Genomic DNA, 53,675 nt, shown 5'->3' with positions numbered 1-53,675 from the left:
TTCATCTTCTGGCGCTCGACGTCCTTCTTCCCCATGTAGATCTCGGTGTCGAGCCCGAGCAGCGCCCCGACCATCGCGGTGGCGACCCCGTGCTGGCCGGCGCCGGTCTCGGCGATGAGCCGGGTCCGGCCGGCCTCCTCGGCCAGCAGCGCCTGCCCGAGACAGTTGTTGATCTTGTGGGCGCCGCCGTGGAGCAGGTCCTCGCGCTTGAGGTAGATCTGGGCGCCGTACTCCTCGGAGAGGCGCTCGGCGTGGAACAGCGGCGTGGGCCGCCCCGCGAAGTCCCGGAGGTGGCTCCGGAACCGCTCGCGGAACGCGTCGGTGTCGTGGATCTCGTCGAACGCCTGGGCCAGCTGGTCGAGCGGCTCCTCGAGGGGCTCGGGGACGTGCCGACCGCCGAAGCCCTCGAAGTCGCCGGGCGTCGTGTCGTCTGTTGGCATACAGTGTCATATCACGCCACCCCCGCTTAAAGGACACTCCCTCGCCCGGAAGACCTCCCGAGTGCCCTCGTCTCTCGCCAGGCCGACCTCCGAGTGACCTCGACTCTCGCCAGGCCGACCCTTGCCGGGCAGTCTCGCCGTATCAGCCGAGCATCAGCCGGACGTTGTAGACGGTGAAGAACACGCCGAACAGCAGCAGGACGAGCGGCGCGAGGTAGTAGACGAAGCGGTCCCGCCAGACGCGCACGGCGTAGAAACTCAGCGCGAAGCAGGCGGCGAACACGGCCAGCTTCGCCCCGACGAGCCCCGCCAGTCCGAACTCGCTCATCAGGCGGGCCAGCAGCGGGTTCCCCTCCGCGACGGCCGGGTGGTACCGCACAAGCGCAACGGTCGTGACCACGTCGCCCACGCCGTAGCCGGTCGTCGCCCCGATCCAGAGCCAGACGAACTCCCGGCGCGTCGTCGCCGCCCGCGCCAGCGACAGCGGGTGGTCCGGCGGTAACTCGTGGTGGTCCGGCGGTAACTCGTCGGTCATGGTCCCCTCGCGCCCGCTGTCAGTGGTCCTCGACCGATCCCTGGACCTCCGGGACGCCCGGCGGCGGTCCCTCGCCCCCGAGGCGGCGCTTCCGGTCGTAGTAGGTGTCGACCGCGCCCGACACGACCAGCGCCGCGACGCACAGCCCCGCCCACGCCGCGTCCGGCAGCGCGTCGAACGGGACGATGTCGACGTATGCCACGGTCAGCAGGGCCGCCGACACCGCCCCGAGTCCGAGGTAGTACTCGCTCCGGGGGATCTCGGACTCGGGCACCACGTCGAGGTAGAGCTCGACGTCCTCCATCCCCTCGGTCGGCCTGACGACGCCGCGGTCCGCTTCGAAGTCGACGACGCCGAGCTCGTCCATCTTCGGCAGGTGGCTCTGCCGGAGCGCGGTGTAGACGCGCCGGCGCTGGTCGTGGGTGATCGCGGCGGGCGGTTCCTCGTTCTCCCAGGCCGCGAGGTGGGTGGAGAGCTCCCGGAGTTCGACCGGCCGGTCCTGCTGCCTGAGGTAGTGGACGACGTGACGGCGACGCTGGTTGCTCACGATCTCGTAGATGTCGTCCCGCGACGGCTCGTCGGCATCGGACTGATCCGGAGAACGCGTTTGTTCGCCACCCAATGACATATCGATAGGCTGTCTCTACAGACATATAAGTCTAACCTACGTATCAAATAAGGTTTACATACGAAAGATCGGGTCGAGATGACGATTTCGCAATCTCGGACCGTACTGGTTCAGTCCGTTGATTCAGGCGGTGACTGACGGTCTGTATAGACTCCCTGACTCGATATCAGGGAGTGTATACGTCGCTACAGGGTCACCCTGCTTACCCGTCAACATCTGAATATATGGAATGGATGCCGGATAAGGTGTGGGTGACGACGGGCGACCGTCGTGGAACAACTATGACCGAAGACGACAACAGCGGATTCGACCTGTCGCGGCGCAAGGTACTGGGTGGACTCGTGACCGTCGGCGCTGCGTCCGCAGCCACGGGCGCGGGGACGATGGCACTGTTCAGTGACAGCGAGCAGAGTACCGACAACACCATTCAGGCTGGGACGCTTGATCTCACGGTGGGGGGAAGTAACAGCTCCACCTTGAACGTCTCCAACATCGCACCGGGCGACTCCGGCCGCACTGCGATTCAAGTCAACAACGCAGGGAGTCTCGGCGGTTCGCTCGACGTCAACGTCTCCGACGTGACGCCGACTGACCGTGACCCTGAGCCGGAACAGAGTCGTTCCCCGGAGCGGAACTTCACAACGTACTACGGGTACGACAACGACGGTAATGAGTTGTCGCTGCAGTCCGAGCTCGGTGGTATCGCGGCCGTTGAAATTGACCTGGGTTCTGATCCCGTGGTCATCACGGCGGACCTGCCGTACGCGCTTGACCCGAGCGGTCAGTACGACGACTCGATTACGTTCGCCTTCGACGCCGATAACGACGGAGTTGAAGACTTCCAGCTGGCCGTCCGGGATCACGATGGTGACGATTCGTTCGAGGCAGTGTACGACGACGGAAGTGCGCTTCCGTCTGGTTCGCGAAATCGGAATCAGAGCATCCCCTCGGGTTACGATGTCCGTCTCGAAAACGGGAACAAGCGCTTCGTCGTCGAGGTTCCGGCAGCCGACCTCGCCAATCCTTTCGCAATCACCGGTCAGGCGAACCTCGCCGCGTACAACCCCTCGACGTCCGGGTCGAACCTCTCCATCCCGCTCATTCCCGGCTACGGCTACAACTACCCGGCGATCGCCGGGACGAGCGCTTTCGACGGTCACGCGACCAAGATGGTCGAGATTCAGCGCGGTCAGCTCCGGACGCTCGCCGACATGCTTGACCTCTCCGTCTCCGTCAGTAGCGACTCGCAGAAGAGCAGCGGCGATACGTTCGTGAGTGCCGGGAAGGTCAACCGGCTTCCGATGGTCGACGCCGAGCCTAACGTTAGCCTTCCCAAGGACAGTACGAAGTACGTCATCGTGGAGTACGAACTGTCCCCGAACGTCGGTAACGCGGTGCAGAAGGACAAGGTCTCCTTCAACATCGACGCGGAACTCAACCAGAAGGACAGCCAGTAACAAGGTGACCCCACGTGTCCGACGAAACTGACGGCACCGCCGACCTCACCCGACGTCGGGTGCTCGGCGGGCTCGCGACGATAGGCACCGCGTCGGCAGCCGCGGGTGCGGGCACGATGGCACTATTCCAGGACTCGGAGACGAGCGGAAACAACACCTTTGCGGCGGGTACGCTAGATCTGGAAGTCGGACCCGGATTCAGCACGACGGTGTTACAGATTTCACCGGTCAAGCCCGGCGAGTCCGGTACGGCGCGAGGTGCGTCGATTAACAACGCCGGGACGATAGACGGGACACTGGACGTCGTCCTTGACACCGTCGAAAGTCGCGAAAACAGCGTCACAGAGCCGGAAGGCGAGTCAGAGGCCGAGGAGTCGGGCGGCGAACTCGACGAGAATCTCCGACTCAGCGTGTACCTCCAATTCGAGAACGGGACCTCGGAACCCCGAAAGGAGTACGTCATCGGAACGGCCGAGAACCGGAAGCTCGTCTCCGACCTGACTGCCGGGCTCCTCCGCGAAGGTATCTCGCTGAACGCGGGCGAGTATGCCAGGGTGTACGCCGACTACGAGGTTCTGGACGCCGGGAACGAGATTCAGAGCGATCAGGTCGAACTCCAGTTGGCGTTCGCGCTGAACCAAGGGACCAACCGGTAGATCCAGAACCACCTCCGATTCGGTGGTGAAATGCAGTCCCTAAGCTCCACACCGCTAAAATCGATGTCAAGACACGCAGGCCACTTCGCGCCGACGCCCCCGTTTGTAGTGGCTACTTACTCCCCAGATAGTATTAATTTTAATATGACTAGTTTCGATACTCCAGAGCACCCATTACTTGAATTACTGAAATCGGCTAGCCGCCCTGCACCCACACGGTGGTCGCCGTGATTCGCAAGCTCACTGCTCGCCTGACCAAGATGGGCGTCCGTCAGACAGTCCTCCTGGCCCTCATCACTGGCACCGTCGTCGCCGGGGCCGGGTTCGGTCTCGTCGGAACGCTCACCACCGACGACGTCCCCGACTCGACGCCCACTGCCCCCGCGACCACGCCGACCCCTCCGGACCCGACGGTCACCCCGCAGCGGACCGCGGCGCCGACGACTACCGAGCAGTCGACGGCGACTGCTCCGAGCGACGGCGATACCGCCGACGATGACGACGGTCCGACCGCGACGACCCGAACGACTCCTACCGAGACGACCACCACGCCCGCAACACCGAACGCGACCTTGGCTCTATCGGCGTCGGACCCGCCCGCGGTCAGCACCGAGGACGGGTCGGTCGAGCGCGTCGTCGGGAACCTCACCGGAACCCTCGAGTGGGCCGCCGGCTCGAACGCCACCAGCGTCACCCTCGTCGTCCAGACCTGGACGCCCGACTCCGAGTGGCGCGAGTCCCGCCGGGTTACCGTCGCGCCGAACGGGACGACGCTGGCCGTCGAGGACGCCCTCGGCGGGTCGAAACTGGTCTACGCCGCCGGGAAGCGCGCCGGCGAGTTCGCCGTCGACGAGGACGGCGCGACGACGATCCGGCGCGGGTACGTCTCCGCGACCGCGGTGCTGTTCGGGCCGAACGGGACCGAACTCGACCGGACCTCGACCACCGACCAGTACGCGTTCAACGTGACGAACGAGCAGTCCGGCGGCTTCCTGGCGTTCGGCGACTCCGACGACGGTTCCGGCGGTGACTCCGGTGGCGATTCCGGCGGTGACTCCGACACCACGACCACCGACGACGGCCGTCCATCGGGCGACGGTCATCCGTCGCTACGGCTCGCCGGAGACGGCGAGAATCCGACCGTCCTCCAGGTGACGAACGCCGTCCCCGGCGGCTCGAACGACGGACGGGTCTCGGTCACGAACACCGGCGAGGACGGCGGCGTCCTCCGGGTGACCGTGGAGGACGTCGCCGACGAGGAGAACGGATTCACCGAACCCGAGCGCGGGGTCGACGACTCGCCGTCGGCGGGCGAACTCGCCGAAGCCCTGGACGTCAGGATGAAGATCGTCGACGAGGACGGCGAGACCGTCGAGTATCTTGCCGGCGGCGAGTCCTCCTACGTCTCGCTCGCCGGTTTGTCCGACCAGCATCTGGCGCCGGACACCTCGCTCGCCACCAACGAGACGCTCCGCTTCGTCGCGGAGTGGCGCGTCGACGCGTCGGTCGGCAACGAGATCCAGAGCGACTCCGCGACCTTCGACCTGAACGTCGCGCTCGTCGACGATGACGACGCCTCTCTGAGCATGCGTCCGCCATCGGACGAGCGTTCGGGGGAACGCACGAACAGCGGGAAAACTGATATTACCGATCCGCTTAGAGTTACGGGCAAGGGGGAAGCGTAATGAAGGACTACCAGTCACTCTCCCGGGTCGCAGCCCTGGCGGGAGCCGTGATCGTCGTCGCTGCCTTCGCGAGCGGCGCGTACACCTACGGGCTGTTGTCCGACCGGGAGGGTGGTTCGGTCTCCATAAGCGCCGGTACGGACTTCGGCACGACCGTATCCGGGAGAAACGTGGACGTAGCCAACACCAACTGCGAGCAGCTATCGCTCGAGAACGAGGCAAAGCCGGCCGCCCACGTGCGTATCGAAGGGCCGAACGGATACGAGAGGACCGTCGTTGTCACCCCGGGTGGAGAGAGGACCCTTCGGTCGCTTTCCGGGGGTGAGTACACGCTCACGGCTCGAACCGGAAACGGCAAAGACTGGACGGTCAACGGGCGAGCGGAACTGACGCTGAACGTGGACGACTGTTCGGGTCGGCTCGAAGTGCAGGGCGGTCCGACGACACCGACCGCGAACGAGACCACGACCGCCTCGGAACCGACGGTGACCGGAAACGAGACCGAGCGTACCACGACCAGGACGCCCGGGGGAACCTCGACCCGGGCGTCTACTACGGAGGGGACGGCCACGACGACCGAGCGGCCGACGGCCGCGACGACCGAGACCCCGATAGAAACGACCACGACCCAGGACACGACAGCCACGACAACCACGACCGAAGACACGACGCAGACCACTACCACGACCGAGGAAACCACGACGGAAGCGACCACCGCAACCACGACCGAAGACACGACGACTTCGACGCAACAGACGACATCGTCCAACTCTTCGACGACCTCCAATACTACGACTGCCACATGAACCGAGAAACCATCCGAGACACATTTGGCGCATCGTCGATGAACACCCGGAAAGCACTCCGAGCGCTCGGGCTCGTCGTCCTGATCGCCCTCGTCGCCCCCTTCGTCGTCACGGCAGTGCCGCAGGTCGTGGGTGCCGACGCGAGCTACGTGGTGCTCTCCAGCAGCATGTCGCCGGCCATCCACGCCGGTGACGTGGTCGTCGTGAACGACGTCCCGGCCGGCGACATCGAGGAAGGTGACGTCATCACCTTCCAGCCGCCGGCGGGCCACCAGCTCGCCGACGTGAACCGCGTGACCCACCGGGTCGTGGGGGTGACCAGTCAGGACGGCGAGCGCCACTTCCGGACGAAGGGCGACGCCAACGAGGAGGCCGACCGGGCGCTCGTCCCGGCGTCGAACGTGGAGGGCCGGGTGCTGTTCCACATCCCGTACATCGGTCGCGTCGTCTCGTTCGCCCAGTCGTCGCTCGGGCTCCTCCTGCTGGTCGTGGTGCCCGGCGCGCTGCTCGTCGTCTCGGAGCTCTACGACCTGTACGTCGCGGCGACGAAGGACTGACACTCCCCCGGACTGGGGACCGACTCTCGGCGTTTCCTTCCCGATCTCAGGCGACGTTCCGTTCCTCGATCAGATCCCCCGACTCGAACCGGTCGCTCCCCAGGGGCGAGACGTCGACCAGCGACGCCTCGCCGTCGAGCACGAGTTCGGCGACGATCCGGCCGGTGGCGGGCGCGTGCTGGAAGCCGTGGCCGGAGAAGCCGACCGCCTGGACGAACCCCGGCACCGTCTCCTCGATGATGGGGTGGTGGTCGGGCGTGACGGCGTAGAGGCCGGCCCAACCCCGGCGAATTTCCGAGTCCGGGCCGAAGTAGGTCGCGCAGTCGCCGGCGCGCTCGACGGCCTCGGCGGCCCAGTCGAGGTCTATCTTGCGGTCGAAGCCGTCGGGGTCCTGTTCGGGGTCGTCCGCTTCCGACCCGGCCGCGGTCCCCGCCTCGTCACCGGTGTCGAAGTGCCCGCCGACGAGCGCCGCGCCCTCTCGCTCGGGTCTGAAGTGCGACCCGGTGTCGAGGTCGACGGTCAGGGGCACGTCCTCGGGGACCGGCGTCTCGGGGTCGACGACGACGATCTGGCGGCGCTTGGGCGCGACCGGGATCTCGATGTCGGCCATCGCGGCGACCCGGCGCGCCCACGGGCCCGCGGCGTTGACTACGAAGTCGACGTCCCATCGCTCGCCCCCGGCCGTCACGCCGGTCACGGCGTCGTCGCTCCGCGTCCCACTCCGCTCCCGATGTATCTCGGTCACGCCGGTCTTCGTCAGGATCTCGGCGCCGGCCTCGCGGGCGGCCGCGGCGAATCCCTGGAGCGCGAGGTGCGGGTCGGCGAAGCCGTCGGTCGGCGAGTAGGTCGCGGCGACGAACGCCTCGGCCCGGAGGCCCGGGCAGTGGTCGGTCGCCTCCTCCGGGTCGAGCAGGACGCTCGGGACGCCCCGGTCGTTCTGCATGGCGACCTGCTCCTCGAACGCGCGGGCGGTCGTCTCCTCGCGGGCCGCGAAGAGGTAGCCCGGCCGCCGGTAGGCGATGTCGGTGTCGAACTCCGCCTCGAACGACTCCCAGACGTCCATGCTCGCCAGCGAGAGGTCGACGTTGACGGGCGTGGAGAACTGGGTTCGGATGCCGCCGACCGACCGCTCGGTGCTGCCGCTGCCGAGCGACCCCTTCTCGTAGACCGTGGCGTCGGCCCCGCGCTCGGCCAGGTAGTAGGCGCTGGCGAGGCCGACGATGCCGCCTCCGACGACAGCGACGTCCATACCTCCGGAACGACCGCGCGGGTGTTAATCGTTGCCCCGTACCGCAGTCACGTCTCGCTCGCGTACCGCGGTCTCGCCTCGGCCACCGTGTCGAACCTCGCCCACCGTATCGAACATCGGACAGGACAGCGGGAGAGACGTTTCCCACCGCGCGGGGACCGCCTCGCCGGCCGCGGCCCCGCTTCCAGTGCAGGCTCACCGACGCCGACGGGAACGCGTTCGCGCCGGTCCCGACCGCGTCCCGTTCTGACCGGCGGCCCGGGCGGGACAATTCTCCCTGCGCGACACGAAATCAACGGTAATCGGTGCTTACCCCGACGCAAACGCGCCCTGAATCGCGTCGGCTCGGGACGGTCGGAACGTAGGCGATCGTTCCGCTGGCGGAACTGTCGTGAACGAACCTGAACGGCCGACTACATTATCAGGAGGTATCGGCATTCTTCGAACAGCAGACTTCGCCGACGGCGGACGTGCGAGTCCGCCGAGGGAGACAGGAGAGACACTTTCAGGATGACCGCAAACGAGACAGGGGCGACAGCCGAATCGGCCGCCGAGACCGTCGCGTCGCTGTGTGACGATCGCGAACTCGTCGTCGTATCGAACCGTCAGCCGTACAGCCACAACTACGCCGACGCCGACGAGAACGGGGCCGCGAGCGCCGGAACCGCGGACGGCTCCGTCACCGTCGACCGACCGGCCGGGGGCCTCACCGCGTCGCTCGATCCGGTCATGCAGGCCGTCGAGGGGACGTGGGTGGCCTGGGGCGACGGCGACGCCGACCGCGAGGTCGTCGGCCCGGACGACGCCGTGGCCGTCCCGCCCGAGGACCCCGCCTACGACCTCCGGCGGGTCTGGCTGACCGACGAGCAGGTCGAGCGCTACTACCGGGGGTACAGCAACCGGGTGCTCTGGCCGCTCTGCCACCTCGACACCGCCAAGATGGACGCCCGCGAGTCGTTCTGGCGGGCCTACCGCGAGACCAACGCCGACTTCGCCGAGGCGGTGCTGTCGGCCGCGGACGCTGACCCCGTGGTCTGGTTTCAGGACTATCACCTGTCGCTGGCCCCGCGGTGGGTCCGCGAGGACCGGCCCGAGGCGTTCCTCATGCACTTCTGGCACATCCCGTGGCCCTCCCGGGACGTGTTCCGGACCTGCCCGCAGGCCGAGGCGCTGCTCGACGGCCTGCTCGCCAACGACCTCGTGGGCTTTCACACCGACGACTACTGCCGGAACTTCCTCGACTGCGTCGAGGCCGAGACCGACGCCCGGGTCGACCGCGCCAGCGGGAGCGTCTCGTACCGCGGCCACCGGACGTTCGTCCGGTCGTTCCCGCTGGGGGTCGACGCCGCCCGGCAGGCCGACCTGGCCGAGTCCGACGCCGCCGACGAGTGGTGGGCGCAGTTCCGCGAGACCCGCGGCATCGACCCGAGCGACGCGCTCGCGGTGGGCGTCGAGCGCCTCGACTACACCAAGGGCATCGAGGAGCGGCTGGCGGCGCTCGAGCGCTTCTGGACCGAAAACCCCGAGTGGCGCGGCGAGCTCACCTACGTCCAGAAGGGCACCGAGAGCCGGTCGGGCATCCCGGCCTACGACGCGCTCCAGGACCGGGTGGCCGCCGCGGTCGACCGCGTCAACGACCGGTTCGGCACCGACGACTGGACCCCGGTGATCTACACCACCGACCACCTGCCCGAGGCCGGCATCGCGGCGCTCTACCGGGAGGCCGACCTGGGGCTGGTGACGCCGGTCCGGGACGGGATGAACCTGGTCGCCAAGGAGTTCGTCGCGGCCCAGACCCGCGACCCCGGCGTCCTCGTGCTGAGCGAGCTCGCGGGGGCGACCGAGCAGCTGGGCGACGAGGCGGTCCTCGTCCACCCCCACGACACCGCGGGCTTCGCCGACGCCGTCGGCGAGGCGCTGTCGCTGTCCCGTGCCGAGCGCCGCCGGCGCGTCGCCGACCTCCAGCGCGAGGTCCACGCCGAGGACGTCTACGAGTGGCTCGAATCCACGTTCGAGACCGCCGCCGCCGTCGACCGCGGCCGGCGGTCGCTCCAGCGGAGCCGGCCGAGCCCGACCGACGACTGACCCGCGACCGATTCGCTCACACATCCACCGATGGCCGACTCCACAGACCACGACCGCGACGGCGCGACCGACTCGGACGACAGCACCGACCCGGACGACAGCACCGGCGCCGCGACCGACCCGGATCCGGCCGGCGCCGACGCCGGGGCGGGCGGCGATCCGGCCCCCGACGCCGAGTCGGGCGGCGACCCCGACCTCGACCTCCCGGACCCGCTCCGCGAGCACCTCTACGCCGTGGTCGAGGGGCTGGTCGACCACGACGGCCTGTTGGTCGCGCTCGACTTCGACGGCACCCTGGCCGCCATCGAGGACCGGCCCGACGAGGCGACGATCCCGGACGCGACCCGGGAGGCGGTCGCCGCGCTGGCCGACGAGCCGGACGTCGAGGTCGCGGTCGTCAGCGGCCGGGAGCTGGCCGACGTGCGCGACCGGGTCGACGTTCCCGAAGCCTCCTACGCCGGCAACCACGGCCTGGAGATCCACGCCGACGAGTACACCGTCCACCCGACAGCCAGCGACGCCGAGGACGACATCGCGGCCATCGCCGACGAACTGACCGACCGGCTCGCCGACGTCGAGGGCGTCATCGTCGAGAACAAGGGCGTGACCGCGACCGTCCACCACCGGCTCGTGGCCGACGACGAGGTGGCCCGGGTCGTGGAGGCGGTCGAGGAACTCGTCGGCGAGCGCGACGACGTTCACCTGACCACCGGCAAGGACGTGCTGGAGCTCCGGCCCGCGGTCGAGTGGGACAAGGGCGAGGCGCTCCGGGAGCTCTACGACGTCCTCGTCCCCGACGGCGAGCGGTGGTTCCCGGTGTACGTCGGCGACGACACCACCGACGAGGCCGCGTTCGGCGTCCTCGGCGACCGCGAGCGGGGCTTCGGGATCAAGGTCGGCGACGACCCGAACACCGACGCCCCCTACCGGGTCGCCGACCCCGAGGCGGTCCGGGAGGTGCTCGACTGGCTCCGGACCTACGGCGTCGCGTTCCTCGCGGCCGACCACCGGGACGTCCCGGTGGGAACGGCGTAGTTCGGTCCCACAGCGCGGTTCGGTCTCCACGGCGTAGTTCGGTTCCGGCGGCGCAGTTCGGTCCCGTAGTGCGGTTCGTTCGGCGCGGCGCGACGGTCGCGACCGCCGACCGCGGCCCGGCGCAGTCCGGTGATTCTCCGCCGAGACGGGCCAATACCGCACGCCGCTGGCCCCGTAATGCCCCGTTGAACCCGCCGACGGCGGCGCGAACGATCTGAACGGTCGCGCCGGTTTATTCGCCGAATCGGTCAATTCCGAACGAATCATGGCTACCGACGACGGCGACACCGACGACGAGCACCGCGAGGACCGCGCCGGGGCGGGCGAGCAGGGCGGGGTCGGCCCCGAGGACCGACCGGGTGCGCCCGACCCGACCCGGGAGGCCGCCGGGGACGGCGACGGGAGCACCGGGGACGGGGGGACCTACAGCAACGCCGGCCGGGAGGCCGGCCCCGGGTCCCACCGGAGCGGCGCCCGGACGGACGCGGGCGGGACTCGGACCGACGAGTCGCCGCCGACCGGACGCGCCGGTACGGCCCCCGGCTACGAGGGCCAGCGGGACCGCCCGGACCCGGAGACGCGCCGGTACGGCTCCCGCCCGCCGACCGGACACGGCGGCGGGACCGACCCCGCCCAGGGAGCCTCGCCAGGTGGACAGTCCCCGTCCGGCCCACCCGGCGGACAGCAGTCCCCGCCCGGCGGACAGGGGGCCCGACCGGGCGAGTCCGGCGCGTCGCCCGGCCAGCGAGGCGGCGGACCGGAACCGGGGCCGGGCGGGACCGGCGAGGACTACGGGCGACCCCGAGGTCCCGACGTCGGCCGCGGCCGAGACCGGTCCGGAGCCCGCGACACGACACCCGGCGAGGGTCGCGCGGCCCCGGAGACCGACCACAGACCGGGCGACGCCGCGCCGCCGAAGCGGACCCAACCGCCCCGGGAGCCGTCGGACCTCGGCGACCGGCCGGAGCGGAGCGGCCGGGACGACGCGTCGGCCTCGGGCCACCGCGGGGAGCACCCCGACGAGTCGTCCGGCCCGCCGAAGTACGGCGGCCCGCGCGACCCGAACTGGGACCGGCACCGCGGCGGGCCAGAACGCGGCGGTCGGGACCCGAGCGGGCGCGGTCGGGGGACCGGCGGCCGACCGACCGGCCGACCCGACGCACCCGGCGAGCCCGGCGGCCGGTCGGACAGTCCCCGTCGCGAGCCCGACCGGCGTCGCCGGCAGGAGTACAGCCCCGCCCGGCCGCCCAACCGGGAGCGCGAGACCCGCGAGTACGAGCGGCGGCTCGACCGCGAACTTGAGCGCCAGCGGGACTTCGGAGTCGAGAAGGGCGGCGGCAAGTACCGGCGTCGGTAGTCCGGGTCGATCCGGAAGACGGCGTCAGTCGTCGGCGTCGGTCCGGGCGGTCCGCTTGGCCGCCCGCTCGATGAACTCCTGGGGGAGCTCGTCGATCTCGCCGGCCTGGACGCCCCAGAGGTGGGCGTAGAGCCCGTCGTTCTCCAGCAGCTCGTCGTGGGTGCCCCGCTCGACGATCCGCCCGCCCTCGAGGACGACAATCTTGTCGGCGTCCTTGATGGTCGAGAGCCGGTGGGCGATGGCGAACGTCGTGCGGTCCTCGGTGAGCTCGTCGAGGCTGCGCTGGATGAGCATCTCGGTCTCGGTGTCGACGTCGCTGGTCGCCTCGTCGAGCACGAGTATCTCGGGGTCCTTCAGCACCGCGCGGGCGATGGAGATGCGCTGGCGCTGGCCGCCCGACAGTTTGACGCCGCGCTCGCCGACCTCGGTGTCGTAGCCGTCCGGCAGGTTCCGGATGAACTCGTGGGCCTCGGCGGCCTTGGCGGCCTCGACGATCTCCTCGTCGTCCACGTCGAAGGTGCCGTAGGCGATGTTCTCCCGGACCGTGCCGTAGAACATGAACGTGTCCTGGCTGACGTAGCCGATGGCCTGCCGGAGGCTCGGCAGGCTCACGTCCCGGAGGTCGGTGCCGTCGATGCGGATGGCGCCGTCGTCGACGTCGTACATCCGGAGCAGGAGCTTGAGGACGGTGGACTTGCCCGCTCCCGTGGGCCCGACCAGCGCGAGGGTGTCGCCGCCCTCGACCTCGAAGCTGACGTCGTCGACGATGGTCTCGTCCTCGTCGTAGCCGAAGGTCACGTCCTCGTAGATGACCTCGCCGTCCTCGACGACGAGCTCGTCGGCGTCGGGGTCCTCCTTGATGCGGCTGGGCTCGTCCATCAGGCCGAAGATGCGAGAGCTGGACGCGTACGCGCGCTGGTACATGTTGATGATGGAGCCGAACTGGGCCATCGGCCAGATGAACCGCTGGGTCAGCAGCATGAACGTGACGAACTTCCCGGCCGAGAGGTCGCCGGTGAAGAACCACGGCCCCTCGCCGTTGAGCACCCACAGCCCGCCGACGATGAACGTCAGGGCGAACCCGAGCCCCGAGAGGATCTGGAGCGAGGGGAAGAACTTGATGCGGGTGACGACGGCGCCCCAGTTCGAGTCGAAGTACTCGTTCGAGACGTCCTCGACCCGGTCGGACTCGTAGGTCTCGGTGTTGCTCGTCTTGATGACCTGGATGCCGCCGAGGTTGTTCTCCAGCCGGGAGTTGACCTTGCCGACCGCCGAGCGCACGTCGGCGTACTTCGGCTGGATGATCTCGACGAACTTGTAGGTGAAGACGGCGATGAGCGGGACCGGCACCATCGCGACCAGCGCGAGCTGCCAGTTCGTCGCGAAGAGGATGGCCGCGATGGCCAGCACCATCACGCCCAGCCGGAACGCCGAGTTCATCCCGTCGTTGAGGAACCGCTCCAGCCGGTTGACGTCGTTCGACAGGATGGACATCATCTCGCCGGTCTGCTTGTCGGCGAAGAAGTCCATGTTCAGCCGCTGCATCTTGTCGTAGGTGTCGGTCCGGATGCTGTGCTGGATGTTCTGGGCGAACGAGTTCCACCCCCAGTTGCGCGCCCAGTGGAACGCCGCGCCGAACCCGAACGCCGCCGCGATGATCACGACCGAGAACCAGAACTGCTCGGTCGCCGTGGCGGGCGCGATCTGGGCCGCGAGGCCCCTCGACAGGAACGGAACCTGGCTCGCGAGCGCGTCGGGGTACGGGATCTGGCCCGACCCCTCGGCGAACAGCGCGTCGATGGCGACCCCGAGGATGATCGGCGGGAGGAGGTTGAGCACCCGGGCGAAGACGCTCGCCACCACCCCCGTGACGAACGCCAGCGCGTTCTCGGACCCGTACTCGAGGAACAGCCGCTTCATCGGGTTCTCGGCCCGCTCCCGTTGTTCCTCGAACGGGTCGTCTTCCTCGTCAGTGAAACTCATTATCACTCCGAAGTGGTTCGCCAGTTGAAAAGCTTTCCTTCGAATCGAAATACGGACGTCGCGGCGTCGAACTCGGTCATCGGACTTCGAAGTGAAGGAGAGGCTAAACTTATGGATATCGGTAGTATGAGACTCGATGGCGAAGAGCGGGAACTCGTGCGGGCAGAGGTCGTCCCGCGAATCCCGAGAGGGGAAATCGGAACTAACGGGTCACCAGCCACAGGAGGACGCCGACGACACCGACGACGGTGCCGACTGCGAAGTACGTTAGCTGCAGCGACGCGAACAGTTCGACCTTCTCCAACCCGAGTCCGACCACCGAGTAGATACCGATGCCGGCGAAGAGGATGGAGAGGTTGAGCACTCGACTCAGCGCGGAGCGGGCCGGTTCGGCCTCCGGGACGGACGCCGTTTCGTTAGCCTCTGACATACGTATTCTACGATATATCACGCGCTGATTAAACTACTGGCCGATTCGAAAACGACGCGGCGTCGAATCCGTCGAGAACCGTCCGTCCTTCCCGCTCGCTCGACGTTCCGAGACTGGAGGACGTTACAGGGAGCGGCGCTCTACTTCCGGGTCGACGCCGGCCTCGGTCAGGTCCTGCCGGATGCGCTCGCGCAGGGGGTCGGGGACGGTGTCGCGGCCGACCGGGACCGCGGTCTCGCCGTCGCCCTTCACCTTCCAGTAGAGCACGCACTCGCTGGGCGCGTAGTACTCGACGCTGTAGTAGTCGTCGCCGCCCCTGTAGTGGACCCGGGCGGCGAACCCCTCGGCCTGCCAGCCGTCCCGGTCGGCGAGCGACTCGACGCGTTCGTCCATGGTCGAAGGTGGGCCGGCCTCGTGGTAGTGGTTACGGAAGTCGACCGAGAAGGCAACAGTTATTTTCGGCGAAGGGCTTTGTCCCGGTACCGGGTCCGTGGTCTAGTTGGTCATGACGCGGCCTTTACAAGGCCGAAGTCGGTGGTTCGAATCCGCCCGGACCCACTGCATTTTGCGCCGAGCAATCCGCGAGTCGCAAATCCGTAACGGGAGGACGGGTCGAATCCGCTGGGACCCGCCTCCGACAGTCCGACCGACCGCCGCGTCGCCGACCCATCAAGCATATACCACCCTGCGAGGAACGGCCCGCCAATGCGTTGGCACGCGCGATCAGGGGTGGTGCGGTGAACCGCGGCGTCGTGGACGGAGAGGTGGCCGTGGCGGTCGTCGTCCTGCTGAGCGTCGCCGCCGGCGGTGCGCTGTTCGCCGACGGCGGCGTGTTGGGGGAGCCGTCCGACGCTCCGGCCGACGAGGCGACGACCGCGACGACGACCGGAAACGCGGGGTCGCCGACCCGGGACGACACGAGCGACGGGAGCGCCGAGAACGGGACCGCGACCCCCGCCGGCCCCCGCTACGCGTTCGCCATCGAATCGGTCGAGAGCTGCGGGAGCACCTGCCAGGACGTGACCGCCAGACTCGACAACACCGGCCGGGCGGTCCGCGAGGACGTCCGGGTCGCGACGAGGGTGTACGCCGACGGCGACCTGCTGTGGTCGGGCAACGAGACGGTCGGCCGACTCGGCCCCGACGAGTCCCACACCTCGACGAGACGGGTGGACGTGGGGTTCTCCGGCGGGCTCGCCATCAGCGCCAACGGCGGCTACGTCACCATCGTCACCGTCGTCCGCTCCGAGGACGGGACCGCGCGGTTCGCCGAGCGCCGGAAGGTGGCCTGATCGCTCGACTCGCAGTTCGACGTCTGCCCGGCTCCTCACTCGATGTCGGCCCCGCAGTCCGGACACTCCTCGTCGGCGATGGTCACCTGCGCGTCGCACTCGGGACAGAACTCCAGGTAGCAGGCCGGATCTCCCATGGCGTGCGGTACGCTGCCGCGGACCAAAGGCCTTGTCCCGCTTCCCTCGTGGTGTTTCGAAACGCTTTTCTCCGTCATGTGCCTCGTTCCGAGTGCGCCGCCTTAGCTCAGACTGGGAGAGCACTCGACTGAAGATCGAGCTGTCCCCCGTTCAAATCGGGGAGGCGGCATACTTCTGCCGGCGACAACTGAGTGAGCATAGCGAGCGACCTGTCGTCGACGACGATGCATCCGACACGATTCGAACACGCCAGTCGCAGGCCCGTAGCGACCGGGGTGCGGTGGAGGGAGAGCAGACTGCTCGACCGGGCGAACCTGCAGGCGTGAGACCCCTCCGAGCCGCGTACTTGAACCCCTCCATCACCTGCGAGCAAGATACTTCCCGGGACTCGCCGACGTGGCTCCGTATGCCACGAAGTCTCACGGCGGTCGACCCCGACGTGGCGGCCGCCGTCGCGGACGAACGCGAGCGCCAGGAGTCGACGCTCGGGATGATCGCCAGCGAGAACCACGTCTCGGAAGCCGTCCTGGAGGCGCAGGGGACGGCGCTGACGAACAAGTACGCCGAGGGCTACCCGGGAGACCGCTACTACGGCGGGTGCGAGCACGTCGACGAGGTCGAACGCCTCGCCGTCCAGCGCGCGAAGGAGCTGTGGGGCGCCGAGCACGTCAACGTCCAGCCCCACTCGGGCACCCAGGCCAACATGGCCGTCTACTTCGCCGTCCTCGAACCGGGCGACAGGATACTCTCGCTGTCGCTGTCCCACGGCGGCCACCTCAGCCACGGCCACTCGGTGAACTTCTCCGGCCAGCTGTACGAGGTCGAGCAGTACGAGGTCGACCCCGAGACGGGCTACCTCGACTACGAGGCGCTCCGGGAGCGCGCCGAGGCGTTCGACCCCGACCTCGTCGTCAGCGGTTCGTCGGCCTACCCGCGGGAGTTCGACTACGAGCGCTTCCGCGAGATCGCCGACGCCGTCGACGCCTACCACCTCGCAGACATCGCGCACGTCACCGGGCTCGTCGCGGCGGGCGTCCACGCGAACCCGGTCGAACACGCCGACTTCGTGACCGGCAGTACGCACAAGACCATCCGGGCGGGCCGGGGCGGCATCATCATGTGCGGGGAGGAGCACGCCGACGAGGTCGACAGCGCCGTCTTCCCCGGCGCGCAGGGCGGCCCCCTGTTGCACAACATCGCGGGGAAGGGCGTCGGCTTCGGCGAGGCGCTCGAACCCGCCTTCGAGGAGTACGCCGCGCGGGTCGTCGCCAACGCGCAGGCGATGGCCGACCGGCTCCGGGAGCGAGGTCTCTCGCTGGTCTCGGGCGGCACCGACAAGCACCTCCTGCTGGTCGACCTCCGCGAGTCCCACCCCGACCTCACGGGGAAGGCGGCCGAGCGGGCGCTCCAGGACGTGGGCGTCGTCGTCAACAAGAACACCGTCCCGGGCGAGACGCGGAGTCCGATGGTCACCAGCGGCATCCGGATCGGGACGCCGGGCGTCACGACCCGCGGATTCGCCGAGTCGGAGGCCGAGCGGGTCGCGGACCTCGTCGCGGACGTGCTCGACGATCCCGACGACGAGGCGGTCGCAGCGCGCGCGAGCGACACGGTCGACCACCTCTGCCAGGAGTACCCCGTTTACGACTGAGGGGCTCTCTGCCAGGAGTGCCCATCTACGACTGAGGGGGCTCCCCATCTGATTTTTCTGTTCGGGACGGGACGGAGAGCGGGCGACGGTCAGTCCTCTTCCGCACCGGTCGGCGCGTCTCTCGACGTGCTACTGCGACCGCCGATGAGCATGTCGTCTCCCCGCACGGCCGCGTCCTCCTGGACCAGAACGCGACCGTGCTCGCTGCTGAACGTCTTTATCATGCCGTAGACGGCCACGAGACCGACCAGTGCGACCGGTCCGCCGGTGATGATCGCGGCGTTCTGGAGCGCCTGCGTGCCGCCGATGACGACCAGGATCGACGCGACCAGTCCCTGGAGGACGCCCCAGACGAGCCGGTTTATCTCCGAGGGGTCCTCCTCGCCGCCGGTCGTCAGCATGGCGATGCCGAGCGTCGAGGAGTCGGCCGAGGTCACGAAGAACGTGATGACCAGCAGGAAGAACAGCGCCGACAGCAGCGCGCCGCCCGGCAGCGCGCCGAACAGCGGGTAGCCGGAGACGGCGATCCCGTACTCGTTGATTGCGCCCAGGATGTCGGCCGCGCCGGAGTTCTGGAGGCGCATCGACGTCCCGCCCACGATCATGAACCACGGCACCGTCGCCAGCGTGGTCGCGATGACGCCGACGAAGGTGACCTCGCGGATGGTCCGCCCCTTGGAGATCTTCGCGAGGAAGATGCCCGAGAACGGCGCCCACGAGAACCACCAGGCCCAGTAGAACACCGTCCAGGCCCCGACGAAGCCCGCGTCGCCCGAGCCGGTCCCGGTGAACATGCTCATCGAGACGAACTCCTGGAGGTACGTCCCGACCGCCTGAGTGCCGAGGTTCAGGACGAAGAACGGCGCGCCGACGAGGAAGACGACGACCCCCAGCGCCAGGAACACGAGGACGTTCAGCTGCGAGAGGCGCTTGATGCCCCGCTCGACGCCCGAGACCACCGACAGGGTGAAGATGACGGTCACCCCCGTGATGACGGCGATGATGCCGAGGTCGCCGAGCACGACCCCGAGCACGTCGACCTTCCCCGGGACGGCCCCGAACTTGTAGTCCATCCCCGCGAGCAGCTGCTGGCCGATGAACCCCAGCGAGGTGGCGATGCCGCCCATCGTCCCGAAGACCGCCACGACGTCCACCAGCTTGGCCCAGTTGCTGTCCTCGATGCTGTCGACGCCGATGATGGGCGCGAGCAGGGTCGAGAACCGGAACGGCGCCCCCTCGTTGTACGCGAAGTACGCGATCGGCACGCCGACGACGAGGTAGGCCGACCAGGCCGAGATGCCCCAGTGGAAGAACGTGTACTGGAGCGAGCCCAGCATCTTCGCCTGCGCGCTGGCGCCCTCGCCGGTCAGCGGCGTCCCGTTGCCGAAGTGGTAGATGGCCTCCGCGGGCCCCCAGAACACGATACCGGCGGCGATGCCCGCCGAGAAGAACATCGCGAAGTACGTCATGAAGCTGTGCTTGGGCTCGACGTCCTCGCCGCCGAGCTTTATCTTCCCCCAGGGCCCGAAGATGAGGAACGCCGTGAACCCGACGAATATCAGCATCGCCCAGAGGTAGAACCACGCCAGGTTCGACCACAGCCAGTCGTTCGCGTCGGTGATCACCTTCGCGAGCAGTTTCGTCTCTGTTCCGTTCACCGTGACCGTCGGACTCACCACGTAGGCGACGATGAACGCCACCGCGACGCCGACCCCCGACCAGAATATCAGCGGGTCGATCTCGTCGAAGAACTCTTCGAACTTCCCCTGTGATTGGCTCATTTCATATCACCGTGCTCCGTTGTCGCTCGGTTTCTCGTGGAATCGCGCGTTCGCGAAACTCCTCGCATCGACTCACCGTCGCCGCCGCGACGCGGTTCGACCTCGACACGGTCGCCGCGCTCCTCGGCGTCCCGCCGCGGCTCAGAGCGCTCGGTCCGACGCCTCCCGCGGAACGACGACCCATGGTAACGTCACGCACGCACTCGTGGATAAAGACGCATCTTAACTGGGAGGGGTGTTTTTAAGCGACGGGGCTAGCACGTTCGGGCGGGGGTCAGCGGCGCTCGAAAGAGAAAGACGATCGAGTCGGAGAGAAAAGATGACCGAGTAGGAGAGGAACGACGGCCAGGCGGGAGAGACGCTCGACGTCAGGCGTTGACGTGCCTGACCTCGTAGCCCCGGTCGCGGATGGCGCGGATGATCTCCCGGGCGTGGCTCGCGCCGCTGGTCTCGACCTGGAAGACGAGGTAGGCCTCGCCGACGCCGAGTTCCGCCGCGGCCCGGTCGTGACGGACGGTCTGGATGTTGGCGTTGTGGTCGCCGATGATGCCCGAGACCTCCTCCATCTTTCCGGGCCGGTCGGTGATGCGGACCTTGAGCCGGAGGATCTGCTCGCGGTCGGTGAGCGCGTGGACGAGCACCGTCTGGAGCATCGTCATGTCGAGGTTGCCGCCGCAGAGCAGCGGCATCACCGTCTCGCCTTCCACGTCGAGTTCGTCGTCGAGGACGGCCGCGACCGACGCCGCGCCCGCCCCTTCGACGACCTGCTTGGCCCGCTCGAACAGCAGGAGGACGGCCCGCGCGATCTCGCCGTCGGTGACGGTGACCACCTCGTCGACGTGCTCCTCGATGAGCGAGAGCGTCAGCTCCGAGATACCGCCGGTGGCGATGCCGTCGGCGATGGTGTCGACCGAATCGAGGGAGACCGGGACGCCCTTGTCGAGGCTGTCGGGAACGGTCTCGGCGCCCTCCGCCTGCACGCCGACGACGCGCGTGTCGGGCGAGAGCTCGGCGAACGCCCGCGAGACGCCCGAGATGAGCCCGCCGCCGCCGACGGGGACGACGACGGTGTCCACCTCCGGGAGGTCCTCGTGCATCTCGACGCCGAGCGTCCCCTGCCCGGCGACGATGGCCGGGTCGTCGTAGGCGTGGACGAACGCCGCGTCGGTCGCCTCGACGAGCCCCTGCGCGTGGGCCATCGCCTCCCGGAAGTCCCGCCCGACGAGCTCCACGTCGGCCCCGTAGCCCCGCGTGGCGTCGATCTTCGTCTGGGGCGCGGTCCGCGGCATGACGATGGTCGCGTCCACGCCCAGCTTCGTCGCGGCCAGCGCGACGCCCTGGGCGTGGTTGCCCGCGCTGGCCGCGACGACCGCCGACGCGGCGTCGGCCTCGACGAGCTGCGAGATCTTGTTGTACGCCCCGCGGGTCTTGAAGGAGCCGGTCCACTGGAGGTGCTCCATCTTCAGGTGGACCTCCGCGCCGGTCAGCTCGTCGAGCGAGGTGCTCCGCTCGACGGGCGTTCGTTTGACGACGGTCCGGTCGTCCAGTCGCTCGCGGGCGTCCTCGATGTCCTCGAACGTGACGGTCCGGGCCGGTTCCCCGTCCATCCGCCCGTCGCGTTCGGCGGTCATCGGAGCAGTTTCTCGCGGTCGGGGTCGAACAGCGGCTCGTCCCGGACGGTCGCCGGGTACCGATCGCTCTCGTACCGTACCTCCACGTCCGTGCCGGACTCGGTGTACTCGGCGGGCAGGTAGGCGTAGACGATGCCGGCGTCGATGGTGTAACCGTAGCCTGCGCGGGCCCCGTAGCCGAGCACCTCCTCGCCGCCCGCCGCGAAGACGGGGTGGCCGGCGTCGACGACCGCCCCTTCGTCGTCCAGCGTGATGGGCGTGATCTGTCGGTCGACGCCCTCGTCTCTCGCCGCGACCAGCGCGTCCTTCCCGAGGAAGTCCGTCTCCAGATCGACGGCGAAGCCGATGCCGGCCTCGTAAGGGTCGTACTCCGGCGTGAGGTCGGTCCCCCACAGCCGGAATCCCTTCTCTAAGCTCGCGGAGTCCAGCGCCTCCCACCCCATCGGGACGATGCCGTGGGCCTGTCCGGCCTCCCAGACGGCGTCCCACAGTCGCCCGCCGTACTCCGCGGGCGTGTAGATCTCCCAGCCCAGCTCGCCGGCGTACGAGAGTCGCAGCATCGTCACCGGCAGGCTCTCGAGATAGGTCTCCCGGACCGAGTAGAACGGGAAGGCGTCGTTCGAGAGGTCGGTCTCGACGAGGGGCTGGAGGACCTTCCGGGCCTCCGGCCCCCAGACGCCCACGCCGCTCGTGCCGGAGTCGTGGACGGTGACGGTCACCGAGCCGTCGTCGGGCGCGTGCTCGCGGATCCAGCGCGAGTGCAGGGTCGCGGAGTCGCCCCCGCCGGTGAAGAGGAGGTAGCGGTCCTCGGCAAGCCTGCTGACCGTCAGGTCCGCGAGCACGCCGCCGTCCTCGTTGCACATCGCGGTGTAGCACATCCGGCCCGGCGAGACGTCCACGTCGTTGGTCAACAGCCCCTGCAGGAACTCGGCCGCGCCGTCGCCGGCCACCTCGATGCCCGTGAAGGTGGTCATGTCGAACACGGCCACCCGATCCCGGACGGCCTGGTGTTCGACGCCGTGGGCCGGCGACCAGTGGCGCGCGAGCCAGTCCGGTCGGTCGGGGACGTCGTACTCGTCCGTCAGGTCCTCGTTGGTCGCGTACCACTGGGGCACCTCCCAGCCGTCGACGTCGTAGAACTCCGCGCCCAGTTCGGCCTGCCGGTCGTAGAACGGGCTCCGCCGGAGTCGGCGCTGGTCCTGCGGTTGCTCGCGGGGATGGACGAGCTGGTAGACCTCCCGGTACCGCTGGGCGCCGCGTCCGTAGACGTACTCCCGCGAGGCCTCGTGGGGCTGGAACCGCGAGACGTGCGCGCCCGTGACGTCGACGCGGTCGCCGTCGAGCCGGGGGACGCCGCGTTCCATCCACTCGGCGACGACGTTGCCGGCCCCGCCGGACTGGGTGACCCAGACGGCCAGCGACCACCAGAGGCCGTCGACCTCCTCGCTGGGGCCGAGGATGGGCATCCCGTCCGGCGTGAAGCAGAACATCCCGTTTATCCCGGAGGTCCACTCGCAGTCCCCGAGGGCCGGGACGAGTTCGCCGGCCGCGTCGTACGCCGCCCGGTCGTGGTCGGGGTGGGTGTTCTCGTAGAAGTGCTCCTCGGTGAACCCCCGGAGGGAGGGGTACTCCAGCCCCAGGTCGTCGAGCCGCTCCGGCCCGTGGATGTCCTCGGGGTCGACCAGCAGCGGTTCGTGGTTGTACGAGCCCACGCCGTAGCGCTCGCCGTGCTGGCGGAAGTACAGCGAGTAGTCCTGGTGGCGGAGGATCGGCTGTTCGACCTCCCTGCTCGCCCCCCGGAGCTCGTCGAGTTCGTCGCTCACGAGGTACTGGTGGGCGCAGGGGACCAGCGGGACGTCCTCGCCGACCATGTCGCCGAACAGCGGTCCCCAGATGTTCGTGGCGACCAGCACCTCGTCGGCGGCGACCCGGCCGCGGTCGGTGACCACCGCGTCGACCGATCCGTCGCTGGTCTCGATGTCGGTCACCTCGGTGTTCCCGTAGAACTCCGCGCCTCGCTCCTGGGCCCGGACCGCCATCGTCTCCGAGGCGTCGACCGCCCGGGCCGTCCCGTCGGACGGGAGGTAGTACCCGCCGTGGATGACGTCCGCGTCGATCTGCGGGACCCGGGCCTCGACCTCCGCCGGGGAGAGGAGTTCGCCGCCCTCCAGCCCGTACGACTGGCCCCACTCGCGCTTGCGCTTGAGGAAGTTCCACCTGTCCCGGGTGTGGGCCACCTCGATACCGCCGCAGGCCCGAAAGTCGCCGAAACTGTGGTACAGGTCGCGCGTGTACGCCGCCATCTCGGTCATCAGCTTATTTCCGGCCGTCTGGAAGACCAGGCCGGGCGCGTGCGACGTCGACCCGCCCGTCTCGTAGAGCGGCCCCTGTTCGAGGACGACCACGTCGTCGCGGCCGAGTCGCGTGAGGTGGTACGCCGCGCTACAGCCGACACAGCCCGCGCCGACGACGACCGTCCCCGCCTCGTCGGGTATCGTGGTGCCTGTGCTCATATGTCATCCAAGGGTGGACTCGACGCCCCAATAGTGTCGTGGTGAATTATCTCATACCCTTATACGGGCACCCGGCCGCTACTCCTCGAAGCGGCCGAGCCGGAACATGTCGTCGATGGGATGGTCGGTGTCGCCGTCGGCGGCCAGGTCGGCCAGGATCTCGCCGACCACGCTGGCGAACTTGAACCCGTGGCCGGAGAACCCCGCCCCGACCGCGACCTGCGGGTGGTCGGGGAGCGTGTCGAGGATGAAGTGCTCGTCGGGCGAGTTGGTGAACATGCAGGTCGCCAGCCGCATCGTCGGGCCGGCGCCCGCCGGGAAGTACTTCTTGGCGAAGTCCCGGAGGAGGCGCTCGTCGTCGTGACCGGGTTCGCGGTCCCAGTCGTCGGGGTCGACCTGCTCGTCGAGGTGGTGGTACTTGCCGAGCTTCATCCCCGGCACGTCGTACACGGGCAGGCCGTAGAACCGCCCCTCGGGGACGCTGAGGTTCCAGACCGGGAAGCGCTCGGGCCGGAACGCGTCGGGCGTCTCGGGCTGGAACCACCCGAGCACCTGGCGTTCGGGGACCGCGAGTCCGTCCAGCGCGTCGGTCAGCTTGTAGTTCCACGCGCCCGCGGCGAGGACGAGGCCGTCGGCCGCGTAGGTCCCCTTGTCGGTCCAGACGCGGACGCCGCCGTCGGGGGTCTCGGCCCAGTCGGACACCCCCTCGCGGGCGCGTATCGTCGCCCCCTCCTCCTGGGCGGCCTGCGTGTGGGCGATGATGGCCTGCTCGGGGACGACGAACCCGCCGTCGGGCTGGTAGACCGCCCGGTAGTCCGCGGGCAGCTCGTACCCCTCGAAGCGCTCGTTGCACTCCGCCCCGGTGAGCACCTCGTGGGGGATGTCGTGCTCCTCGCAGGAGCGCTTCGAACCCTCGAAGACGATGTTGTCGGCCGGCCCCGCGTCGATGGAACCGGTCCGGTGGATGACCTCGCGGCCCGACCGCTCGGCCAACTCGTCCCAGAGGTCGTAGGCCCGCTCGATGAGCGGGATGTACGAGGGGTGTTCGTAGTACGCCCGCCGGATGATGCGGGTGATGCCGTGCGAGGAGCCCATCGCGTGGGGGACGTCGTAGCGCTCCAGTCCCAGCACGTCGAGTCCCCGTCGCGCGAGGTGGTACGCCGTCGCGCTCCCCATCCCGCCGACACCCGCGACGATGACGTCGCGCCTCGTCTCGCGGTCGCTCATACCTCCGGCCGGCTTCGACCGGTCGGTTCTTGAGCGTTTGCATGCACCACGACACCCGTTTAAGTGACCTTCTGAGGTCCTTTGGAGATGACGGAAGGTGGCTGAGACGGACGTGGTGTGATTTGTCGATGTGTTCCCTACCAGAAGCTAGGTGACTTGACGGTCTCCGTGCTGAATACAGAGGATGTCCTCGCAACTATCGCTGCGTCTAGTTCGCGTCTGGGTGGCCAGAAGTAACTCCGTGTGATCGAAAGCTGGCCGATGAGACCCGACCAGTCGTCCGGTACACGCCATCAAATGCGTTCTACCCCGTCTGTTCAAATTACGCTCCTATCGCAGCGGTGTGTACATAAGAACCAGTTATTATGAGGACGAGGTTACTTGGGGGGCGACGCGAGATTCTCACCGATGGAATTCGCCGAAATGGATTCGGCCGTTCTGTTCGGCTTGCTTACGATGATGACGTGGGGAATCTGGATCATCTTGGCCAACGCTGCGTCGGAATCCATCGACCCCAGGACTGCAGCTGCCATCTCGTATCTCACAGCGGGGCTCCTCGCGCTCGGATTTATCGTCGTTTCAGACGCATCGGTCGCCGTTACTGCGAGGGGATGGGTACTTGCCGGCGCGGCCGGACTGTTCGCCGGAATCGGCCTCATCTCGATGTACGTCGGGTTCGCTCAGGGGTCAACCACGGTCGTCTCGACTCTGGGTGCCATGTACTTCGTCGTCGCAGCCGTCATCGGTATGATCGTCCTCGGAGACGAGGTTACGATGACCAAGCTGGCCGGTATCGCGTTTGCAGTTATTGGCGTCGTCCTGGTTGCTCGATAGATCTCACCTGCACGGTAATCGGAAGAAGTGCTGCGGGAGAGGAACGAACTAAAGCACGTCTTCAACCTGGGAGAGAGGGCCAATTCCCCACGAATTAGTGTTTTCAGTTATTACGTAGGTGTGCTTCGTTGGCGTTCCGAAGTCGCTCTTTCTCACGATTTAGCTGTCTTCTCTCCTCGAAAGTCGGTGCTGAATGTGCGCCCTGTATTCAGCACACCGTTTCTGCAGGCCGCACGTCAAATCACCAGTGGCAGCGATAAACCCCCCTGCGTGGTACACGTCGATCCGTCTGTGAACGTCGACCCGCGTTCGTAACGGACCGTGAAGGGGCACTTATACGCCCGAAATATCTGCGACCACCACTTATGCGTGTTGCACGTTAGTCAGACTCATATGACCCGGTGGAACAACGGCACCGACGAGGTCGAGGCGGTCAGCGCGGACATCACCGAAGAGACCAACGCACTGCCGGCCCGGTACTTCACGGAGCCGGACGTGTGGGAGATGGAGAAGGAGAAGGTGTTCGGCAGCTACTGGATCTACGCCGGCCACGCCAACTGCATCCCGGAGGCGGGCGACTACTTCACCCGCACCGTCGGCGACAGACAGGTCATCGTCACCCGCGGCGCCGACGGCGACGTGCGGGCGTTCTACAACGTCTGCGCCCATCGGGGTTCGAAGATGGTCGATGATACCCCGATGACCGACCCGGCGAACGCGAGCCGGATCCAGTGTCCCTACCACCTCTGGACGTACGACCTCGACGGGGACCTGGCCAGCACGCCGAAGAGCTTCGAGCACGCCGGGCTGAACCCGGACCTCGACGACGAGGAGGTCGCCGGACTCGACCCCGAGGAGAACGGGCTGATGGAGGTCCACACCGACCGCGTCGGGCCGTTCGTCTTCGTCAATCTGGACGACGACCCCCGGCTCTCGCTGGACGAGCAGCTCGGGAAGATGCGGCCGGAACTCGAGGACCTCCCGCTCGAGGAGTACCACCTCGCCCGGCGCATCGTCAGCGAGGTCGAGTGCAACTGGAAGACATTCGGCGGGAACTACTCGGAGTGCGACCACTGCCAGGCGAACCACCAGGACTGGATCGAGGGCATCCAGCTCGACGAGTCCGAGCTCGAGGTCAACGACTACCACTGGGTGCTCCACTACACCCACGAGGAGGACGTCGAAGACGACCTGCGCATCCACGAGGAGCACGAGGCCAAGTTCTACTACCTCTGGCCGAACTTCACCGTCAACATGTACGGCACCGCCGACGGCTACGGCACCTACATCATCAAGCCCGTCGACGAGGGCCGCATCCAGCTCGTCGCCGACTACTACTTCCGGGACCCGGAGATGAGCGAGGAGGAGGAGGAGTTCGTCCGCACGAGCCGCCAGCTCCAGGAGGAGGACTTCGAGCTCGTCGAACGCCAGTTCGAGGGCCTCCAGAACGACGCCCTCGCCCAGGCCCAGCTCGGCCCGAACGAGCACACGCTGCACAAGTTCCACCGCCTCGCCCAGGAGGCGTACAACGCGTAGCGCTCCGGCGGACTCCGCGACCACCTCGTCCGTCCCGCGGCCGAACACGACCCAGCGATACACGATCCACGACACATGAGCCGACAGACACGACCGAAGTTCGCCGCTACCTGCCGCGCCTGCGCGGAGGAGTGCGCGACCGACGACCCCAACGAGATAGTCGAGTTCTACCGGCGCCACCACAGCCTGACGGGCCACGACGTCGAGTGGGAGCGCGCCGACCTGCCGGTCCTCGAGCGGGTTCCGCTCGACGCCGACCTGCAGTCGGTCGTCGAGGCGCTCGACGAGCACTACGAGAACGGCGTTCCGCTCGGCGTCGTCACCGCCGCGGCGAGCAGACGCGGGGCGACCGTCGGCGAGACGCTCGAGGAGGTGCGCGAGGTCCGGCTGACGGGGCGGTTCTGGGAGCCGAGCGACGACCGGATCAGCGCGTACTGACCGGCGCCGACCGCCCTCACTCCTCCAGGAGCGAGGTCCTGACGAGCTCGGCCGTTCCCCGCCGGATGCGGCCGCCGACGGCGGTCGGCGAGATGTCGAGCACCTCCGCCAGCTCCTCCAGCGAGACGTCGCGCGGTTCCTCGAAGTACCCCTCGCGGTACGCGGTCACGAGCGCGTCTCGCTGGGCGTCGGTCAGCGACGTCGACTTCCGGCTGGTCCACTCCTCCTGGCGGAACATCTGCTGGAGCTCGAACGTGATGTCCTCCGCCTCGCAGAACTCCCAGATGTCGGACAGCTCCTCGCGGCCGGGGAGCTGGAGCCGGACGGTCCAGCCGGTCTCGTCGGAGTTCGCCTCGAGCATCAGTCCGCCGACCTCGACGGTCCTGGGGGAGAGGAGCTTCGTCTCCTCGGGGTGGCGAATCCGGTAGACGCGCGTCGAGTCCGACCGGGAGACGCGCGTCCACGACCTGACCGTGTGGTCCTCGTCGAGGGCGCGCTCGAACTCCTCGTCGGCCCCCTCGACCAGGAAGAAGAACATCCCCGTCTCGGGGTCCGTCGCGGACTGGGGGATGACCTGGATGTCCACGTCGCGCCGCCGGGAGATCGTTGGCATCAGCGCCAGGTCCGGGTGCGCGATGTGCGCGATGGCGATCAGACTCACGTGCCGTTCCCCCCTGGTCCGGCCGCTGTTGCCGCCCGAGTCCGTCGAACTCCGCGTCGTCCCGTGGCCACGTCTTCTCGACGGGGATCGCCGGCGACGGGACGATTTCCTTGCATGGTGTGGTAGTCACTGACGGGAACTGGCGTGTTAACTATTGTCTTGAGACGGCCGACAGGTGACGGGGAGTCCCGGACGGCCGGACCATCGCGGTCCGACGCGGGCGACGCAGTGTCTCCCGTGTGTCCGAACTACCGGCAGCGAGCGTGATCGTCTCCATCGGGGATCGCACGCGCCGCGAACTGGGTCGAGGTCACCCGCTTCGAGCGAAGGTTTATACTTCGGATTTCGCTAGCAAGGGGTGATGGAGTCCCCGTTCGACGTGTTACTCATCGACGCCGACGCCGACGACGAGGAGGTCGAGCAGGCGTACCGGGAGCGGGTGAAGGAGGCCCACCCGGACCAGGGCGGGTCGGTCGAGGAGTTCCAGGCCGTCAGGGCCGCCTACAAGAGGATCCAGGCGGGCTACGAGGAGAACGGCGCCGCGGCCGGCGACGACGTCGACCCCCAGGCCGCCGACCGGACCCGGGCCGCCGACCGGGGCAACGCCGGCGACGACCGGGACGACGCCGGCGACGCTGCCGCCGAGCCCCGCGACCGACGGGTCTCCTCGCAGGTCACGTACCTCAACTACGACGTGCTCGCGGACTTCGGGTGGGAGACCGACGACCGCGACCTCTTCGAGAAGGCGGCCGCCGCGGACCTCGACGAGGAGGACTTCGGGCAGTTCCGGGTCCAGCCCGGCGAGTCGCTGCTGGAGGCCGCCGAGGACCGCGGCTACGCCTGGCCGTTCGCCTGCCGCGGCGGGGCGTGTGCCAACTGCGCCGTCCTGCTGCGCGACGGGGAGCTGTCGATGCCCGCGAGCCACGTGCTCTCGGAGGAGCTGATGGAGCAGGGCATCCGGCTGTCGTGCAACGGGATGCCGATCACCGACGAGCTGGAGATCGTCTTCAACGTGAAACACATGCCCGAACTCGACGACCTCCTGCTGCCGCCCCGGCCGTTCGAGCAGGCGTACTCCGACGACTGACCCGGGCGTGGTTCGTCACCGGACGCGGGCTCGGGCGCGACCGGTCGGCCGTCCTCTCCGAAGTCGAACAAATTAACTACCGCCTCTGTGAAGCGCTCGCTCATGAAGGCAGGGGTACTCGGCATCGTGCGGGACGACTTCGAGGTCGTCGACTCGTTCTCCGACACCGTCGAGCGCGACGGCAGGGAGCTGGAACGCGTGCTCGACGTCCGGCGGGTGTTCTCGCTGCCCTCCGGCGAGATCGCGTTCGAGGGCCGGGCGGCGGTCGAGCGCGTGGTCGAGCGGACGACCACCGAACTCGACTTCGGCGAGGTCCGGATCGAGGAGGCGCCGGGCACCGAGACCCGCGTCACCGACCTCGTCGGCGTCCCCGGCGAGTTCGTGGTCGCGGGCAGCGGGCGGGGCACCTTCGCGTTCGACCTGGTGAGCCACGACACCGCCGCCGACATCGAGCGCGCCAGCCTCGACCTCGACGCCTTCCTCGACGCCCAGGCCGACGCCGAACCGTGGCGTGCCGGCTTCTACGACGGCGCCGGCAACTGCGAGAACGGCGTGGTCCACGGCGCGGACCTGCTGGACGACGACCGGCTCGCGGCCGTCCTCGACGGCGCGACCCTCAACCAGCTCGGGCTCGACTGCTCGTACGGCGACCGGTCGCTCAAGATGACCGCGGCCGAGAGCGGCTACGTCGAGGTGTACCGCCCGAGCGACTTCGACACCGCCGACTTCCTCCAGTACCTCCTCGACGAGGTCGTCCCGCACGCCGAGTGACGCGGGCGGTTTCTCCGCTACCTTCGGGACACATATTACGCCCGGAGTCGCTGTTCCGCACATGTCGAGCCAGACGCTCCTCGACCTGCTGGACGGCAACCGCGACCACGTCGAATCACTGCCGGCCGACTACTTCGCCGACGTGCAGGCGGGACAGCGCCCCGAGGTCGTCTCGGTCTGCTGTTCGGACTCGCGGGTCTCCCAGGAGGGGATGTGGAGCATCTCCGAGCCGGGCCGGCTGTTCACCCCGAGCAACATCGGCAACCAGGTCTGGGACGAGTACGAGGGCGAGCGCGTCGTGAACGGCAACCTGCTCTACCCCCTCGCCCACACCGGGACCGAGACGGTGGCGGTCGTCGGCCACACCGGCTGCGGCGCGGTCACGGCGGCCTACCGCGCGGTCACCGCGGGCGAGGCCGCCGACTACCCCGGCATCGAGAAGTGGGTCCGGAGCCTCGTGCCGGTGGTCGAGGACGGCCTCGCCGACGAGGGCGTCGACGCCGACGCCGCCGACGAGGCGGTCGTGAACCAGCTCGTGGAGTACAACGTCAACCGCCAGGTCGCGTTCCTCCGGGCGGCCGACGCGCTGCCGGACTCCGCCGCGGTCCACGGTTTCGTCTACGACTTCCAGCGCGTCTACGGCGACGTCCCGGGTCGGACGTACCTGGTGAACGACGACGGCGAGACCGACCCCGAGGCCATCGCCGACCGCCTGCCCCAGGAGTACGCCGACTGCGTGGACAGTCTGCTCGACTGAGCCGCCGTCGGCGGCACCGCCAGCGGCTCGTCCGTGCCAGCCGTTCTCTCGGAAGTCTTATCCGTGGGCCGGTACTCCGTACGGTTGCAATGGCGAAAGGTACGGTCGACTTCTTCAACGACACCGGCGGTTACGGATTCATCGACACTGAGGACGCGGACGAGGACGTTTTCTTCCACATGGAGGACGTTGGCGGCCCGGACCTCGAAGAGGGACAGGAAATCGAGTTCGACATCGAGCAGGCGGACAAGGGTCCGCGGGCGACCAACGTCCAGCGGCTGTAGTTCGGTCGGACTTCTCAACGACAAGTTTCTTCCATTTATCGCGCGGGTAGCGACTGCCCCGTAGCGTCGGGTGTCGCGGAACCGACTCCGACGGCGACGCAGCACTGATAGCTCCGCTTACATTTATGTGCGGTGGCGCACGAGAGTCCGCCATGGAGTTCGACATCCGCAAGCGGCCGAGCAGCGCGATCCTGGAAGTCACCCTCGACGACGGCGAGCGGATCGACGCCGACCCCGGCGCGATGGTGAGCCGGACCGACGCGATCGAGACCGACACCGAGGTCGCGGGCGGCGAGGGCGTGACCGGGATGCTCTCGCGGGCCATCTCCGACGAGCGCGAGATGACCGCCAACGCCTTCCGGGCGACCGCCGACGGCGCGCAGGTGCTGCTCGCGCCCGACGCGCCCGGCGACGTCACGCCCATCGACCTGGCCGAGACCGGTCGCATCAAGGTCCAGTCGGGGTCGACGCTCGCCTGGACGCCGGACGTCGAGAAGTCGACCGCGGCCAACGAGGCCGGCAACTTCTTCTCGTCGGGCGAGCTGACCGTGCTCGCGATGGAAGGAGAGGGCACAGCCTTCCTCTCGGCCTACGGCGCGGTGGTCTCCCGGGAGGTCGCCTCGGGAGAGCCGCTCGTGGTCGACGAGGACCACCTGGTCGCGTGGACCGACGGCCTCGACGTCTCCCGGGAGCGCGACGGCTCGATCAAGTCGACGCTGCTCGGCGGCGAGGGGTTCGTGACCCGGTTCACCGGCGACGGCACCGTCTGGCTCCAGACCCGCGACCCCCTCGTGTTCCGGCAGTCGGCCGGCGGGAACTGAGGCCGACTCGACGCGAGGCCGAACGGCTACTCGTCGAGGCGCTTCAGCTCCTCGTCGGAGAGCTCGACCGCCGAGGCCGCGACGTTCTGCTCGAGGTGGTCGACGCTGGAGGTGCCCGGGATCGGGATGGTGACCGGCGAGTGGTCGAGCAGCCACGCCAGCGCGACCTGCCGGGGCGTGGCGTCGTGATCCTCGGCGACGTCCTCCAGGACCGACCGCTTCTCGCCGAGGTCGCCCCCGCCGATGGGGAAGTAGGCGATGAACCCGATGTCCGCGTCCTCGCAGGCCGCCAGCACGTCCTCGTGCTCGCGGTTACCGACGTTGTACTCGTTCTGGACCGTCGCCACGTCCACCACGTCGCGGGCCGCCTCGAGCTGCTCGACCGAGACGTTGCTCAGGCCGACGTGGTCGACCAGCCCGTCGTCCTTGAGCTCGCCGAACGCCTGGACCGCCTCCTCGAACGAGGCGTCGACGTCCGTGTTGTGGAGCTGGTAGAGGTCGATGCTGTCGACGCCGAGCCGGTCGATGCTGGTCAGCACCTGGTTCCGGAAGTAGTCGGGGCCGCCGTGGGGGATCCAGTCGCCCGACCGGTTCCGGAGGAAGCCGGCCTTCGTCGCGACGACCGCGTCGTCGGGGTCCAGCGCCTCCCCGATGATGCGCTCGCTGACCCCCGGCCCGTAGGAGTCGGCGGTGTCGACGAAGTCGACGTCCATCTCGACCGCCCGCCGGAGGACCTCGCGGGCCTCCGCCTCGTCGTCGGGCGGGCCGATGATGTCCTCGCCGGTCAGCCGCATCGCGCCGTACGCGAGCCGGTGGACGGTGAGTTCGCCGCCGATGTCGAACGTGTCGCTGCGGTTCTCGGTGACCTCGACCATACCGTTCCTGCGGGCGTGGTTTCATTAGGAGTTCTGGTAGGCCGCGGTCTTGCGGGGAGCGACCGGGGCGACGCTTTTGGTGGTCGCGGTCGAACTCCGTCCCGGATGAGCGACGCCACGGCGAGACTCGACCCGTCGGCCGAGGCCGAAGCGTTCGGGTACCCCAGGTCGGCCGTCGCGGCCGACCTCGCGACCATCGCGGCGGTCGGGGTCGCGCTCGTCGGGGTCCAGGTGCTGCTGCCCGCGGCGGTCCGCGACGGCCTCGCGTTCGACCACGCCGCCTTCGACCTCCACACCCTGCTCACGGCGGCGTACGTCCACGCCGACGCGGGCCACCTGCTCAGCAACCTCGGCGGCTACGTGTCGCTGTCGGTGGTCACCTACCTGGTCTGTCTCCACGCCGACCGGCGGGCGTGGTTCCGCCGGACCTTCCCCGCGTTCCTGGTGGTGCTGCCGGTCGCGGTCAACCTCACGAGCTACGTCCTGCTCGAAGCGCGGTTCCCCGCCACCGCGCCGGTCTCGCGCGGGTTCTCCGGCGTGGTCGCGGGGTTCGGCGGCTTCCTGCTGGTCGCGGTGGCCGTCCACCTCCGGCGGACCTACTCCCGGGAGACCGTCTTCTTCGTCGGCCAGTTCGCCGTCCTGCTGCTGTTCGGGGAACTGCTCTGGATCTACGCCGCCCGCGTCACGGTCCTCGAGGGCGCGGCCGTCACCGGCGGGCTGGCGCTGGCGGTGTCGGGCATCGTCTCGCGGACCCGCGGCCGGACGTACGGCGACGCCCACTTCCGGCAGGTCGGCCTGGACCTGCTGTACGTCGGCCTCGTGCTCGCGCTGCTCGTCTGGCTGGTGTACGGGCTCTTCCCGGCCGACCCGGTCGCCCACGGAACGTTCACCAACGTCTTCGCCCACGGCGCCGGGTTCGTCGAGGGCGGCGTCCTGGCGGCGCTCACGCTCGTCGCGTTCCGGCCGTGAGCGGGCGGCAGGGTGGGTTCGTCCGCGACCGAGCGGCAGTGCGGCCCGACGTCGAGCGACGGAATTCCGACCTCCTCCGAGCAACAGGTTTGAATACGCGCGTCGCCTACCCGTAGTCACGATGATGGCGACGACCCACGCCCTGTTCGGGATGGCGCTCGGAGCGGTGGCGCTGGTCGTCGCCCCCGAGTACGCCGCGGTGGCGATCGCGGCCGGCGGGGTCGGCGGCCTGTTCCCCGACCTCGACCTCGCGGGCGACCACCGCAGGGACCTCCACTTCCCGGTGTACTACTCGCTGCTCGCGGTCGGGGCGCTCGCGCTGGCGGTGCTCGCGCCGACCGCGGCCACCGTCGCCGCGGCGGCGTTCCTCGCGTCGGCGGCGCTCCACTCCGCCGGCGACGCGCTCGGCGGCGGCCTCGAACTCCGGCCGTGGGAGGCCACCTCCGAGGAGGCCGTCTACGACCACTTCAACGGTCGGTGGCTTCGTCCGCGCCGGTTGATCCGGTACGACGGCGCGCCGGAGGACCTGCTGGCGGCCGCCGCGTTCGCGGTGCCCGGCGCGCTCTACCCCGACCCGCTCCAGCAAGCGGTGCTCGCGCTGCTCGGAACGTCGGTCGTCTACGCCCTCCTCCGGAAGCGCCTGGTCGACGTCGGCGAGCGACTGGCCGACCGGCTCCCGGCCGGCCTGGCGGCGCTCGCGACGGAGGACTGACGCGGCCGCGACCGGCGCCGCCGGGACCGACGCCACCGCCGGGACCGACGTCGCTATCCGGTCCGGCATCCCCCGGGCCGTGCCAGGCGTTCCCGGGGGTCTCGGCCCCGGACGCCGCGGAATCGCCCTACCGCGCATCGAAGGGTTTATCCGCCGCCTGACCCTCAGACTCCAGTAATAACTATGTCGGACAAACCCGCCTCGATGTACCGGGAGATCAGCAAGCCGGCGTACACCCGACGCGAGTACATCACCGGCATCCCCGGTTCCAAGATCGCACAGCACGAGATGGGCAACCTCGAGAGCGACCAGGACGACTACCCCGTCCAGATCAGCCTGGTCACCGAGGAGGAGTGCCAGCTCCGCCACGGCGCGCTCGAGGCCTCCCGCCTGTCGGCCAACCGCCACCTGCTGAAGGAGCTCGGCCAGGAGAACTACAAGATGATCCTCCGGAAGTTCCCCCACCACGTCATCCGGGAGAACAAGCAGGCGACCGGCGCGGGCGCGGACCGCGTCTCCGACGGGATGCGCCAGGCGTTCGGCAAGGTCGTCGGCACGGCCGCCCGCATCCCGCGCAACGACCGCATCTTCACCGCGTGGTGCCAGCCCGAGGACGCGCCCGTCGTGAAGGACGCGCTCCGGCGCGCCTACAACAAGATCTCGCCGCCCTGCCGCATCAAGGTCGAGAAGGGCGAGAAGCTGCTGGTCGCGTAGACCGGACTCCCGATTTCTTCCGTTCCCTCACCGGCTCCGAGCCGCCGGTCCGTCCGAGAGTCGCCCGGTACACCGGACGTCGCCCGACCAGCTGTCGCCGGGTTCGAACGAACCTGTCCGGCGTTCCGGGCGGGTGCGCTGGACGGTGACGAGCCCCACGAGCTACTCTCCTTCCGTACGCACGTCGCGCCGGGCGCGTTCGTCATCACGCTCTGCAGCCCCTTCTCGGCGTTCCGGCGCGACGTGTACCCCTCGCCGCTCGTCGCGATGATGTTGCCGTTCCGGTGGACGAGCCGCCAGCGCCACTCGTCGGCCCTGTCGCGGTACACCTCGAACCGCCCCAGCGACGCCCGCGGCGCCTCGCCCGGGTCCAGCGACTCCGTCACCGGTGCCAGCTCCGACCCTCGCTCGGTCTCGTCTCCGGGTTCCGGCTCCGCTTCTCCTGCTTTCCATTCGAGTTCGATCTCGACCTCCGTCGACTCGGACCCGTCGTCGCCCGCCTCGCGCTCGACTTCGACGGCGACCGACAGCTCCGACGGCACCGCGACCGTCGTCGTCTCGCCGTCGCGCTCGAAGGTCAGCTGCGACGTCTCTCCCAGGCAGTCGCCGAGGTGGTGGAACAGCGTCGCGACGTCGGCGGCGGTCTTCGTCGACTCGGACTCGAAGGCGATTTCCTCTGTCATGGTTCTCTCAGTGGGTTCGGAAGCGAAGCGACGACTGCAAGGACCATGAAGGTGATGTCGGGCTACCCGGGAGGCGGAGTGACCGTTTTACGTCTGGACGTCCATCCGTGGGTCGGGTACACCGCCGATGAGTGTCCTGACGGAACTGATCATCCCGGCGAGCGAGTTCGTCCTGGCGGACACGCTGACCGCTGCGCCCGACATGCGCATCGAGATAAAGCGCGTCGTGGCGAGCGTCGAACGCGTCACACCGTACTTCTGGGCCGTCGGCGGCGATTTCGGCGTCTTCGAACAGGCGCTTCGCGACGATCCGACGATACAGGACGTGCTCACCCTCGAGGACCAGCAGAACGACGAGCGGTTCTACCGCGTGACCTGGCAAACGACCGAACCCAACCTCATCACCGCCATCTCGGAGAGCGAGGGCGCGGTTCTGGAGGCCGTAAGTAGCGGTAGCGAAGAGTGGGAGCTCAAAGTGCTGTTCCCGACGCGAGAGACGCTCTCGGCGTTCCACGATTACTGTCTCGAACACGGCTTCCAGTTCGAACTCGAACGGGTATACCGTCCGGAGAACCCGCAGGAGAAGGGGGAGTACGGCGTCACTGACGAACAGCAGGAGGCGCTGGAGGCGGCCTATCGCGCGGGGTACTTCAAGGTGCCGCGGGACGTCTCGCTCACAGAGCTCGCTGACGACCTCGACATCTCGCGAAACGCCCTCTCGGCCCGTCTCCGGCGGGGCCAGCACAACCTCCTCGCGAACACGCTGATCCACGAGGACTGACCCGCGCGAGCGGGCCCGTCCTCACTGTCGACACCACTTAAAACGTGGTAGCACTACCACACGCCGCCTTTTGAAACGGGGTCCGTACCGTCGGTAGCTCCGCTACTGATACCATGTCCGAGCCGATACCCGAGACGAGCACTGACAGGGACCGAGCCGACGAGAACGCCACCGTCGTCTACGAACCCGACGATACCGAGCGGGTTTCGACGGCTGTCCTCACCGCGGTGGACGCCGCCTCCGAGACCGATGCCAGGAAACTGAAACCGCTGTACGAAGTCGTCGACCCGGACGCACTGGACGCGCTCTTCGCTCCTCGCGACGACGGGACACCGCGCGACGGTGACGGCCACGTGACGCTCCTGTACGGCCCGTACCGGATTCGAGTAGCGGACGACGACCGAATCGCAGTCTTCGACAGAGAGTAAGCGCGGATGAGCGGGGACGAATTTCGGTTCGGCTGCGGGTTCTGCGAGACGACCGTCAGGGCCGACACGGCCGCCGCGCTGAAGGAACGGGGAACGACGCACCTCGTAACCGACCACCGCTCCGACCTCGCGGCGGAGTTCGGTCCCACCGTCGCGGGCGAACCGTGCCGCGAGGGCTGTGGCTACGTCTTCCCCGATACCCTCGACGAAGTCGCGGGAGTCACCTGTCCCGACTGCGGCCACGATCCCGTTCCGAACTTCGCTCGTCAGTATCTGTACTGGCAGATCGAGCGCGAGTAGGTTCCCGCGGTCTGACCGGTCCCGGCGGAAGCGCTCCCGTCGCTGGAACGCCTCGACACGTCCGAAGCCGGCCCCCGTGGCCGAACGGCGATTCCCGACGCCCCGGACCTCCACCCTCCCGGAAGCCCGCTCACGGGGAATTCGGTCCGCTCTCGTCCAACGGACTGGTGACCGTCGTCCGCATCTTTTTACCCGCACGTTGCCTGGGATAGCGTATGCTGGACCTCGCGGTCGCCTACCGAGAGGAGACGTTCGAGCGCATGCGCGACCCCCTCGCCGACCGCGGCGTCGCGGTCCACCACGTCCCCTCCGACAGCCGCACCATCCCGCTGTCGGACCCGCCCTGGGGTCCCGACGAGTTCGACGCGGGCTTCGTCTACCCGTCGCGGGCGATGGAGGGCGGGGTCGTCGACGCGCTGCTCGGCGTCCCCTGGGTCAACGACCGCGAGGCGGTCCTGACGTCGCGGAACAAGGCCGGGGTCATCGCCCGCCTTGAGCGGGCCGGGCTGCCGGTGCCCGAGACCGTCGTGGTCTCGAACCCCGCCGACGAGGCGGACCTGCTCGCGGCCTTCGACCGGTTCGACCCGCCGGTCGTCGTCAAGCCCAACTCCACGACCCGCGGGGTCGGCGTGGCGAAGGTCGGCGACGCCGACTCCTACCTCGGGGTGACCGACTACCTCGACCTGGTCCACGACTACCGCGCCACCGGCGACAAGTCGTTCCTGGTCCAGGAGTTCGTCGCGGACGCGACCGACTACCGCGCGATGGTGGTCGACGGCGAGTGCGTCGGCGGCGTCGAGCGCAGGATCCCCGACGCGACCGCAACAGACGGGCCGACCCCCGGCTCCCGCCCCGACCGCTGGAAGCACAACGTCCACCGCGGCGCGGAGGCCACCGGCGTCGACCTGCCCGAGCACCTCCGTGACCTGGCCGAACGGACCGCCGACGCCCTCGGCATCGACTTCCTCGGCGTGGACATCCTCGTCTCGGGCGACCGCGCGGTGGTCAACGAGACCAACGCCCGGCCGACCATCGACGCCGAGACCAAGTACGACCCGGGGTTCTACGACCGGCTGGCGGACCTGGTTCGCAGGACCGCGGAGGAGTAAGACGGCGGGGGCGGAAGGACTGGACCCGCGCGCTACTCCCCGAACGCGAAGTACCGCTCGTAGTGGTCGGCGCAGCCCGGGTTGAACGGGGCGCCGCAGTCCGGACACTCGTGGGCGCCCTCCACGAACTCCCGGGGCGTCAGCTCCGCGCCGCAGGCGCCGCACAGCACCGCCGGCGCGTCGCTGTCGACCGGCAGGCGCTCTGGCTCGTGGTCGGTCGCGGCCTCGTGACACCGGAAGCAGGGGTAGTAGGCCTCGCAGCAGGCGAACCGCAGCGCGACCACGTCGCGGTCGGTGTCGTAGTGGGCGCACCGGGTCTCGGAATCGACGTTCTCGCCGCGGACCGCGTGGCCGTGGATCTCTCGGTCCATCTCTGTTCTGTCAGAGTCTCCTCCCCGAGTCTCCGTCTCAGGGCTCGGGCAGGTCGACTTCCTCGCCGTCTCGCGGTTCCACCGCTCGACTCACGGGAGGTCTACGACCTCCCCGTCCGCGTACACCGTCGGCTCCCGGAGGATGCCGTCGAGGTGGATGGGCGCGTCGGTGTCGCCGCCGATGCCCGCGTCGTCGCCGATGGCGACGTGGACCGTCCCGGCCGCCTTCTCGTCGAGCAGGACCGAGCCGACGAGCTCCGTCACCGCGACGTTGGTCCCGACGCCGAGCTCCGCGAGGTTGTAGGCCGCGTCGCCGACCTCCTCGGCCGCCTCCTCGACCTGCTCGCGGACGTCGTCGTCGGAGATGCGGGTGACCTGGCCGTCCTCGACGTCGAACTCCAGGGTCTGGCCGTCGTCGAGCAGGCCGTGGGGCATCATCGTCCCGTCGACGACGTAGGTGCCGTTCGCGTCCTCGGGGCTGACGAACACCTCGCCCGCGGGGAGGTTCGAGAACCCGCCGGCCTCGTGGACGATACCGGTGTCGTCGAGCCACTCCCGGTCGCCGGGCTCGAAGGTGACGTCGGTGCCCTGCGGCGAGGTGACCCGGACCGCCTCGGCGTCGGCGACCTGGTCGAGCACGTCCTCGCAGTGGGCCGCGATGGCGTCGTAGTCGGCCTCCAGCCCGGTGGTGAACACCTCCTCGGTGATGCCCGGGAGGGTCGCGCCCCGGGCGCCGGCCTCGTTGGCCTTCCCGCGGGCCCTGGTGTGGCTCAGGCTCTTGGTCGTCGGCGCGAGGAACACGTCGCTGGCGGCCATCGCGGCCGCGACGGGTTCCGGTGGCTCGGCGCCGTGCTGAGTCCCCGGCGGGAACCGGACGATGGTCGCGTCGTCGGTGACCTGACTGGCGACCTCGTAGAGCGCCTCCCCGATGGGCTGGCGCTCGTCGTCGGTGACGATGCAGCACGATTCGGTCTCGCCGAGCGCGAGACACTGCTCGATGGCGGTCTCGGCCGCGTCGCGGAGGCTCATGGTCGGCAGGTCGGCCGGCGGGGGGTTAGGTCTTGTCTCTTCTCCGCGGGTAACGCAAGAGAAGGACGGAGTTCAACCGCCCGACGCGCCCTCGGCGTCCTCCCGGTCGTCCGCCGCCTCGAACGGCTTCAGCTGCTCGGCCTCCGTGAAGGCGTACTCGCCGACCAGCAGCGTGCTCGTCATGCTCGTCAGGCCGCCCGCCGCGAACAGCATCGCCATGATGACGAACTGGTACTCGGCCGCGTAGATGGGGTTCGCGCCGGCGAGGATCATGCCCGACATCATCCCCGGGATGTAGACCAGTCCGAGGCTCTTCAGCGAGTCCACCATGGGGATGAGCGACGCCCGGACGCTCGTCGTCGTGTAATCGGAGACGACCTTCCCCGGCGGCACCCCGAGCGCGAGCACCGCCTCGATCTCCTCGCGGTTCGACCGGATCTCGCCCTTGAACCGGTCGAGCGCCAGCGAGTTGGTCTTCATCGCGTTCGCGATTATCATCCCGCCGACCGGGACGAGGTTCCGGACCGTCGGGTCGATGGCGCCCGCCGCGAGCATCGCGACGATGACCACGCCCGCACCGAACAGGATGCTGACGAACGAGACCCGCAGCACCCCCGGCACGCCCTCGCCGCGGTCCTTCGAGATCCACGCGGCGATCGCGATCATGGCCAGGACGACGCCGCCGGTCCAGACGAACGGCACCGAGAACAGGACGCCGATGAACGCGCCCATCGCGACGACCTGCACGAACCCCCTGACGAACGCCCGGCCGAGTTCGGACTCGAGGTCCAGGTTCCGGACGTACGACACCCCGAGGACCACCGCGGCGAGCGCGGACGCGACCCCGACCTGCGCGAGCCCCTTCAGGACGACCGGGTCCCGGAGCTGGTCGAGGAGACTCACGCCAGCACCTCCCGCACCGGACCGACGGTCGCGACCCGGCCGTCCTCGAAGACGGCGACCCGGTCGGCGAGCCGCCGGGCCTGCTCGCGGTCGTGGGTCACCAGCACGTAGGTCAGGTCGAACTCCGCCCGGAGGTCCGCGAGCAACTCCTCGACCCGCGCTTCGGACCCGGCGTCCAGGCTCGACGTCGGCTCGTCCAGCAGCAGCACCTCCGGGCGGTTCAGCACGCTCCGGGCGATGGCGACCCGCTGGGACTCGCCGCCGGAGAGGTCCCCGACGCTGCGGTCGCTGTACCCCGCGAGGTCGACCCGGGCGAGCAGGGTCTCGACCCGGTCGTCGTCCACCGGCTCCCCGCGCAGTCGGGGGCCGACGGTCACGTTCTCGCGGACGGTCCCCGGTCGGAGCGCGGGACGCTGGGGGACGTAGCCGACCCGCCGCCGGAGTTCGCGCGGCGGAATCTCGCGGTAGTCGGTGCCGTCGAGGGAGACCGTGCCGTCGGTCGGCTCGTCGAGTCGGTTGAGCAGTCGGAGGAACGACGACTTGCCCGCGCCCGACGGTCCGATGATCCCGAGCACCTCTCCTCCCGCGACCGACAGCGAGACCGAATCGACGACCCGGACCCCGTCGACCTCCCGGGTGAGTCGCTCGGTGGCGAGTTTCGCGGCCATCGTCCGGAGCCGACGGCGACCACGCCCGTAGCAGTTTCCCCGGGCGGTTACTCGGTGTAGAGTTAATTCCTGTCGGCAGGCCTCGAAACCATTATGCGGCTCGCCGTCGGAAATCCAGGTACATGCTACGGGTCGGCATCAACGGCTACGGGACCATCGGCAAGCGCGTCGCGGACGCGGTCCGCGCCCAACCGGACATGGAGGTCGTCGGCGTCGCGAAGACGCGGCCCAACTTCGAGGCCGAGCGGGCCGTCGAGAAGGGCTACCCCCTCTACGCCGCGGTCGAGGACCGCGTCGAACTGTTCGACGACGCCGGCATCGGACTCGCCGGGATGGTCGAGGAACTGGTCGAGGCCAGCGACGTGGTGGTCGACGCCTGTCCCTCGGGCATCGGCGAGCAGAACGCCGAGATGTACGAGGAGCACGACACGCCCGCGCTCTACCAGGGCGGGGAGTCGGCCGACTTCGTCGACACCAGCTTCAACGCCCGGTCGAACTTCTCGGACGCCGTCGGCGCCGACCACGTCCGCGTGGTCTCGTGTAACACCACGGGGCTCTCGCGGCTGGTCGCGCCGCTCCGCGAGGAGTACGGCGTCGAGAAGGTCCGGGCGACGCTGGTCCGGCGCGGCGGCGACCCGGCCCAGACCGGCCGGGGCCCCATCAACGACATCCTGCCGAACCCGGTCAGCCTGCCCTCCCACCACGGGCCGGACGTCCAGACCATCTTCCCCGACCTGTCCATCGACACCCTCGGCCTGAAGGTGCCCGCGACGCTGATGCACATGCACAGCGTCAACGTCACCCTCGAATCCGAACCCGACGCCGCCGAGGTGCGCGACCTGCTGGAGGGCGAGTCCCGGCTGTTCGTCATCCCCGAGCACTTCGACATCGACGGCGCGGGCAAGCTCAAGGAGTACGCCCAGGACGTCGGCCGGCCGCGGGGCGACATCTGGGAGAACTGCGTCTGGGGCGAGTCGATCACGACGGAGGGCGACGACCTCTACCTCTTCCAGGCCATCCACCAGGAGAGCGACGTCGTGCCCGAGAACGTCGACGCGGTCCGCGCGGTGACGAACAGCGCGGACGCCGCCGAGAGCGTCGAGGCGACGAACGAGGCGCTCGGGATGGGCATCTAGGGCCGAGCGCGGTTCCGCAAAATAGTTCTCGGTCGGTTAGCGGGGACGGTACCGGGTCGACGGGGTCACTGCGTGATGGGCATCTCGGGACCTCCAGCGCTTGCTTTCGACTCCGACAACATATACTTTCTCCCCGAACGTGCGTTCAGAGAACGTGTGGCACGACGAAGGGAACCGCCGTCGCGACGGGGTGTCGATACGGAGACGGGACGGCTACCCCGGGGTAGAGCGACGAAGCGGTCCGACCGCGCTCCGGCTCTGCCCACCAAATCGGCGCACGGAACCGGCGACCCGGCCCGAGTGCCAAAGGCTTTTGCTTGCAAGCGCCGTACTCTCGCACATGCGACGAGACGACCGCGACGACCCCTTCGACGACCTCTTCCGCGAGATCGAGCGCATGATGAACGAGATGATGGGCGACGACTTCGACATGCGCGTCGAGCGCGGCGGGGGCGGCGGCCAGACCGGGTTCGGCAGCGAGACCCACGTCGACGTCCACGAGGCCGACGACGAGGTCCGGGTCATCGCCGACCTCCCGGGCGTCGAGAAGGCCGACATCGACCTCAAGTGCGACGGCGAGACGCTGACCATCGGCGCGGCCAGCGACCACCGCGAGTACGACGAGCGGGTCCGGCTGCCCGCCCAGGTCGACGAGCACTCCGCGACCGCGACGTACAACAACGGCGTCCTCGAGGTCACGTTCGAGAAGTCCGAGGACTCCGCCGACATCGACGTCCAGTAGTCGCGCTCGGCGTCCGGTCTCTGCGCCCGACTCTCTTCTCCGATCTGCGGTCGGTCGTCGACGGGTCGTCCGGTCTGTACTCCCGAATCCGTTGCTGCTCGGTGGCCGTCCGCCGGTCCCCGAGTCCGCCCGTCCACCGAGCGGCGCCCGACTCCACGCGCTTTTACGCCCGGGCTACGTAGACGACTCCATATGAGCGAGACAGCAGAGCGCGTCGCGGTCACCTGCCCCTCCTGTTCGCCCGACGTGGAGACGGTCCACGAGGTGCTCAAGGACGGGTCCGGGCAGTCGACCGTGCGCTGCACGGAGTGCGGTCACGTCCACAAGACGACCATCGAGACCGAGGCGGACGTCGAGCGCGACGTGGTGGTCTCCCAGGACGGCGAGTCGTTCACCGCGACCGTGGAGGCCCCGCCGAGCGAGACCGTCGCGGTCGGCGAGGAGTTCGTCCTCGAGACCCCCGAAGCCATCATGGTCGTGCGGATCACCGACCTCCAGCTGGGCGACGAGAAGCGCGCCGAGCGGGCCGAGGTCGAGGACGTCGAGACGTTCTGGACCCGCGCGGTCGACAACGTCCGGGTCAACGTCACGGTCAACCCCACGGACGGCCGGCGCGACGACTCCCGGAGCGTCAAGATCTCGGTGCCCGGCGACGAGGAGTTCGCGGTGGGCGAGACCTACGAGTTCGGCGACGAGGAGTTCACGGTCAAGTCCATCGCGCTCCGCGACGACGCCCACGGCTACGACTTCAACCCCCTGGGCGAGGCGGGCGACGAAGCGGTCGCGAAGGACATCAAGCGACTCTACGCCGACGACGAGACGTCGTCGGCCTGGTCCGCGTGGTGACGTAGCATGTTCGGGGGAGGGGACGACCGCGACCGGAACGCGACCGACCGCGATCGCGGCGCGAGCGGTGACGGCGACGACTACCGGCGGGCCCGCGAGCGGATGGTCGAGGGGCTCGCCGACCGCGACGACTTCGACGAGGCGACGCTCGACGCGATGCGGGCGGTGCCGCGCCACGAGTTCGTGCCGCCGGGCCGCCGCGACAGCGCCTACGCCGACCGGCCGCTGCCAATCGGCAACGACCAGACCATCAGCGCGCCCCACATGGTCGCCGCGATGGTCGACATGCTCGACCTCGACGCCGGCGAGGCGGTCCTGGAGATCGGCACCGGCTGCGGCTACCACGCCGCGGTCACCGCCGAGGTGGTCGGCCCGGAGCACGTCTACAGCGTCGAGTACCACGAGTCGCTGGCCCGCGAGGCCCGCGACCGACTCGACCGGCTCGGCTACGGCGGGGTCTCGGTCCGGGTCGGCGACGGCCGCCGGGGGTGGGCCGACCACGCGCCCTACGACGCCGCCTACCTGACCGCCGCGCCGGCGGACTTCCCGCCCGCGGTGGTCGAGCAGGTCCGGCCCGAGGGCCGGCTGCTCGCGCCGCTGGACGCGACCGGCGGCCCGGCGGCGGGCCAGCGACTCGTCTTCGCCCGCCGGCGCGCCGACGGATCGCTCGACCGCGAGCCCCGCGGCCGGGTGCGGTTCGTCCCGATGCAGGGCGACCGAGCGCAGGGGTAGCTGCCGAGGGGCCGAGCGCCCGGTCGGACGCCGGGAGACCGAGCGTCTCGTCGGAAGCCGGGGGACTAAGCCCCGGGCCCGCGTCGCGCCGGTATGGACTACCGCGAAGCGCTGCTCCTGTGGGCCGCCCGCGAGACCGGCGTCATAGAGGCTGTGACGACCGAGGCCGGGACGCCCGCCGAGGTGGCCGCGGCCGCGGACGTCACCGAACGCGCCGCCCGCATCACCCTGGAGGCGATGGCCGAGCTCGGCTACCTGGAGGCCGTCGGCGACGAGGAACTCGGCGGAACCGACGACGCTGCCGGAACCGACGTCCGGTACGAGATCACGAACCGCGCGCTCGGGTTCGTCGCCAAGGCCGACGTGCGCTCCATCGGGTCGACGCCCCACGCGCTCGACTGCGTGGACCGCTGGCTCGCACTCCCCGAGACGATGCGGACCGGGAGCCCGCCCGACGCCGAGGCGGTCTCGGGGGACTGGACCGCCAATTTCATGGGCGCGATGGCGAGCGTCGACGACGCGACCGTCCGGGCGAGCGTCACCGCCGCGGTCCACCGCAACCCCGGCGCCGAGCGCGTGCTCGACGCCGGCGGCGGGCCGGGCGTCTTCGCCAAGGAGTTCGTCCGCCGGGGGTTCGAGGTGACGCTCGTCGACCGGCCTGACGTGATCGACGTCGACCGCCGATTCTTGGAACACGAACCCGTCGACCTGGTCGCGGGCGACATCACCGAGTCACTCCCCGCGGACGGGTTCGACATCGTGTTCGGCTCGCGCGTTGCCCACACCATGAGCCCCGACGGGAACCGGCAGTTCCTCGCCAACGCCTACGACGCCCTCGGACCCGGCGGCGCGGTCGTGCTCACCGACAAGGTCCGTGGCCGTGCAGACGACGCGGCCCTGTTCGGGGCGCACATGCTCGCCCAGACCGAGGCCGGCGACACCTACACCGAGGCCCAGTTCGCGGAGTGGCTCGACGCGGCCGGGTTCGAGGACGTCGAAGTCCGGGACGTGCCCGGCACCGGCGACCAGGTCATCGCCGGACGGCGGCCGGGTGATTGAAGTTCTCTCGTGACCACGGGGGTCGTATGGACCTCGCGGTGCTGCGCGACGACATGGTCGACAGCCTCGAACACTCCGCGAAGGGTGTCGTCACCAGCGACAGCGTCAGCGCCGCGATGCGGGCCGTGCCGCGCCACGAGTTCGTCGACGACGACCGGCTGGCCTATGCCGACCGGTCGTTCGAGCGGCTGGGGACCCGCGTCCTCGCGCCGAGCACCGCCGCCCGACTGCTCGAGGCGCTCGACGCCGACGAGGGCGACTCGGTGCTGGTCGTCGGCGCGGGCGTGGGCTACACCGCCGCCGTCCTCGCCGAGATCGTCGGCGAGCGCAACGTCCACGCGGTCGACATCACCCGCCGGGTGGTGCTGGAGGCCCGGAGCAACCTCGCCGAGGCCGGCTACGGCGGCGTGTTCGTCGACTGCCGCGACGGCGCCGACGGACTCCCGGAGTACGCGCCGTTCGACCGCGTCCTCGTGGAGGCCGCGGCCGCCGACCCGCCGCGACCGCTCCTGCAGCAGCTCGACGCCGACGGCCGGCTGGTCATCCCGCTGGGCGTCGGCGACCAGTCGCTGACGGTGGTCGGGGGCGACGAGGTCGGCGACCAGAAGGGTCGGCCGCTGGGCACCGTCGCGTTCGCGCCGCTGCTCGTGGAGGGCGAGCAGGCCGGCTCCATCGAGCGCAACCGGACCGTCCGCGAGGACCGCGAGCGCGCCGAACGCGCCCGGGAGCGCCGGACCGGCTGGGAGCAGGACTGGATCGACTGGGACGGCGATGGGAGCCGGCTCCGGTAGCCGCTCCCGCCTGCCTCCTACCGACTGTCAGTCGCGGACGACCAGTATCGCGGTGTTCTCCCGTTTGTCGGCGTAGTCGCTGCCGGCGGGCGGCTTGATGCTCACCGCCAGCGTGCCCTGTCGCTGGTTCGGGCCGAGCTCGGGGTCGACCGTCACGCTGATCTCCCCGTTCCCGTCGGTGGTCGCCGTCTCCACGTTGTCGAGGGTCGCGGTGTCGCCGGTGATCACGACCGTCGCGCCCTCGACGGGGTTGCCCTCGGGGTCGACCACGGTCACGTCGATCTCCTTCCGCTCGGGACCGACCACGTCGGGGGAGGGTTTGGCGTCGAGTTCGGTGACGGTCAGGCCGCCGAGCCCCGACAGCATGTTCATCATCACGCCGAGGCTGGCGACGCCCACGACGAGGGCGATGACGAGCCGGATGGGCAGTCCCTCTATCGCGCGGGAGTCGGACGCGAAGCGCCGGAGTCTGGGTCGCATGGGGACGGTTCGTCCCGGCTTCGCACTTGAACCTTCGCGCGAGGGTTTAAATCCCGGAACGCGACCAACTCCGGCTATGCCTCACGTCCTCGGTCGCCGCGCCGCCAGTTCCGCGAGCACCACTCCCGAGGTCGCGAACGCCGATTCCGACGGAGCTCGCCCACCGCCGCCGTCGGCCCACCTCGGCGCGTACCGGGCCCGCGACGGGAGCGCCGGCGCGCGGGTCCGCGTCGATCTCGACGGCCCCCACGCCGGACTGGTCGTCGGCAAGCGCGGCTACGGCAAGTCCTACACGCTCGGCGTTCTCGCGGAGGAACTCGCCCGCGCCGAGGGGGTCGCCCCGGTCGTGGTCGACCCGATGGGGGTCTTCTCCTCGCTGGGCTGTCTCGGAGTTCGGATTGTCGACGACCCCCGAGTCGCCGCCGACGCGCTCGCGCCGCGGGCCTGGTGCGACCTGCTCGGACTGGCGGCCGACGACCCGGCGGGGGCGCTGGTCTGGCAGGCCGCGGCGGCCCGCTCGACCTTGGCCGGGATGCGGTCGTTCGTCGCCGCCGCCGACACCAGGGCCGACCGGGCGACCCGCCGGGCGGCCGACAACCACCTCGCGCTCGCCGAGTCGTGGGGCGTCTTCGCGCCCGACGCCCCGACCGCCGCGGACCTGCTGGCGTCCCCGACCGGGGCCGGGACCAGCGCCGGCACCGTGCTCGACCTCTCGGGGCTCGACCCCGGCCCGGCGAACGCGGTCGTGCGGGCGGTCGCCGCCGGCCTCTACGACCACTGCGTCGGCGGGCGCCCGGCCCGGCTCCCGTGGCTGCTGGTCGACGAGGTCCACGCCTTCTTCGCGGCCGACGACCGACCGAGTTCGGCCGATTCCGGAACCGCGACGCGCTCACGGAACGTCGCGGCGCCGGCGCTCCGGCGGGTGCTCACCAGGGGCCGCCAGCCCGGGCTGAGCCTGGTTGCGGCGACCCAGCGGCCCAGCGCGCTCCCGCCGGTCGCGGTGTCACAGGCCGACCTCCTGCTGGCCCACCGGCTCACCTCGCGGGCCGACCTCGACGCCCTGGCGGCCGCCCGCCCGACCTACCTCGGGTCGTTCGAGGACCGCCTCCCCGACGCGCCCGGCGAGGTGCTGCTGGTCGACGACGCGACCGAGAGCGTCCACGCGGTCAGCGTCCGGGAGCGCCAGACGCCCCACGGCGGCGGCAGTCCGAGCGCACGTGCGCGCCCCGGCCGGGGTGGGGCCGACCGCTGAGGGCGCATCGAAACCAGTTTCCCGGTCGCCGCGCTCGTCGGAGACGAGTACCGCATGTCGGAGGGGAGCGTCGGGTCGGCGACAGCAAGCGCGGACGGACGGAGCGAGGCGACTGGCGGCGAGGGGTCAGACGCCGCATCGCCCCCGACGCGGGCGCTCGACCGCCTCGAACCCGTCCTGCTCGTCGCGGTCGGCGGCTTCGCAGGTGCGGTCCTCCGATACGCCGCGGCGGTCGCGCTCCCCGACGGCTTCCCCTGGGGCACGCTCGCGGTCAACGTCGCGGGGAGCTTCGCGCTCGGCGTCCTGCTCGCCGAGGCCGAACTGACGGGCCGGCTCGGTGCCCGTGCCCGTCTCGTCCTCGGCACTGGCTTCCTCTCGTCGTTCACGACCTACAGCACCTTCGCGGTCCAGACGGCCGCGCTGGCGCCGACGCTGGCGCTCGCCAACGTCGCCGCGAACTACGCGCTCGGGTTCGCGGCCGCGCTGGCCGGGCGGGCCGCGGTTCGGTGGGTGGCGGGCGCGGAGGTGGCGGCGTGACGCGGCGAGGTGGGCCGAGCGAGGAGGTGGCCCGGTGAACCCGTACCTGCTCGTGGGCGCTGGCGGTGTCCTCGGCGCCCTCTCGCGGTTCGCGGTCGGCGCTCTGCTGCCCGGCCGCCGGCGGGACACCCTCGCGGTGAACGTCCTCGGCAGCTTCGCGCTCGGCGCGCTCACGGTCGGACTCGCCGACGGCTCGGCGCTGCTGACCGCGCTCGGTACCGGCTTCTGCGGGGCGTTCACGACGTTCTCGAGCTTCACGGTCGAGACCGTCGAGCTGTACGAGACCGGCGAGACGCGGGCGGCGGTCGGCAACGCCGCGGTGCACCTGGTCGGCGCGCTGCTCGCGGTCGCGCTCGGCGGGTGGGCAGCGACGACTCTCGCGTGACCGCGGCGGAGTTGGCCACGGTAGCGCAACGGCGAGTGTCACTACCGGACGACATCCCACGCCCACACGGCGAGTCCGATTCCCACGAGGAACACCCCGACGGCCGACGTCGCGGGCTCGGGGAAGAGGAACAGCAGGACACCGACGACGAAGAGCGCCGGAACCAGTTCCTCGTCCAGGAAGCTCTCGTTCTCGTCGGCGTTCGCCTCGTCGACCATACGTCGTGAACGGTTGACCCGGAGTTACCACTTGGGGCGATCGCGGACGTTGCAACGGGCGTCGACTGGACGGGTGTCCGTCAGTCTACTCTCCGCTGTGCTCTGCGTCGACGAACACGGCTACGCGTACTGCTGTCGTCGGCTCGATAGAGAGGTGGCCGAACGACTCGGAACTCAGAATTGGTCCGTCGCAGAAAGCGCCCGAGGCGGGATTTGAACCGGAGCAAGACGGTCCTGCTCACTGCGTTGCGCGGGCTGCGTCTTGTAGGGTTCGAATCCGTCGTATCGTCGTTTCGTCGCGGACCGACTCACTCGTCGCTAGGGCTCCTCGTTCGTGTGGTCCGCGACAGAAAGCGCCCGAGGCGGGATTTGAACCCGCGTCACAACCGTGACAGGGTTGTATGATGGGCCACTACACCACCCGGGCTCCTGAACGCATTCTCATCTTCTGGGTGGCCGTATTAAGGCGTACCGGTTTCCTCCGGTGTTGCCTTCTGTTATCAAGCGCCGGGCGATCCGATGGAACTCCACTACTTCTGGCTGCGCTCCGAACTCTTACGGTATTTCACCGTCGAACTCGTAATCCTCGGCCCAGTTGATCGAAGGATGTTCGATTTCTGCCTCGAACCGAAGTTCCATCTTCTGCTCGGTCACATCTTCAATGTCAATCCAGTAGAGGCTCTCGTTCGGCGGATAGCGGACGATGAAGGCGTCCACTTCACCGTGATACGTATTTTCGTGATACTCCCCCTCGCGCGTCGTCTGTGAGTGAGTATTGAACCGTAACGTCTCCTGCTTGTTTTTCCATCCGGTTTTACACTGGATGCGGTATAGAGTTTCACCATCGTCCACGATGAGGTCGTATTTATCGTTATCCCCGAACGGAATTGATACGCTATATCCCTGGGACATGAGTTCGTGAATCACCTTCGCTTCGGTCTCATCTCCTTTCTCTTTCGTATTTGCTGTCGTCATCTTAATTCTATTCTACACTCCTGCTCCAATAGTAATTGACTATTTCGACTACTGTCCAGGTGACAGGTAGTTCACAAGTGCTATGAAGCGAACTGACGGTGCCGTAACGAAAGGGGACTTAGACCCGACTACAAACTCTCAGAGATAAGTTCCCTCTAACGTCAACCGGAACCAGCGGAACGGTCCGAGACCAAATCTCACCGGAGCTGCCGTTTTGGCTCAAGCAGCGGCTTGCTAATCTGAGAATGTAGCTGACGAAATATCCAATCTTAGCCCTTTTCCGGTTGTGACGAGTAAGCAAGCCGTTCAGTCTTTGTTTTCAGAGACGGAAACTATAAAAAATGGGGCCGAAGTCGAAATTATTATATGTCAATCTAACTGCGGGAATTGTTTCGTCAGAATAGATCTCTTAACGCGATGCTCTTCGTTCATGAGGTCCGTCGCAGAAAGCGCCCGAGGCGGGATTTGAACCCGCGTCACAACCGTGACAGGGTTGTATGATGGGCCACTACACCACCCGGGCTCCTGAACGCACTCTCCGGTTGTCCCCGGTCGGACTTAAGGCTTCTCAAACGGACCGGGCGGACTCCCCCGCCGACCGGTCGCCGTCTGGCGGGTGGCCGCCCAAAACCATTTATAGTTCCGGAAAGTCGGTGTCACTCGTGGGCACTCCGCCGCGGCCGCGTCCCGACCGGGGTGGGTCGAACAGCTAGCCGTGCGCGGCGCTACTTAGCAAGTCTTAAATGAGCGCCCTGTGTATTGCCCTGTAGTATCTCGTGATAGCCATTTCTCCCGTTCGCCAGACAGCCCATCACCACACATGGTAGACGTAAGCCAACACGACATGGTTCCGGACCACAGCGTCGTCGACGACGAGGAGCTGGACGACGTGATGGAGGAGTACGACATCAAACCGACCGACCTGCCGAAGATAAAACGCACCGACGCCGCGCTCCCGGACGACGCGGAGGTCGGCGACGTCATCAAGATCGTGCGCGACTCCCGAACGACAGACACCGCGACAATCTACCGACTCGTCGTAGAATAACAATGGACAGAGAAGACAGACGCGCCATCTCCCGAGAGTACTTCTCGAAGGAACGGCTCGCCGAACACCACTACCGCTCGTTCAACAGCTTCCTGGGCCGCGGGATGCAGGAGGTCGTCGACGAGAAGGGGACGATCGACACCGACATCGGCGACAAGGAGGACGAGGAACCGGTCCACGTCGAACTCGGCGACGTGCGAATCGTCACCCCGCGCGTGCGGGAGGCCGACGGCAGCGAGGAACTGCTGTACCCCCAGGAGGCCCGCCTGCGTAACATCACCTACGCCGCGCCCGTGTTCATGGAGATGTCCATCGTGAAGGGCGAGGGCGAGGACCAGCGCGTGGTCGACGCCACCGAGACCAAGGTGGGCCGGATGCCCATCATGGTCGGCTCCGAGAAGTGCAACATCGCGGGCTTCTCCGACGAGGAGCTCGTCGAGATCGGCGAGGACCCCGCCGACCCCGGCGGCTACTTCATCGTCAACGGCTCCGAGCGGGTGCTGATGACCAGCGAGGACCTCGCGCCCAACAAGATCCTCGCGGAGTACGACACCAAGTACGGCGACGAGATCCAGGTCGCCAAGACGTTCTCCCAGCGCCGGGGGTACCGCGCGCTGGTGCTGGTCGAGCGGACCCGCGACGGGCTGCTCGAGGTGTCGTTCCCGTCGGTCTCGGGCAGCGTCAACTTCGTGACGCTCGTCCGGGCGCTCGGGCTCGAATCCGACGAGGAGATCGTCCACCGGGTCAGCGACGACCCCGAGATCGTGAAGTTCATGCTCGAGAACCTCGAGGCCGCCGACGTCCAGACCGAGGAGGAGGCCATCGAGAAGCTCGGCAAGCGGGTCGCCTCCGGGCAGGGCAAGAACTACCAGCTCAAGCGGGCCAACTACGTCATCGACCGCTACCTCCTGCCGCACCTCCACGAGGAGGGCGTCGAGGAGGAGGACGTCCGGATCAACAAGGCCTACTACCTCTGCCGGATGGCCGAGGCGTGCTTCGAGCTGGCGCTCGACCGGCGCGAACCCGACGACAAGGACCACTACGCCAACAAGCGCCTGAAGGTCAGCGGCGACCTGATGAAGGACCTGTTCCGGACGGCGCTCAACAAGCTGGCTCGGGACGTGAAGTACCAGCTCGAGCGGGCCAACATGCGCAACCGCCAGCTGTCGGTCAACACCGTGGTCCGGTCGGACGTGCTGACCGAGCGGCTCGAACACCCCATCGCGACGGGCAACTGGGTCGGCGGCCGGTCGGGCGTGAGCCAGCTGGTCGACCGGACCGACTTCATGGGGGTCCTGTCGCACCTCCGGCGGCTCCGGTCGCCGCTGTCCCGCAGCCAGCCCCACTTCGAGGCGCGGGACCTCCACGCGACCCAGTGGGGTCGCATCTGCCCCTCCGAGACCCCGGAGGGACCGAACTGTGGGCTGGTGAAGAACTTCGCCCAGGCGATGGAGCTGTCGCAGAACATCGACGACGAACAGGGCCTCAAGCGGGAACTGGCCTCGATGGGCGTCGAGGGCATCCCGGGGATCGAGGGCGTCGAATCAACCGCGAGCGCGGACGACTAACATGAGTCAGGGACGAGAAGCCAAGGTTTACGTGAACGG

59 protein-coding genes and 4 tRNA genes (2 of these 63 running past the window's edge) are annotated in these 53,675 nt (G+C 68.8%); 39 read left to right on the top strand and 24 right to left on the bottom strand.

Translation table 11 applies throughout. From position 1 onward, the window contains the following. From trpB to ACQUQF_RS17245, 3 genes are all read right to left on the bottom strand, one after another. A protein-coding gene (gene trpB, locus ACQUQF_RS17255) for a tryptophan synthase subunit beta (RefSeq protein WP_435180335.1) crosses the window boundary here: on the bottom strand, positions 1-440 show its 5' portion. It extends 736 nt beyond the left edge of the window; only the first 440 of its 1,176 coding nucleotides appear in the window; its start codon is at positions 438-440; the stop codon falls past the left edge of the window. A 142-nt stretch (positions 441-582) separates the two neighbouring features. Next, positions 583-975: a DUF5658 family protein gene (locus ACQUQF_RS17250; RefSeq protein WP_435180334.1), complete on the bottom strand. Its 393-nt coding sequence runs from the start codon at positions 973-975 to the stop codon at positions 583-585. Positions 976-994: 19 nt separating this feature from the next. Beyond that, entirely contained in the window at positions 995-1,603 is a 609-nt protein-coding gene (locus tag ACQUQF_RS17245) for a DUF7344 domain-containing protein (RefSeq protein ID WP_435180333.1), read from the bottom strand. Positions 1,604-1,884: 281 nt separating this feature from the next. Between ACQUQF_RS17245 and ACQUQF_RS17240 the strand changes: the two genes are divergently transcribed. From ACQUQF_RS17240 to ACQUQF_RS17220, 5 genes are all read left to right on the top strand, one after another. Next, positions 1,885-3,060, top strand: coding sequence for a TasA family protein (locus ACQUQF_RS17240; protein WP_435180332.1), 1,176 nt, complete (start codon positions 1,885-1,887; stop codon positions 3,058-3,060). Positions 3,061-3,074: 14 nt separating this feature from the next. Next, positions 3,075-3,716 carry a TasA family protein gene (locus ACQUQF_RS17235; RefSeq protein WP_435180331.1) on the top strand — a complete coding sequence of 214 codons (642 nt, stop codon included), beginning with the start codon at positions 3,075-3,077 and terminating at the stop codon, positions 3,714-3,716. 227 nt (positions 3,717-3,943) lie between these two features. After that, a complete protein-coding gene (locus ACQUQF_RS17230) occupies positions 3,944-5,401 on the top strand; it encodes a hypothetical protein (protein ID WP_435180329.1) in 1,458 nt (485 codons plus the stop codon). Beyond that, complete coding sequence (locus ACQUQF_RS17225) at positions 5,401-6,207, top strand: hypothetical protein (RefSeq protein WP_435180328.1); 807 nt, start codon at positions 5,401-5,403, stop codon at positions 6,205-6,207. The genes ACQUQF_RS17230 and ACQUQF_RS17225 overlap by 1 nt, the downstream gene beginning before the upstream one ends. Further along, positions 6,204-6,764: a signal peptidase I gene (locus tag ACQUQF_RS17220; RefSeq protein ID WP_435180327.1), complete on the top strand. Its 561-nt coding sequence runs from the start codon at positions 6,204-6,206 to the stop codon at positions 6,762-6,764. The genes ACQUQF_RS17225 and ACQUQF_RS17220 overlap by 4 nt, the downstream gene beginning before the upstream one ends. Positions 6,765-6,810: 46 nt before the next feature. On the opposite strand, the gene ACQUQF_RS17215 is transcribed toward ACQUQF_RS17220, so the two are convergent. After that, positions 6,811-8,013: an NAD(P)/FAD-dependent oxidoreductase gene (locus ACQUQF_RS17215; protein ID WP_435180326.1), complete on the bottom strand. Its 1,203-nt coding sequence runs from the start codon at positions 8,011-8,013 to the stop codon at positions 6,811-6,813. A 510-nt stretch (positions 8,014-8,523) separates the two neighbouring features. Between ACQUQF_RS17215 and ACQUQF_RS17210 the strand changes: the two genes are divergently transcribed. The 3 genes from ACQUQF_RS17210 (at position 8,524) to ACQUQF_RS17200 (ending at position 12,490) form a co-directional block, all read left to right on the top strand. Beyond that, positions 8,524-10,098, top strand: coding sequence for an alpha,alpha-trehalose-phosphate synthase (UDP-forming) (locus ACQUQF_RS17210; RefSeq protein ID WP_435180324.1), 1,575 nt, complete (start codon positions 8,524-8,526; stop codon positions 10,096-10,098). A gap of 30 nt (positions 10,099-10,128) precedes the next feature. Further along, positions 10,129-11,133: a trehalose-phosphatase gene (otsB, locus tag ACQUQF_RS17205; protein WP_435180323.1), complete on the top strand. Its 1,005-nt coding sequence runs from the start codon at positions 10,129-10,131 to the stop codon at positions 11,131-11,133. Between the two features lie 265 nt (positions 11,134-11,398). Next, complete coding sequence (locus ACQUQF_RS17200; protein ID WP_435180322.1) at positions 11,399-12,490, top strand: hypothetical protein; 1,092 nt, start codon at positions 11,399-11,401, stop codon at positions 12,488-12,490. Positions 12,491-12,514: 24 nt separating this feature from the next. Here ACQUQF_RS17200 and ACQUQF_RS17195 read toward each other — a convergent pair whose 3' ends face one another. The 3 genes from ACQUQF_RS17195 to ACQUQF_RS17185 all read right to left on the bottom strand — a co-directional run bounded on the left by ACQUQF_RS17195 (position 12,515) and on the right by ACQUQF_RS17185 (position 15,296). Continuing rightward, the gene (locus ACQUQF_RS17195) at positions 12,515-14,473 is read right to left on the bottom strand and encodes an ABC transporter ATP-binding protein (protein WP_435180321.1); all 1,959 of its coding nucleotides are present in this window, start codon (positions 14,471-14,473) and stop codon (positions 12,515-12,517) included. A gap of 202 nt (positions 14,474-14,675) precedes the next feature. After that, complete coding sequence (locus ACQUQF_RS17190; protein WP_435180320.1) at positions 14,676-14,903, bottom strand: hypothetical protein; 228 nt, start codon at positions 14,901-14,903, stop codon at positions 14,676-14,678. A gap of 123 nt (positions 14,904-15,026) precedes the next feature. After that, a complete protein-coding gene (locus tag ACQUQF_RS17185; protein WP_435180319.1) occupies positions 15,027-15,296 on the bottom strand; it encodes a DUF7538 family protein in 270 nt (89 codons plus the stop codon). A gap of 91 nt (positions 15,297-15,387) precedes the next feature. On the opposite strand from ACQUQF_RS17185, the gene ACQUQF_RS17180 reads away from it, so the two are divergent. Continuing rightward, positions 15,388-15,461: transfer RNA gene (locus ACQUQF_RS17180), tRNA-Val, on the top strand. A gap of 179 nt (positions 15,462-15,640) precedes the next feature. Continuing rightward, on the top strand, positions 15,641-16,195 hold the full coding sequence (locus ACQUQF_RS17175; protein ID WP_435180318.1) for a hypothetical protein: 555 nt from the start codon (positions 15,641-15,643) through the stop codon (positions 16,193-16,195). Between the two features lie 35 nt (positions 16,196-16,230). Here ACQUQF_RS17175 and ACQUQF_RS17170 read toward each other — a convergent pair whose 3' ends face one another. Further along, a complete protein-coding gene (locus ACQUQF_RS17170) occupies positions 16,231-16,332 on the bottom strand; it encodes a zinc ribbon domain-containing protein (RefSeq protein ID WP_435180317.1) in 102 nt (33 codons plus the stop codon). Between the two features lie 96 nt (positions 16,333-16,428). On the opposite strand from ACQUQF_RS17170, the gene ACQUQF_RS17165 reads away from it, so the two are divergent. Beyond that, positions 16,429-16,502, top strand: a tRNA-Phe gene (locus ACQUQF_RS17165). A gap of 237 nt (positions 16,503-16,739) precedes the next feature. After that, entirely contained in the window at positions 16,740-17,984 is a 1,245-nt protein-coding gene (gene glyA, locus ACQUQF_RS17160) for a serine hydroxymethyltransferase (RefSeq protein WP_435180316.1), read from the top strand. 89 nt (positions 17,985-18,073) lie between these two features. On the opposite strand, the gene ACQUQF_RS17155 is transcribed toward glyA, so the two are convergent. From ACQUQF_RS17155 to solA, 4 genes are all read right to left on the bottom strand, one after another. Continuing rightward, entirely contained in the window at positions 18,074-19,765 is a 1,692-nt protein-coding gene (locus ACQUQF_RS17155) for a BCCT family transporter (RefSeq protein WP_435180315.1), read from the bottom strand. Positions 19,766-20,133: 368 nt separating this feature from the next. Beyond that, on the bottom strand, positions 20,134-21,396 hold the full coding sequence (gene ilvA / locus ACQUQF_RS17150) for a threonine ammonia-lyase (protein ID WP_435180314.1): 1,263 nt from the start codon (positions 21,394-21,396) through the stop codon (positions 20,134-20,136). Next, positions 21,393-23,909 carry a GcvT family protein gene (locus tag ACQUQF_RS17145; protein ID WP_435180313.1) on the bottom strand — a complete coding sequence of 839 codons (2,517 nt, stop codon included), beginning with the start codon at positions 23,907-23,909 and terminating at the stop codon, positions 21,393-21,395. The genes ilvA and ACQUQF_RS17145 overlap by 4 nt, the downstream gene beginning before the upstream one ends. A gap of 78 nt (positions 23,910-23,987) precedes the next feature. Continuing rightward, complete coding sequence (solA, locus tag ACQUQF_RS17140; protein ID WP_435180312.1) at positions 23,988-25,136, bottom strand: N-methyl-L-tryptophan oxidase; 1,149 nt, start codon at positions 25,134-25,136, stop codon at positions 23,988-23,990. A gap of 408 nt (positions 25,137-25,544) precedes the next feature. Here solA and ACQUQF_RS17135 point away from each other — a divergent pair, with 408 nt between their 5' ends. The 3 genes from ACQUQF_RS17135 (at position 25,545) to ACQUQF_RS17125 (ending at position 27,944) form a co-directional block, all read left to right on the top strand. Beyond that, on the top strand, positions 25,545-25,970 hold the full coding sequence (locus ACQUQF_RS17135; RefSeq protein ID WP_435180311.1) for an EamA family transporter: 426 nt from the start codon (positions 25,545-25,547) through the stop codon (positions 25,968-25,970). A 393-nt stretch (positions 25,971-26,363) separates the two neighbouring features. Continuing rightward, on the top strand, positions 26,364-27,506 hold the full coding sequence (locus tag ACQUQF_RS17130; protein ID WP_435180310.1) for an aromatic ring-hydroxylating oxygenase subunit alpha: 1,143 nt from the start codon (positions 26,364-26,366) through the stop codon (positions 27,504-27,506). Between the two features lie 75 nt (positions 27,507-27,581). Then, on the top strand, positions 27,582-27,944 hold the full coding sequence (locus tag ACQUQF_RS17125; RefSeq protein ID WP_435180308.1) for a hypothetical protein: 363 nt from the start codon (positions 27,582-27,584) through the stop codon (positions 27,942-27,944). 16 nt (positions 27,945-27,960) lie between these two features. Here the strand turns inward: ACQUQF_RS17125 and ACQUQF_RS17120 are convergent, their stop codons facing one another. Then, entirely contained in the window at positions 27,961-28,605 is a 645-nt protein-coding gene (locus ACQUQF_RS17120) for a helix-turn-helix domain-containing protein (RefSeq protein ID WP_435180307.1), read from the bottom strand. A gap of 361 nt (positions 28,606-28,966) precedes the next feature. On the opposite strand from ACQUQF_RS17120, the gene fer reads away from it, so the two are divergent. From fer to ACQUQF_RS17095, 5 genes are all read left to right on the top strand, one after another. Beyond that, the gene (gene fer / locus ACQUQF_RS17115) at positions 28,967-29,692 is read left to right on the top strand and encodes a ferredoxin Fer (RefSeq protein WP_435180306.1); all 726 of its coding nucleotides are present in this window, start codon (positions 28,967-28,969) and stop codon (positions 29,690-29,692) included. 102 nt (positions 29,693-29,794) lie between these two features. Then, on the top strand, positions 29,795-30,463 hold the full coding sequence (locus ACQUQF_RS17110; protein WP_435180305.1) for a hypothetical protein: 669 nt from the start codon (positions 29,795-29,797) through the stop codon (positions 30,461-30,463). 61 nt (positions 30,464-30,524) lie between these two features. Further along, on the top strand, positions 30,525-31,220 hold the full coding sequence (locus tag ACQUQF_RS17105) for a carbonic anhydrase (RefSeq protein WP_435180304.1): 696 nt from the start codon (positions 30,525-30,527) through the stop codon (positions 31,218-31,220). Between the two features lie 89 nt (positions 31,221-31,309). After that, a complete protein-coding gene (locus ACQUQF_RS17100) occupies positions 31,310-31,504 on the top strand; it encodes a cold-shock protein (protein ID WP_435180303.1) in 195 nt (64 codons plus the stop codon). Between the two features lie 152 nt (positions 31,505-31,656). Next, on the top strand, positions 31,657-32,325 hold the full coding sequence (locus ACQUQF_RS17095; RefSeq protein ID WP_435180302.1) for a TIGR00266 family protein: 669 nt from the start codon (positions 31,657-31,659) through the stop codon (positions 32,323-32,325). A gap of 26 nt (positions 32,326-32,351) precedes the next feature. On the opposite strand, the gene ACQUQF_RS17090 is transcribed toward ACQUQF_RS17095, so the two are convergent. Beyond that, positions 32,352-33,200, bottom strand: a complete 849-nt coding sequence (locus tag ACQUQF_RS17090) for an aldo/keto reductase (RefSeq protein ID WP_435180301.1) — start codon at positions 33,198-33,200, stop codon at positions 32,352-32,354. A gap of 105 nt (positions 33,201-33,305) precedes the next feature. Between ACQUQF_RS17090 and ACQUQF_RS17085 the strand changes: the two genes are divergently transcribed. From ACQUQF_RS17085 to ACQUQF_RS17075, 3 genes are all read left to right on the top strand, one after another. Beyond that, positions 33,306-34,169: a hypothetical protein gene (locus ACQUQF_RS17085; RefSeq protein WP_435180300.1), complete on the top strand. Its 864-nt coding sequence runs from the start codon at positions 33,306-33,308 to the stop codon at positions 34,167-34,169. Positions 34,170-34,290: 121 nt separating this feature from the next. Next, the gene (locus ACQUQF_RS17080; protein ID WP_435180298.1) at positions 34,291-34,881 is read left to right on the top strand and encodes a metal-dependent hydrolase; all 591 of its coding nucleotides are present in this window, start codon (positions 34,291-34,293) and stop codon (positions 34,879-34,881) included. A gap of 183 nt (positions 34,882-35,064) precedes the next feature. Continuing rightward, positions 35,065-35,595, top strand: coding sequence for a 50S ribosomal protein L16 (locus ACQUQF_RS17075; protein ID WP_435180297.1), 531 nt, complete (start codon positions 35,065-35,067; stop codon positions 35,593-35,595). Here ACQUQF_RS17075 and ACQUQF_RS17070 read toward each other — a convergent pair. Further along, the gene (locus tag ACQUQF_RS17070) at positions 35,529-36,278 is read right to left on the bottom strand and encodes an HVO_2922 family protein (protein ID WP_435180296.1); all 750 of its coding nucleotides are present in this window, start codon (positions 36,276-36,278) and stop codon (positions 35,529-35,531) included. The genes ACQUQF_RS17075 and ACQUQF_RS17070 overlap by 67 nt on opposite strands. 127 nt (positions 36,279-36,405) lie before the next feature. Here ACQUQF_RS17070 and ACQUQF_RS17065 point away from each other — a divergent pair, with 127 nt between their 5' ends. The 4 genes from ACQUQF_RS17065 to ACQUQF_RS17050 all read left to right on the top strand — a co-directional run bounded on the left by ACQUQF_RS17065 (position 36,406) and on the right by ACQUQF_RS17050 (position 38,896). Further along, positions 36,406-37,059 (top strand): helix-turn-helix domain-containing protein, encoded by a 654-nt coding sequence (locus ACQUQF_RS17065; protein ID WP_435180295.1) that lies wholly within the window; start codon positions 36,406-36,408, stop codon positions 37,057-37,059. A gap of 113 nt (positions 37,060-37,172) precedes the next feature. Further along, positions 37,173-37,487 carry a HalOD1 output domain-containing protein gene (locus ACQUQF_RS17060; RefSeq protein ID WP_435180294.1) on the top strand — a complete coding sequence of 105 codons (315 nt, stop codon included), beginning with the start codon at positions 37,173-37,175 and terminating at the stop codon, positions 37,485-37,487. 6 nt (positions 37,488-37,493) lie between these two features. Further along, positions 37,494-37,787 carry a hypothetical protein gene (locus tag ACQUQF_RS17055; RefSeq protein WP_435180293.1) on the top strand — a complete coding sequence of 98 codons (294 nt, stop codon included), beginning with the start codon at positions 37,494-37,496 and terminating at the stop codon, positions 37,785-37,787. Between the two features lie 215 nt (positions 37,788-38,002). Beyond that, entirely contained in the window at positions 38,003-38,896 is an 894-nt protein-coding gene (locus ACQUQF_RS17050) for an ATP-grasp domain-containing protein (protein WP_435180292.1), read from the top strand. 32 nt (positions 38,897-38,928) lie between these two features. Here ACQUQF_RS17050 and ACQUQF_RS17045 read toward each other — a convergent pair whose 3' ends face one another. The 4 genes from ACQUQF_RS17045 to ACQUQF_RS17030 form a co-directional block, all read right to left on the bottom strand. Further along, on the bottom strand, positions 38,929-39,267 hold the full coding sequence (locus tag ACQUQF_RS17045) for a CHY zinc finger protein (protein ID WP_435180291.1): 339 nt from the start codon (positions 39,265-39,267) through the stop codon (positions 38,929-38,931). 90 nt (positions 39,268-39,357) lie between these two features. After that, entirely contained in the window at positions 39,358-40,296 is a 939-nt protein-coding gene (locus ACQUQF_RS17040; RefSeq protein ID WP_435180290.1) for an aminopeptidase, read from the bottom strand. A gap of 72 nt (positions 40,297-40,368) precedes the next feature. After that, the gene (locus ACQUQF_RS17035; protein ID WP_435180289.1) at positions 40,369-41,199 is read right to left on the bottom strand and encodes an ABC transporter permease; all 831 of its coding nucleotides are present in this window, start codon (positions 41,197-41,199) and stop codon (positions 40,369-40,371) included. Next, positions 41,196-41,867 carry an ABC transporter ATP-binding protein gene (locus ACQUQF_RS17030; protein WP_435180288.1) on the bottom strand — a complete coding sequence of 224 codons (672 nt, stop codon included), beginning with the start codon at positions 41,865-41,867 and terminating at the stop codon, positions 41,196-41,198. The genes ACQUQF_RS17035 and ACQUQF_RS17030 overlap by 4 nt, the downstream gene beginning before the upstream one ends. 122 nt (positions 41,868-41,989) lie before the next feature. Between ACQUQF_RS17030 and ACQUQF_RS17025 the strand changes: the two genes are divergently transcribed. The 6 genes from ACQUQF_RS17025 to ACQUQF_RS17000 all read left to right on the top strand — a co-directional run bounded on the left by ACQUQF_RS17025 (position 41,990) and on the right by ACQUQF_RS17000 (position 47,173). Continuing rightward, a complete protein-coding gene (locus ACQUQF_RS17025) occupies positions 41,990-43,003 on the top strand; it encodes a type II glyceraldehyde-3-phosphate dehydrogenase (RefSeq protein ID WP_435180287.1) in 1,014 nt (337 codons plus the stop codon). A 340-nt stretch (positions 43,004-43,343) separates the two neighbouring features. After that, positions 43,344-43,745, top strand: a complete 402-nt coding sequence (locus ACQUQF_RS17020; RefSeq protein ID WP_435180286.1) for an Hsp20/alpha crystallin family protein — start codon at positions 43,344-43,346, stop codon at positions 43,743-43,745. A 192-nt stretch (positions 43,746-43,937) separates the two neighbouring features. Then, on the top strand, positions 43,938-44,591 hold the full coding sequence (locus ACQUQF_RS17015) for an HVO_0476 family zinc finger protein (protein WP_435180285.1): 654 nt from the start codon (positions 43,938-43,940) through the stop codon (positions 44,589-44,591). 6 nt (positions 44,592-44,597) lie between these two features. After that, positions 44,598-45,323 (top strand): protein-L-isoaspartate(D-aspartate) O-methyltransferase, encoded by a 726-nt coding sequence (locus ACQUQF_RS17010; protein ID WP_435180284.1) that lies wholly within the window; start codon positions 44,598-44,600, stop codon positions 45,321-45,323. A 93-nt stretch (positions 45,324-45,416) separates the two neighbouring features. After that, complete coding sequence (locus ACQUQF_RS17005; protein ID WP_435180283.1) at positions 45,417-46,382, top strand: methyltransferase; 966 nt, start codon at positions 45,417-45,419, stop codon at positions 46,380-46,382. 26 nt (positions 46,383-46,408) lie between these two features. Next, on the top strand, positions 46,409-47,173 hold the full coding sequence (locus ACQUQF_RS17000; RefSeq protein ID WP_435180281.1) for a protein-L-isoaspartate O-methyltransferase family protein: 765 nt from the start codon (positions 46,409-46,411) through the stop codon (positions 47,171-47,173). Between the two features lie 27 nt (positions 47,174-47,200). On the opposite strand, the gene ACQUQF_RS16995 is transcribed toward ACQUQF_RS17000, so the two are convergent. Then, positions 47,201-47,653 carry an Ig-like domain-containing protein gene (locus tag ACQUQF_RS16995; protein WP_435180280.1) on the bottom strand — a complete coding sequence of 151 codons (453 nt, stop codon included), beginning with the start codon at positions 47,651-47,653 and terminating at the stop codon, positions 47,201-47,203. A gap of 76 nt (positions 47,654-47,729) precedes the next feature. Between ACQUQF_RS16995 and ACQUQF_RS16990 the strand changes: the two genes are divergently transcribed. From ACQUQF_RS16990 to ACQUQF_RS16980, 3 genes are all read left to right on the top strand, one after another. Further along, positions 47,730-48,905: an ATP-binding protein gene (locus ACQUQF_RS16990; RefSeq protein ID WP_435180279.1), complete on the top strand. Its 1,176-nt coding sequence runs from the start codon at positions 47,730-47,732 to the stop codon at positions 48,903-48,905. Between the two features lie 177 nt (positions 48,906-49,082). Beyond that, the gene (locus ACQUQF_RS16985; protein WP_435180412.1) at positions 49,083-49,442 is read left to right on the top strand and encodes a CrcB family protein; all 360 of its coding nucleotides are present in this window, start codon (positions 49,083-49,085) and stop codon (positions 49,440-49,442) included. 34 nt (positions 49,443-49,476) lie between these two features. After that, positions 49,477-49,827, top strand: a complete 351-nt coding sequence (locus ACQUQF_RS16980; protein ID WP_435180278.1) for a fluoride efflux transporter FluC — start codon at positions 49,477-49,479, stop codon at positions 49,825-49,827. Positions 49,828-49,868: 41 nt separating this feature from the next. Here the strand turns inward: ACQUQF_RS16980 and ACQUQF_RS16975 are convergent, their stop codons facing one another. The 4 genes from ACQUQF_RS16975 to ACQUQF_RS16960 all read right to left on the bottom strand — a co-directional run bounded on the left by ACQUQF_RS16975 (position 49,869) and on the right by ACQUQF_RS16960 (position 51,543). Next, positions 49,869-50,045, bottom strand: a complete 177-nt coding sequence (locus tag ACQUQF_RS16975) for a hypothetical protein (RefSeq protein WP_435180277.1) — start codon at positions 50,043-50,045, stop codon at positions 49,869-49,871. A 354-nt stretch (positions 50,046-50,399) separates the two neighbouring features. After that, positions 50,400-50,472: transfer RNA gene (locus ACQUQF_RS16970), tRNA-Asp, on the bottom strand. Positions 50,473-50,600: 128 nt separating this feature from the next. Next, a complete protein-coding gene (locus ACQUQF_RS16965; protein ID WP_435180275.1) occupies positions 50,601-51,020 on the bottom strand; it encodes a group I intron-associated PD-(D/E)XK endonuclease in 420 nt (139 codons plus the stop codon). Positions 51,021-51,470: 450 nt separating this feature from the next. Further along, a tRNA-Asp gene (locus ACQUQF_RS16960) sits at positions 51,471-51,543 on the bottom strand. A gap of 297 nt (positions 51,544-51,840) precedes the next feature. On the opposite strand from ACQUQF_RS16960, the gene ACQUQF_RS16955 reads away from it, so the two are divergent. The 3 genes in view from ACQUQF_RS16955 to rpoB are tightly spaced (at most 2 nt apart) and all read left to right on the top strand, a layout consistent with a single transcriptional unit that may run on beyond the window. Beyond that, complete coding sequence (locus tag ACQUQF_RS16955; RefSeq protein WP_435180274.1) at positions 51,841-52,068, top strand: DNA-directed RNA polymerase subunit H; 228 nt, start codon at positions 51,841-51,843, stop codon at positions 52,066-52,068. A gap of 2 nt (positions 52,069-52,070) precedes the next feature. Next, a complete protein-coding gene (locus ACQUQF_RS16950; protein ID WP_435180273.1) occupies positions 52,071-53,636 on the top strand; it encodes a DNA-directed RNA polymerase subunit B'' in 1,566 nt (521 codons plus the stop codon). Between the two features lies 1 nt (position 53,637). Further along, positions 53,638-53,675 carry the 5' portion of a DNA-directed RNA polymerase subunit B gene (rpoB, locus tag ACQUQF_RS16945; RefSeq protein WP_435180272.1) on the top strand. It continues 1,789 nt past the right edge of the window, so the window shows 38 of its 1,827 coding nt (coding positions 1-38); it begins with the start codon at positions 53,638-53,640; its stop codon lies off the right edge, out of view.

This window comes from Halorussus sp. AFM4 (assembly GCF_051194995.1).
GTDB lineage: Archaea > Halobacteriota > Halobacteria > Halobacteriales > Haladaptataceae > Halorussus.
Note: the sequence above shows the minus strand (reverse complement) of the source record. Positions and strands in the feature narration are given on the sequence as shown.

What these genes read in the sequence shown, in the direction of transcription:
- ACQUQF_RS17080 (WP_435180298.1), top strand. Translation starts at nt 34,291, where the DNA reads ATGATGGCGACGACCCACGCCCTGTTCGGGATGGCGCTCGGAGCGGTG.
- ACQUQF_RS17215 (WP_435180326.1), bottom strand. Translation starts at nt 8,013, where the DNA reads ATGGACGTCGCTGTCGTCGGAGGCGGCATCGTCGGCCTCGCCAGCGCC.
- ACQUQF_RS16995 (WP_435180280.1), bottom strand. Translation starts at nt 47,653, where the DNA reads ATGCGACCCAGACTCCGGCGCTTCGCGTCCGACTCCCGCGCGATAGAG.
- ACQUQF_RS17030 (WP_435180288.1), bottom strand. Translation starts at nt 41,867, where the DNA reads ATGGCCGCGAAACTCGCCACCGAGCGACTCACCCGGGAGGTCGACGGG.
- ACQUQF_RS17225 (WP_435180328.1), top strand. Translation starts at nt 5,401, where the DNA reads ATGAAGGACTACCAGTCACTCTCCCGGGTCGCAGCCCTGGCGGGAGCC.
- ACQUQF_RS17100 (WP_435180303.1), top strand. Translation starts at nt 31,310, where the DNA reads ATGGCGAAAGGTACGGTCGACTTCTTCAACGACACCGGCGGTTACGGA.
- ACQUQF_RS16965 (WP_435180275.1), bottom strand. Translation starts at nt 51,020, where the DNA reads ATGACGACAGCAAATACGAAAGAGAAAGGAGATGAGACCGAAGCGAAG.
- ACQUQF_RS17095 (WP_435180302.1), top strand. Translation starts at nt 31,657, where the DNA reads ATGGAGTTCGACATCCGCAAGCGGCCGAGCAGCGCGATCCTGGAAGTC.
- ACQUQF_RS17070 (WP_435180296.1), bottom strand. Translation starts at nt 36,278, where the DNA reads ATGACAGAGGAAATCGCCTTCGAGTCCGAGTCGACGAAGACCGCCGCC.
- ACQUQF_RS17170 (WP_435180317.1), bottom strand. Translation starts at nt 16,332, where the DNA reads ATGGGAGATCCGGCCTGCTACCTGGAGTTCTGTCCCGAGTGCGACGCG.
- ACQUQF_RS17060 (WP_435180294.1), top strand. Translation starts at nt 37,173, where the DNA reads ATGTCCGAGCCGATACCCGAGACGAGCACTGACAGGGACCGAGCCGAC.
- ACQUQF_RS17125 (WP_435180308.1), top strand. Translation starts at nt 27,582, where the DNA reads ATGAGCCGACAGACACGACCGAAGTTCGCCGCTACCTGCCGCGCCTGC.
- ACQUQF_RS17090 (WP_435180301.1), bottom strand. Translation starts at nt 33,200, where the DNA reads ATGGTCGAGGTCACCGAGAACCGCAGCGACACGTTCGACATCGGCGGC.
- ACQUQF_RS17045 (WP_435180291.1), bottom strand. Translation starts at nt 39,267, where the DNA reads ATGGACCGAGAGATCCACGGCCACGCGGTCCGCGGCGAGAACGTCGAT.
- ACQUQF_RS17065 (WP_435180295.1), top strand. Translation starts at nt 36,406, where the DNA reads ATGAGTGTCCTGACGGAACTGATCATCCCGGCGAGCGAGTTCGTCCTG.
- otsB (WP_435180323.1), top strand. Translation starts at nt 10,129, where the DNA reads ATGGCCGACTCCACAGACCACGACCGCGACGGCGCGACCGACTCGGAC.
- ACQUQF_RS17020 (WP_435180286.1), top strand. Translation starts at nt 43,344, where the DNA reads ATGCGACGAGACGACCGCGACGACCCCTTCGACGACCTCTTCCGCGAG.
- ACQUQF_RS17245 (WP_435180333.1), bottom strand. Translation starts at nt 1,603, where the DNA reads ATGTCATTGGGTGGCGAACAAACGCGTTCTCCGGATCAGTCCGATGCC.
- ACQUQF_RS17015 (WP_435180285.1), top strand. Translation starts at nt 43,938, where the DNA reads ATGAGCGAGACAGCAGAGCGCGTCGCGGTCACCTGCCCCTCCTGTTCG.
- ACQUQF_RS17055 (WP_435180293.1), top strand. Translation starts at nt 37,494, where the DNA reads ATGAGCGGGGACGAATTTCGGTTCGGCTGCGGGTTCTGCGAGACGACC.
- ACQUQF_RS17200 (WP_435180322.1), top strand. Translation starts at nt 11,399, where the DNA reads ATGGCTACCGACGACGGCGACACCGACGACGAGCACCGCGAGGACCGC.
- ACQUQF_RS17050 (WP_435180292.1), top strand. Translation starts at nt 38,003, where the DNA reads ATGCTGGACCTCGCGGTCGCCTACCGAGAGGAGACGTTCGAGCGCATG.
- ACQUQF_RS16975 (WP_435180277.1), bottom strand. Translation starts at nt 50,045, where the DNA reads ATGGTCGACGAGGCGAACGCCGACGAGAACGAGAGCTTCCTGGACGAG.
- ACQUQF_RS16950 (WP_435180273.1), top strand. Translation starts at nt 52,071, where the DNA reads ATGGACAGAGAAGACAGACGCGCCATCTCCCGAGAGTACTTCTCGAAG.
- ACQUQF_RS17210 (WP_435180324.1), top strand. Translation starts at nt 8,524, where the DNA reads ATGACCGCAAACGAGACAGGGGCGACAGCCGAATCGGCCGCCGAGACC.
- ACQUQF_RS17105 (WP_435180304.1), top strand. Translation starts at nt 30,525, where the DNA reads ATGTCGAGCCAGACGCTCCTCGACCTGCTGGACGGCAACCGCGACCAC.
- fer (WP_435180306.1), top strand. Translation starts at nt 28,967, where the DNA reads ATGGAGTCCCCGTTCGACGTGTTACTCATCGACGCCGACGCCGACGAC.
- ACQUQF_RS17185 (WP_435180319.1), bottom strand. Translation starts at nt 15,296, where the DNA reads ATGGACGAACGCGTCGAGTCGCTCGCCGACCGGGACGGCTGGCAGGCC.
- ACQUQF_RS17110 (WP_435180305.1), top strand. Translation starts at nt 29,795, where the DNA reads ATGAAGGCAGGGGTACTCGGCATCGTGCGGGACGACTTCGAGGTCGTC.
- ACQUQF_RS17250 (WP_435180334.1), bottom strand. Translation starts at nt 975, where the DNA reads ATGACCGACGAGTTACCGCCGGACCACCACGAGTTACCGCCGGACCAC.
- ACQUQF_RS17000 (WP_435180281.1), top strand. Translation starts at nt 46,409, where the DNA reads ATGGACCTCGCGGTGCTGCGCGACGACATGGTCGACAGCCTCGAACAC.
- ACQUQF_RS17025 (WP_435180287.1), top strand. Translation starts at nt 41,990, where the DNA reads ATGCTACGGGTCGGCATCAACGGCTACGGGACCATCGGCAAGCGCGTC.
- ACQUQF_RS17075 (WP_435180297.1), top strand. Translation starts at nt 35,065, where the DNA reads ATGTCGGACAAACCCGCCTCGATGTACCGGGAGATCAGCAAGCCGGCG.
- ACQUQF_RS17005 (WP_435180283.1), top strand. Translation starts at nt 45,417, where the DNA reads ATGGACTACCGCGAAGCGCTGCTCCTGTGGGCCGCCCGCGAGACCGGC.
- solA (WP_435180312.1), bottom strand. Translation starts at nt 25,136, where the DNA reads ATGAGCGACCGCGAGACGAGGCGCGACGTCATCGTCGCGGGTGTCGGC.
- ACQUQF_RS17220 (WP_435180327.1), top strand. Translation starts at nt 6,204, where the DNA reads ATGAACCGAGAAACCATCCGAGACACATTTGGCGCATCGTCGATGAAC.
- ACQUQF_RS17190 (WP_435180320.1), bottom strand. Translation starts at nt 14,903, where the DNA reads ATGTCAGAGGCTAACGAAACGGCGTCCGTCCCGGAGGCCGAACCGGCC.
- ACQUQF_RS17130 (WP_435180310.1), top strand. Translation starts at nt 26,364, where the DNA reads ATGACCCGGTGGAACAACGGCACCGACGAGGTCGAGGCGGTCAGCGCG.
- ACQUQF_RS17145 (WP_435180313.1), bottom strand. Translation starts at nt 23,909, where the DNA reads ATGAGCACAGGCACCACGATACCCGACGAGGCGGGGACGGTCGTCGTC.
- ACQUQF_RS17085 (WP_435180300.1), top strand. Translation starts at nt 33,306, where the DNA reads ATGAGCGACGCCACGGCGAGACTCGACCCGTCGGCCGAGGCCGAAGCG.
- ACQUQF_RS16955 (WP_435180274.1), top strand. Translation starts at nt 51,841, where the DNA reads ATGGTAGACGTAAGCCAACACGACATGGTTCCGGACCACAGCGTCGTC.
- ACQUQF_RS17135 (WP_435180311.1), top strand. Translation starts at nt 25,545, where the DNA reads ATGGAATTCGCCGAAATGGATTCGGCCGTTCTGTTCGGCTTGCTTACG.
- ACQUQF_RS17155 (WP_435180315.1), bottom strand. Translation starts at nt 19,765, where the DNA reads ATGAGCCAATCACAGGGGAAGTTCGAAGAGTTCTTCGACGAGATCGAC.
- ACQUQF_RS17195 (WP_435180321.1), bottom strand. Translation starts at nt 14,473, where the DNA reads ATGAGTTTCACTGACGAGGAAGACGACCCGTTCGAGGAACAACGGGAG.
- ilvA (WP_435180314.1), bottom strand. Translation starts at nt 21,396, where the DNA reads ATGACCGCCGAACGCGACGGGCGGATGGACGGGGAACCGGCCCGGACC.
- ACQUQF_RS17010 (WP_435180284.1), top strand. Translation starts at nt 44,598, where the DNA reads ATGTTCGGGGGAGGGGACGACCGCGACCGGAACGCGACCGACCGCGAT.
- ACQUQF_RS16990 (WP_435180279.1), top strand. Translation starts at nt 47,730, where the DNA reads ATGCCTCACGTCCTCGGTCGCCGCGCCGCCAGTTCCGCGAGCACCACT.
- glyA (WP_435180316.1), top strand. Translation starts at nt 16,740, where the DNA reads ATGCCACGAAGTCTCACGGCGGTCGACCCCGACGTGGCGGCCGCCGTC.
- ACQUQF_RS17240 (WP_435180332.1), top strand. Translation starts at nt 1,885, where the DNA reads ATGACCGAAGACGACAACAGCGGATTCGACCTGTCGCGGCGCAAGGTA.
- ACQUQF_RS17040 (WP_435180290.1), bottom strand. Translation starts at nt 40,296, where the DNA reads ATGAGCCTCCGCGACGCGGCCGAGACCGCCATCGAGCAGTGTCTCGCG.